The 57,671-nt window shown below is 53.7% G+C and carries 51 protein-coding genes, 1 tRNA gene and 1 pseudogene (2 of these 53 running past the window's edge); 31 read left to right on the top strand and 22 right to left on the bottom strand.

Annotation, left to right across the window (positions count from 1 at the left end; translation table 11 throughout):
- The 5 genes in view from D5398_RS09595 to uraH are tightly spaced (at most 18 nt apart) and all read left to right on the top strand, a layout consistent with a single transcriptional unit that may run on beyond the window.
- On the top strand, positions 1-555 hold the 3' portion of the coding sequence (locus D5398_RS09595; protein WP_120507387.1) for an amino acid ABC transporter ATP-binding protein. 198 nt of this gene lie to the left of the window's left edge; 555 of the gene's 753 nt are visible here — the last part of the coding sequence; its start codon lies off the left edge, out of view; the stop codon is at positions 553-555.
- 18 nt (positions 556-573) lie between these two features.
- Positions 574-1,812, top strand: a complete 1,239-nt coding sequence (locus tag D5398_RS09590; RefSeq protein WP_120507386.1) for a pyridoxal-phosphate-dependent aminotransferase family protein — start codon at positions 574-576, stop codon at positions 1,810-1,812.
- Positions 1,812-3,086 (top strand): allantoate amidohydrolase, encoded by a 1,275-nt coding sequence (hpxK, locus tag D5398_RS09585; protein WP_120507385.1) that lies wholly within the window; start codon positions 1,812-1,814, stop codon positions 3,084-3,086. The genes D5398_RS09590 and hpxK overlap by 1 nt, the downstream gene beginning before the upstream one ends.
- Entirely contained in the window at positions 3,083-3,580 is a 498-nt protein-coding gene (uraD, locus tag D5398_RS09580) for a 2-oxo-4-hydroxy-4-carboxy-5-ureidoimidazoline decarboxylase (RefSeq protein WP_120507384.1), read from the top strand. Before hpxK ends, uraD begins: the two co-directional genes overlap by 4 nt.
- Positions 3,577-3,912, top strand: a complete 336-nt coding sequence (gene uraH / locus D5398_RS09575) for a hydroxyisourate hydrolase (RefSeq protein WP_120507383.1) — start codon at positions 3,577-3,579, stop codon at positions 3,910-3,912. The genes uraD and uraH overlap by 4 nt, the downstream gene beginning before the upstream one ends.
- A gap of 21 nt (positions 3,913-3,933) precedes the next feature.
- Here the strand turns inward: uraH and D5398_RS09570 are convergent, their stop codons facing one another.
- On the bottom strand, positions 3,934-5,202 hold the full coding sequence (locus D5398_RS09570; RefSeq protein ID WP_120507382.1) for a glutamine amidotransferase-related protein: 1,269 nt from the start codon (positions 5,200-5,202) through the stop codon (positions 3,934-3,936).
- A gap of 213 nt (positions 5,203-5,415) precedes the next feature.
- Here D5398_RS09570 and D5398_RS09565 point away from each other — a divergent pair, with 213 nt between their 5' ends.
- Positions 5,416-5,922 (top strand): DUF1993 domain-containing protein, encoded by a 507-nt coding sequence (locus tag D5398_RS09565; protein WP_120507381.1) that lies wholly within the window; start codon positions 5,416-5,418, stop codon positions 5,920-5,922.
- Between the two features lie 450 nt (positions 5,923-6,372).
- On the top strand, positions 6,373-7,605 hold the full coding sequence (locus D5398_RS09560) for a cytidine/deoxycytidylate deaminase family protein (RefSeq protein WP_244216736.1): 1,233 nt from the start codon (positions 6,373-6,375) through the stop codon (positions 7,603-7,605).
- 126 nt (positions 7,606-7,731) lie between these two features.
- Here the strand turns inward: D5398_RS09560 and D5398_RS09555 are convergent, their stop codons facing one another.
- Together D5398_RS09555 and D5398_RS09550 are read right to left on the bottom strand one after the other, a co-directional pair.
- Positions 7,732-8,505, bottom strand: a complete 774-nt coding sequence (locus tag D5398_RS09555) for an amidohydrolase (protein WP_120507379.1) — start codon at positions 8,503-8,505, stop codon at positions 7,732-7,734.
- Entirely contained in the window at positions 8,493-9,653 is a 1,161-nt protein-coding gene (locus D5398_RS09550; RefSeq protein ID WP_120507378.1) for a pyridoxal phosphate-dependent aminotransferase, read from the bottom strand. The genes D5398_RS09555 and D5398_RS09550 overlap by 13 nt, the downstream gene beginning before the upstream one ends.
- Before the next feature lie 208 nt (positions 9,654-9,861).
- Between D5398_RS09550 and D5398_RS09545 the strand changes: the two genes are divergently transcribed.
- From D5398_RS09545 to D5398_RS09535, 3 genes are read left to right on the top strand one after another with little or no spacing between them, the layout of a single operon-like run.
- The gene (locus D5398_RS09545) at positions 9,862-10,476 is read left to right on the top strand and encodes a methylthioribulose 1-phosphate dehydratase (protein ID WP_120507377.1); all 615 of its coding nucleotides are present in this window, start codon (positions 9,862-9,864) and stop codon (positions 10,474-10,476) included.
- Positions 10,473-11,159, top strand: coding sequence for an acireductone synthase (gene mtnC / locus D5398_RS09540; RefSeq protein ID WP_120507376.1), 687 nt, complete (start codon positions 10,473-10,475; stop codon positions 11,157-11,159). The genes D5398_RS09545 and mtnC overlap by 4 nt, the downstream gene beginning before the upstream one ends.
- A gap of 11 nt (positions 11,160-11,170) precedes the next feature.
- Positions 11,171-11,716 (top strand): 1,2-dihydroxy-3-keto-5-methylthiopentene dioxygenase, encoded by a 546-nt coding sequence (locus tag D5398_RS09535; RefSeq protein WP_120507375.1) that lies wholly within the window; start codon positions 11,171-11,173, stop codon positions 11,714-11,716.
- A 507-nt stretch (positions 11,717-12,223) separates the two neighbouring features.
- On the opposite strand, the gene mtnA is transcribed toward D5398_RS09535, so the two are convergent.
- Positions 12,224-13,252 (bottom strand): S-methyl-5-thioribose-1-phosphate isomerase, encoded by a 1,029-nt coding sequence (gene mtnA, locus D5398_RS09525; protein ID WP_120507373.1) that lies wholly within the window; start codon positions 13,250-13,252, stop codon positions 12,224-12,226.
- Positions 13,253-13,368: 116 nt separating this feature from the next.
- Here mtnA and mtnK point away from each other — a divergent pair, with 116 nt between their 5' ends.
- From mtnK to D5398_RS09510, 3 genes are all read left to right on the top strand, one after another.
- Entirely contained in the window at positions 13,369-14,568 is a 1,200-nt protein-coding gene (gene mtnK / locus D5398_RS09520) for an S-methyl-5-thioribose kinase (RefSeq protein ID WP_120507372.1), read from the top strand.
- 94 nt (positions 14,569-14,662) lie between these two features.
- Positions 14,663-15,133 (top strand): YehS family protein, encoded by a 471-nt coding sequence (locus D5398_RS09515; protein ID WP_120507371.1) that lies wholly within the window; start codon positions 14,663-14,665, stop codon positions 15,131-15,133.
- A 294-nt stretch (positions 15,134-15,427) separates the two neighbouring features.
- Positions 15,428-16,825, top strand: a complete 1,398-nt coding sequence (locus D5398_RS09510) for a carbohydrate porin (protein WP_120507370.1) — start codon at positions 15,428-15,430, stop codon at positions 16,823-16,825.
- Between the two features lie 201 nt (positions 16,826-17,026).
- On the opposite strand, the gene fadE is transcribed toward D5398_RS09510, so the two are convergent.
- Positions 17,027-19,495: an acyl-CoA dehydrogenase FadE gene (gene fadE / locus D5398_RS09505; RefSeq protein WP_120507369.1), complete on the bottom strand. Its 2,469-nt coding sequence runs from the start codon at positions 19,493-19,495 to the stop codon at positions 17,027-17,029.
- Between the two features lie 269 nt (positions 19,496-19,764).
- On the opposite strand from fadE, the gene lpcA reads away from it, so the two are divergent.
- A complete protein-coding gene (gene lpcA, locus D5398_RS09500) occupies positions 19,765-20,343 on the top strand; it encodes a D-sedoheptulose 7-phosphate isomerase (RefSeq protein WP_120163197.1) in 579 nt (192 codons plus the stop codon).
- Positions 20,344-20,483: 140 nt separating this feature from the next.
- A complete protein-coding gene (locus D5398_RS09495; RefSeq protein ID WP_120507368.1) occupies positions 20,484-21,251 on the top strand; it encodes a class II glutamine amidotransferase in 768 nt (255 codons plus the stop codon).
- On the opposite strand, the gene dpaA is transcribed toward D5398_RS09495, so the two are convergent.
- The gene (gene dpaA, locus D5398_RS09490) at positions 21,222-21,947 is read right to left on the bottom strand and encodes a peptidoglycan meso-diaminopimelic acid protein amidase (protein ID WP_120507367.1); all 726 of its coding nucleotides are present in this window, start codon (positions 21,945-21,947) and stop codon (positions 21,222-21,224) included. The genes D5398_RS09495 and dpaA overlap by 30 nt on opposite strands.
- 281 nt (positions 21,948-22,228) lie before the next feature.
- On the opposite strand from dpaA, the gene dinB reads away from it, so the two are divergent.
- Positions 22,229-23,323, top strand: coding sequence for a DNA polymerase IV (dinB, locus tag D5398_RS09485; protein WP_120507366.1), 1,095 nt, complete (start codon positions 22,229-22,231; stop codon positions 23,321-23,323).
- Positions 23,324-23,422: 99 nt separating this feature from the next.
- On the opposite strand, the gene pepD is transcribed toward dinB, so the two are convergent.
- On the bottom strand, positions 23,423-24,883 hold the full coding sequence (gene pepD, locus D5398_RS09480; RefSeq protein ID WP_120507365.1) for a beta-Ala-His dipeptidase: 1,461 nt from the start codon (positions 24,881-24,883) through the stop codon (positions 23,423-23,425).
- A gap of 293 nt (positions 24,884-25,176) precedes the next feature.
- Between pepD and gpt the strand changes: the two genes are divergently transcribed.
- From gpt to D5398_RS09450, 6 genes are all read left to right on the top strand, one after another.
- On the top strand, positions 25,177-25,635 hold the full coding sequence (gpt, locus tag D5398_RS09475) for a xanthine phosphoribosyltransferase (RefSeq protein ID WP_120131793.1): 459 nt from the start codon (positions 25,177-25,179) through the stop codon (positions 25,633-25,635).
- A gap of 177 nt (positions 25,636-25,812) precedes the next feature.
- Positions 25,813-27,063, top strand: a complete 1,251-nt coding sequence (gene frsA / locus D5398_RS09470) for an esterase FrsA (protein WP_120507364.1) — start codon at positions 25,813-25,815, stop codon at positions 27,061-27,063.
- Between the two features lie 63 nt (positions 27,064-27,126).
- Positions 27,127-27,528, top strand: coding sequence for a sigma factor-binding protein Crl (gene crl / locus D5398_RS09465; protein ID WP_120131791.1), 402 nt, complete (start codon positions 27,127-27,129; stop codon positions 27,526-27,528).
- Positions 27,529-27,651: 123 nt separating this feature from the next.
- On the top strand, positions 27,652-28,755 hold the full coding sequence (gene proB / locus D5398_RS09460; protein ID WP_120507363.1) for a glutamate 5-kinase: 1,104 nt from the start codon (positions 27,652-27,654) through the stop codon (positions 28,753-28,755).
- Positions 28,756-28,765: 10 nt separating this feature from the next.
- Positions 28,766-30,019, top strand: a complete 1,254-nt coding sequence (gene proA, locus D5398_RS09455; protein WP_120507362.1) for a glutamate-5-semialdehyde dehydrogenase — start codon at positions 28,766-28,768, stop codon at positions 30,017-30,019.
- Between the two features lie 157 nt (positions 30,020-30,176).
- Positions 30,177-30,252 (top strand) — tRNA-Thr (locus D5398_RS09450).
- 176 nt (positions 30,253-30,428) lie between these two features.
- Here the strand turns inward: D5398_RS09450 and paoC are convergent.
- From paoC to paoA, 3 genes are read right to left on the bottom strand one after another with little or no spacing between them, the layout of a single operon-like run.
- Positions 30,429-32,627, bottom strand: a complete 2,199-nt coding sequence (paoC, locus tag D5398_RS09445) for an aldehyde oxidoreductase molybdenum-binding subunit PaoC (RefSeq protein WP_120507361.1) — start codon at positions 32,625-32,627, stop codon at positions 30,429-30,431.
- A 4-nt stretch (positions 32,628-32,631) separates the two neighbouring features.
- Positions 32,632-33,582 carry an FAD binding domain-containing protein gene (locus tag D5398_RS09440; protein WP_120507360.1) on the bottom strand — a complete coding sequence of 317 codons (951 nt, stop codon included), beginning with the start codon at positions 33,580-33,582 and terminating at the stop codon, positions 32,632-32,634.
- Positions 33,579-34,115, bottom strand: coding sequence for an aldehyde dehydrogenase iron-sulfur subunit PaoA (gene paoA / locus D5398_RS09435; RefSeq protein WP_120507359.1), 537 nt, complete (start codon positions 34,113-34,115; stop codon positions 33,579-33,581). Before paoA ends, D5398_RS09440 begins: the two co-directional genes overlap by 4 nt.
- Positions 34,116-34,585: 470 nt before the next feature.
- Between paoA and bhsA the strand changes: the two genes are divergently transcribed.
- From bhsA to D5398_RS09415, 4 genes are all read left to right on the top strand, one after another.
- On the top strand, positions 34,586-34,843 hold the full coding sequence (gene bhsA, locus D5398_RS09430) for a multiple stress resistance protein BhsA (protein ID WP_120507358.1): 258 nt from the start codon (positions 34,586-34,588) through the stop codon (positions 34,841-34,843).
- A 143-nt stretch (positions 34,844-34,986) separates the two neighbouring features.
- The gene (locus tag D5398_RS09425) at positions 34,987-35,169 is read left to right on the top strand and encodes a hypothetical protein (protein WP_120507357.1); all 183 of its coding nucleotides are present in this window, start codon (positions 34,987-34,989) and stop codon (positions 35,167-35,169) included.
- A 119-nt stretch (positions 35,170-35,288) separates the two neighbouring features.
- Positions 35,289-35,522, top strand: a complete 234-nt coding sequence (locus D5398_RS09420) for a putative hemolysin (protein WP_120507356.1) — start codon at positions 35,289-35,291, stop codon at positions 35,520-35,522.
- A 184-nt stretch (positions 35,523-35,706) separates the two neighbouring features.
- Complete coding sequence (locus tag D5398_RS09415; protein WP_120507355.1) at positions 35,707-36,864, top strand: M20 aminoacylase family protein; 1,158 nt, start codon at positions 35,707-35,709, stop codon at positions 36,862-36,864.
- A gap of 224 nt (positions 36,865-37,088) precedes the next feature.
- Here the strand turns inward: D5398_RS09415 and D5398_RS09410 are convergent, their stop codons facing one another.
- From D5398_RS09410 to D5398_RS09395, 4 genes and pseudogenes are all read right to left on the bottom strand, one after another.
- Positions 37,089-37,871, bottom strand: a complete 783-nt coding sequence (locus D5398_RS09410; protein ID WP_120507354.1) for a CatB-related O-acetyltransferase — start codon at positions 37,869-37,871, stop codon at positions 37,089-37,091.
- A 260-nt stretch (positions 37,872-38,131) separates the two neighbouring features.
- A pseudogene (locus D5398_RS09405) lies at positions 38,132-38,344 on the bottom strand (methyl-accepting chemotaxis protein); the annotation flags it as partial.
- 2 nt (positions 38,345-38,346) lie between these two features.
- A complete protein-coding gene (locus D5398_RS09400) occupies positions 38,347-38,664 on the bottom strand; it encodes an Rdx family protein (RefSeq protein WP_120507353.1) in 318 nt (105 codons plus the stop codon).
- Positions 38,665-38,713: 49 nt separating this feature from the next.
- A complete protein-coding gene (locus D5398_RS09395; RefSeq protein WP_120507461.1) occupies positions 38,714-39,616 on the bottom strand; it encodes a LysR family transcriptional regulator in 903 nt (300 codons plus the stop codon).
- 122 nt (positions 39,617-39,738) lie between these two features.
- Here D5398_RS09395 and D5398_RS09390 point away from each other — a divergent pair, with 122 nt between their 5' ends.
- Together D5398_RS09390 and D5398_RS09385 are read left to right on the top strand one after the other, a co-directional pair.
- Positions 39,739-40,836 carry an NADH:flavin oxidoreductase/NADH oxidase gene (locus D5398_RS09390; RefSeq protein WP_120507352.1) on the top strand — a complete coding sequence of 366 codons (1,098 nt, stop codon included), beginning with the start codon at positions 39,739-39,741 and terminating at the stop codon, positions 40,834-40,836.
- A gap of 190 nt (positions 40,837-41,026) precedes the next feature.
- The gene (locus D5398_RS09385) at positions 41,027-41,539 is read left to right on the top strand and encodes an SRPBCC family protein (RefSeq protein WP_120507351.1); all 513 of its coding nucleotides are present in this window, start codon (positions 41,027-41,029) and stop codon (positions 41,537-41,539) included.
- 90 nt (positions 41,540-41,629) lie between these two features.
- Here the strand turns inward: D5398_RS09385 and D5398_RS09380 are convergent, their stop codons facing one another.
- Positions 41,630-41,944, bottom strand: a complete 315-nt coding sequence (locus tag D5398_RS09380) for a hypothetical protein (protein WP_120507350.1) — start codon at positions 41,942-41,944, stop codon at positions 41,630-41,632.
- Between the two features lie 16 nt (positions 41,945-41,960).
- Between D5398_RS09380 and D5398_RS09375 the strand changes: the two genes are divergently transcribed.
- A complete protein-coding gene (locus tag D5398_RS09375) occupies positions 41,961-42,104 on the top strand; it encodes a SymE family type I addiction module toxin (RefSeq protein WP_120507460.1) in 144 nt (47 codons plus the stop codon).
- A 45-nt stretch (positions 42,105-42,149) separates the two neighbouring features.
- Here D5398_RS09375 and D5398_RS09370 read toward each other — a convergent pair whose 3' ends face one another.
- Complete coding sequence (locus D5398_RS09370) at positions 42,150-42,464, bottom strand: hypothetical protein (protein WP_120507349.1); 315 nt, start codon at positions 42,462-42,464, stop codon at positions 42,150-42,152.
- Complete coding sequence (locus D5398_RS09365) at positions 42,464-42,805, bottom strand: hypothetical protein (protein WP_244216735.1); 342 nt, start codon at positions 42,803-42,805, stop codon at positions 42,464-42,466. The genes D5398_RS09370 and D5398_RS09365 overlap by 1 nt, the downstream gene beginning before the upstream one ends.
- A 509-nt stretch (positions 42,806-43,314) precedes the next feature.
- Here D5398_RS09365 and D5398_RS25770 point away from each other — a divergent pair.
- Positions 43,315-43,440, top strand: a complete 126-nt coding sequence (locus D5398_RS25770; RefSeq protein ID WP_279635004.1) for a SymE family type I addiction module toxin — start codon at positions 43,315-43,317, stop codon at positions 43,438-43,440.
- A gap of 38 nt (positions 43,441-43,478) precedes the next feature.
- Here the strand turns inward: D5398_RS25770 and D5398_RS09355 are convergent, their stop codons facing one another.
- The 5 genes from D5398_RS09355 to D5398_RS09330 all read right to left on the bottom strand — a co-directional run bounded on the left by D5398_RS09355 (position 43,479) and on the right by D5398_RS09330 (position 56,975).
- Entirely contained in the window at positions 43,479-43,907 is a 429-nt protein-coding gene (locus D5398_RS09355) for a hypothetical protein (protein ID WP_120507347.1), read from the bottom strand.
- On the bottom strand, positions 43,907-45,046 hold the full coding sequence (locus D5398_RS25620) for a VENN motif pre-toxin domain-containing protein (protein ID WP_120507346.1): 1,140 nt from the start codon (positions 45,044-45,046) through the stop codon (positions 43,907-43,909). The genes D5398_RS09355 and D5398_RS25620 overlap by 1 nt, the downstream gene beginning before the upstream one ends.
- Before the next feature lie 23 nt (positions 45,047-45,069).
- Positions 45,070-45,300, bottom strand: a complete 231-nt coding sequence (locus tag D5398_RS09345) for a hemagglutinin repeat-containing protein (protein WP_244216741.1) — start codon at positions 45,298-45,300, stop codon at positions 45,070-45,072.
- Positions 45,301-45,692: 392 nt separating this feature from the next.
- Complete coding sequence (locus D5398_RS09335) at positions 45,693-55,295, bottom strand: hemagglutinin repeat-containing protein (protein ID WP_120507343.1); 9,603 nt, start codon at positions 55,293-55,295, stop codon at positions 45,693-45,695.
- A 21-nt stretch (positions 55,296-55,316) separates the two neighbouring features.
- The gene (locus D5398_RS09330) at positions 55,317-56,975 is read right to left on the bottom strand and encodes a ShlB/FhaC/HecB family hemolysin secretion/activation protein (protein ID WP_244216734.1); all 1,659 of its coding nucleotides are present in this window, start codon (positions 56,973-56,975) and stop codon (positions 55,317-55,319) included.
- 342 nt (positions 56,976-57,317) lie between these two features.
- Here D5398_RS09330 and recC point away from each other — a divergent pair, with 342 nt between their 5' ends.
- A protein-coding gene (gene recC / locus D5398_RS09325) for an exodeoxyribonuclease V subunit gamma (RefSeq protein ID WP_120507342.1) crosses the window boundary here: on the top strand, positions 57,318-57,671 show its start. The gene runs 3,108 nt beyond the window's last position; 354 of the gene's 3,462 nt are visible here — the first part of the coding sequence; it begins with the start codon at positions 57,318-57,320; its stop codon lies beyond the right edge, outside the window.

Here is a 57,671-nt window from a genome sequence, read left to right as displayed (position 1 = left end):
ATCACCGACCGCGATTCTCAGGCGCGTGATATCAGCCGCTCGGTCGGTATGGTGTTCCAGAGTTTTAATCTTTTCCCGCACATGACTGCGCTGGAAAACGTCATGCTGGCACCGCGCCGCGTGCTGAAAAAATCCGCCGCCGAATGCCGTGAACTGGCCGCGCAGATGCTGGCGAAAGTCGGGCTGGCAGATCGCATGGATTATTACCCGTCGAATCTTTCCGGCGGCCAGCAGCAACGTGTGGCGATTGCCCGTGCGTTGGCAATGACCCCGAAAGTGCTGTTGTGTGATGAAATCACCTCGGCGCTGGATCCGGAATTAGTCGGCGAAGTATTGAAAGTGCTCGAGCAACTGGCGAAAGAGGGCATGACGCTGGTGCTGGTGACGCACGAAATGAATTTTGCCCGCGAAGTGGGCGACCGCGTGGTGTTTATGCATCAGGGCACCGTGTGGGAACAGGGCGAAAGCCGGGCACTGTTTGCCAACCCGCAAACTCCCGAGCTGAAACAGTTTATCGCATCCGTACGCGGTTTGAATGAAGCCGCTGCCAGCTAACATCGTAAAGGATTAACTATGTCAGATTTCATCTCTCCCGGACAAATCAACCCGCCAACCCGTCTGCTGATGGGGCCGGGGCCAATTAATGCTGATCCGCGCGTGCTGCGGGCGATGGCGAGCCAGCTGGTCGGGCAATATGATCCGGTCATGACGGGCTATATGAACGAAGTGATGGCGCTGTACCGTGCGTTGTACAAAACCGAAAACCAGTGGACGTTTCTGATCGATGGCACCTCGCGCGCCGGTATCGAAGCCGTGCTGATTTCCGGCATCCGTCCGGGCGACAAAGTACTGGTGCCGGTATTTGGCCGTTTCGGACATCTGTTGTGCGAAATCGCCCGCCGCTGCCGTGCCGAAGTGCATACCATCGAAGCACCGTGGGGCGAAGTGTTTGACCCGCAGCAAATCGAAGATGCGATTAAATCGGTGAAACCGCGCTGGTTGCTGACCGTGCAGGGCGATACGTCCACCACCATGTTGCAGCCGCTGGAACAACTGGGTGAAATCTGCCGCCGCCACGGCGTGCTGTTCTATTCCGATGCCACGGCGTCCTTTGGCGGCAACCCGCTGGAAACCGACGCCTGGGGCTTAGACGCCGTGTCTGCCGGTTTGCAAAAATGCCTCGGCGGTCCTTCCGGCAGTTCACCGGTGACCATCAGTCCGCGCTTTGAAGAACAAATCCGTCGCCGTAAATGCGTGGAAGAAGGCATTCGTACCGCCGATCACGCTGACGGTGACGAAGAGATGATCTACTCCAACTATTTCGATCTGGGCATGATCATGGATTACTGGGGTCCGGAGCGTCTGAATCACCATACCGAAGCCACCAGCATGCTGTTTGCCGCACGCGAATGTGCCCGCATCATTCTGGAAGAAGGGCTGGATACCGGTATTGCACGCCACAAATTGCACGGCGGCGCGCTGCTGGCGGGGATCCAGGGCATGGGGCTGGAAGTCTTCGGCGACCTGAATAACCGCATGAACAACGTGCTCGGCGTGGTGATCCCGCAGGGTGTTCACGGCGAACAGGTTCGTCAGATGATGCTCAACGATTTCAGCATTGAAATCGGTACCTCGTTTGGTCCGCTGGCCGGGAAAATCTGGCGTATCGGCACCATGGGCTACAACGCGCGCAAAGACTGCGTGTTGCAGACGCTGGTGGCGCTGGAAGCCGTGCTTAATCGTCTGGGCTTTGCGTCGAAATACGGCGCAGGGGCTCAGGCTGCCTGGGATCACTACGCAGGAGGTCAGTAATGGCTGAAGCCTTCACGCTGGCTGCGGTTTCCGAAAGCGCTGCGCTGGCGGCGCAACGGGTGATGGCGCGCTGCGATGCACTCGCCGCCATCAGTGAAACGCCGGGACAATTGACCCGTGTGTATCTTTCCGAAGAACATTTTCAGGCCAACCGTCTGGTGAGCGAATGGATGACTGCCGCGGGTATGCGCGTCTGGCAGGACAGTGTCGGTAATATTTGCGGACGCTACGAAGGGCTGGACGCTTCTGCGCCCGCGCTGCTTCTCGGTTCACATCTCGACAGCGTGCGTAATGCGGGGCGTTATGACGGACCGCTGGGCGTGCTGAGCGCGCTGGAAGTGGTGGCGCATTTGCATCAGAACGCTATCCGCTTGCCGATGGCGGTGGAAATTGTCGGATTTTGCGACGAAGAAGGCACGCGCTTTGGTATCACGCTGCTCGGCAGTCGCGGGCTGACCGGCACCTGGCCAGCGGACTGGCTGGAACGTCAGGATGCGCAGGGCATCACAGTGGCGCAGGCCATGCGTCATGTCGGCCTGAACCCGATGGAGATCGGCGCTTCACAGCGTGCGGTCAGCGATTTTTGCGCTTATCTGGAATTGCATATCGAGCAGGGCCCGTGCCTGCAAACGGCGGATGTGCCGCTCGGTGTGGTTACCGCGATTAATGGTGCGCGTCGTCTTAATTGTGAATTTACCGGTCACGCCGGACATGCCGGAACCGTGCCGATGGGGCAGCGTCAGGACGCCCTGACCGCCGCAGCCGAATGGACGCTGGCGATTGAAAGTATCACCACGACCACCGGTCACAATCTGGTGGCAACCGTGGGCACGCTCGAATGCCTGCCTGGCGCGGTGAACGTCATTCCGGGACAGGTGAAATTGTCGCTGGATGTTCGCGGGCCGCGTGATGATGATCTCTCTGCGCTGCTGGAAACGCTGCTGGCCAGGGGGCGTGATATTGCCTCCCGGCGCGGGCTGACGTTTGCCGCCGAACAGTTTTACGGCATCAGCGCAACGACGTGCAGCGCCGGTTTGCAGCATCGTCTGAGTCAGAGCGTTTTACAATTGCAGGGGCAGGCAATGTCACTGCCAAGCGGCGCCGGGCATGACGCGATTGCTATCGCCGAATGCTGGCCGGTCGGCATGTTGTTTGTGCGCTGCAAAGACGGTATCAGCCATCATCCCGACGAATCTGTCACCCCCCATGACGTGGCTTACGCGGTGCAGGCGTATATCAATACGGTGCTGAGTTTTGCAGAGGGGCATTTATGACCTTTGAGGAATTCAACGCACTGTCAGAATTCGAAGCCGTGGCTCTGTTGCGCCCGCTGGTGAATATCCCTGCCTGGGCGAAAACGGTCAGCGACGCGCGGCCTTACACTTGTGTGGAAGACGCGCTGCACAGCGCCGAATCAGCCTGCGAAAACTGGCAGCAGGAAGATATTGCTCAGGCGCTGTCGGCGCATCCGCGTATCGGTGAACGCGCCAGCGGTGCCAGTAAGGAAGCGCAGCTTTCCCGTGGAGAACAGGCGACACTGAATATCAGCCAGCCAACGGTGATTGATGCGTTGCACGAAGGTAATCTGCGCTATGAACAGCGCTTCGGGCGGGTGTTTCTGATCCGCGCCAGAGGACGCAGTTCAGAAGAGATCCTCGAAAATTTGCAACGACGTCTGAAGAACTCACCGGACGCCGAATATCAGGAAACTGCTCAGCAGCTAAAAGAAATCACCCTGCTGCGTTTAAAGGAAATATTCCAGCCATGACCCGTATTACCACGCATATTCTCGATACCTCTCTGGGCCAGCCTGCTGCCGGCGTACGCGTCTGGCTGGAAAGCCTGGAAGGGCAGAAAATCTCGCTCATCAGCGAAGGCCAGACCGATGCTGATGGTCGTGCCGCGAAATTAACGCCTGCACCGGTGGCTTCCGGCCATTACCGGTTATGTGCCGACATCGGGGCGTATTTCAAAGCCACAGGGCGCGACACGCTTTATCACACGGCAATCATTGATGTGATGATCGACGGTGAGGAAGACCATTACCATCTGCCGCTCCTGATCAGTCCGTATTCCTATTCGACCTATCGCGGCAGCTAACTTTGTCCGGTAATCAGACCGTCAGCCCATCAGCAGGTGCGGATGCTTTAACCGCACGCTTTGGGTCAGCGCCGTGTGGCTGACATCCCGCTCACGGTTGCTCTGACGCACCTGTTGCAGAAACGCCATCAGTAGCGGATTGGGGCGTTCGCGGCGCGACATCAGCTCCGGTTGTCCCTGAACGCCCATAAAGAACGGATGATTATCCAGTTCTACCGCCTGCGCCTGTTCCCTGCCTTCGTCATAACCTGAAATCCGCAATCCCGTACTTTCCAGTTCTGCCAGCAAGTGCGGATTCAGATAGCGGCGCTGGTTATAGCGCAGCGTAAATTCGTCGCCCATTTTATTCGCCAGCAGGCTGTCATTGCGGGTGATAACCGGATGATTCCCCAGCCGCGGCTGCGCGTGCTCGGCGAGCGGCAGACCGGTTTGCAGACTGCTCAGCGTTGACGGGCCGTGCATCACCACGCGATCCGGTCCGAGCACTTTCTGGCCCAGCGCTGTCACCATCTGATGCATTCCCTGATTGATGCCCAGCACCGGCGTCCGGTTTTCCAGCGCCCATGCGGCGGTCGCCAGCGGGCTGGCCTGATGATCGCCTGACGTTAACGTCGCTCCCGGCAAAATAATGCCATCGACATCGAAAAGCGTGCATTCGAGCTGACTGCCCAGTAACGCGGCGGTCACATAAACCACGTCAATGTTCATTGCCAGTGCATCGGCGGCGTCTCCCAGTGCAGCGAGCATCGCCGGATAGCTGTCGCGCTGCTCGGCAAAATCGCCCACCAGCGCCACGCGCAGGGTTTTTCCTGCCCGCATCACCGGCTGTGAGACGGAACCTAACGCCCAGCGGCCAAAGGCATCGCGCCCCCAGCCGTTACTGCGAATTTTGCCGGTGACGCAGTCTTCCAGCTGAAATTTATCCTGATTGCGCACCACGGCCAGTGACTCGATTTCTATGCCCTGTTCCCTGATTTGTGCCGCCAGCCCGACGGGTAATGGCTCACGCAATGGCACGACGATATCTTCTTTAAGTGCCCGATAAATCAGAGATTCAAGGCCGGACTCTTCACCCGCACCTCGCCCGGTCAGGCGCTCAAGCCACAACAGCCCGCTGGTCAGTGCGTGTCCCTGCGCCGTGACGTGCTGGCGGGCGTTCGGGTAACGTTGTGCATCATGACTGACGGGAAAGTGACACAGCGGCAAAGCGCGGAGTTCAGCAAGTATCGCCGCCATCGCGCCGTACAACGCAGGTTCGGGCGTGGAGTGTGCAATAAAGGTGATGGTCATCAGTGGTCCTCTGTCAGATGTTTTTTGCGGGGGTATTGAATGCAAGAATTGATCCACACAGCGATGTCTTTACATGCTCTGACAAAAAGAGGGAGGTGTGTCGCAAACCCGCATTTCGTCATACTTCACTGCTATAAAACGTCACGATGTTTAGAACAGAACGCGCTAATGTAGCGCCGGTAGTTCTAACACTTCATTCACTAAGGAAGCATCATGTCAGCATCTCTTTATGGAAGTACGGCGGCACAGTTTGTTCGTGGTTTAAAGAATCTTTCAGCTTTGCTGGAAAAGGGCGCTGCATGGGCAAAGGAAAACGGTAAATCAGAAGAGGAAGTTCTGAATACCCGTCTGGCCGACGATATGTATCCGCTGGCGCGTCAGGTGCAGATCACCAGCGATATGTCGAAAGGCGCGATTGCCCGTCTGTCCGGTGTTGCCGCACCGTCGATGGAAGACAATGAAGTGACGTTTGCCCAGTTGCAGGAACGTATCGCCAAAACCCTGCGCTTTATTGAAAGCGTGGACGTCGCGAAACTGGAAGGCGATGAATCCCGTGAAATCGTGGTGAAAGGCAAAAACCATGAACTGAAATTCACCGCGCACAGCTACGTCACGGTGTTTGCTGTACCAAACTTCTATTTCCACACCACCACCGCGTACAACATTCTGCGCCATCTGGGTGTGAATATTGGTAAGGCTGACTTTATCGGCGCGATATAACCACTATGTTTAATCCGGCGTTTACCCTGAGGGTATGCGCCGGAACATACATTTCTTCTTCCAAAATGAGCAGTCATCATAAAATGGAAAGTCAGAACGGTTGCTGGTGATATTACCTGAGTCGCGCATGGTAATTACGCCCTGTAATTTAATTATTCAGAACATAATCATATTGTTTAATATTCACAAAAATTATGATTAAAGTAAATCAATCCTGAAATAACCCCCTTTTTATTTATTACCCCTGGTGTCACTGCTGGCACAACAGCTTCCATTTTTTAATTAAAGATTAATTTGCCACGATAAAGCCTCTTTAATTCCGACGTATTGATTCAATAACGCTTCGCGAATTACTGATCCTGAATTTTTGCACTTAATCTAATGGAAGAATCTACTATGTGTAATTGCAACTGTAATTCATCAAATAAAACAGCATTAAAAGTGGGCGAAGTGAACGACGTCACTTATGTTTCTGTCGAAGCTGCCGCCGCCGCTGCGGCAGATCAGGCTATGCAGGCCTATTGCCAGAATACTTTCAGCGTCGGCGGCGTTATGCTCGATGGCACAGGAAAAGTTCTGAATGCGATTCATAATAACGTCGTCATGAATAATAAGACCAACGATCCTACTGCTCACGGAGAAAGACAACTGATCGACTGGTATTACGGGCAGATTGCCCAGGGGGTTGAGCTGCCACCGCCGTCCGAGATTACTATTGTGACCTCACTGGATCCCTGCTGCATGTGTACCGGTTCGATTATTACCGGCGGCTTTAATGTAATTTCTGCGGCGTTCGATACTTATTCCGGTATCAATTACGACACTCTGGCGGATTTCCCCTCGCTTTCTGCCGATCTGGCTCTGGTGGCGCAGGAAACATTCAGCTATCCGGCCGTGAACGGGGATAACTGCTTTTCCCGACTGGCAAGTTCTGCGCCGGTGGCGGATTTCTTTACGCAAGACGTGATTGATGTGCAGACGCTGGCGCTGTGTGAGTCCATTTTTGACGCCACCCTGACGCAGGTGAAAGCGAGCATCAACGCAGATTTACCGCCGGATCAGTTGAAAGATATCAAAGAATTACCGACTGATGACCCGATCGTTGTGGCGTTGCAGGCCATTTATCCTGACGCTTTGCAATATACCGCCCCCTCACGTGGCGCACCGGACGCCGGGCTGGCTCCTTTCCTGATTGAAGCGGCGAATACTGATGTTGCTCAGGGCGGTAAAGGCAACTCGGTCGCATTCCTCGATTACTTCGGTAATCTGTTGTTGTGTTTGTCCGGTGACGAAAAAGCTTCTTTGATTCAGACGGCGTTCTTACTGGTAACGCGCAATTATGCACAACTGCGCTATAACCTGCGGGATTCTCTCGGCGACGAAAAAGTACTGCCTTATCTCGGCCATCCTAAATACGGCACTTTTGTGTTTTCGCAGGGGCCGGATGAGTCATCACATAGCCTGATTGAACTCGGTGCCTACGGTTCAACCATGGAAGGTGCATTGCCTGATGAGAATCCGAATTCCTTCCAGTATGGTGTGCCGACAATCTCGCAAACCGAACTGGATGCGTATTGTCAGAAACTGCCGCCGTTATACAGCTCGGAAATTAAGGTTCACCCGCAGCAGGTCGTGGATCAGGGATTGATCGACGCGCTGGAGGCCGGTTTACCGACAGTTTAATGTCGGTCATTCCACGCTAAATCTTTGGCCGCCTGGAAATCTCACAGGCGGTCTTTTTCGTTTTATCAAGCAGCTCCGGTGTGACTAACGCGAGCTATTCTGACGAAACGCTGAGTTTCGGGCTCATCACTCGTGCAGTAAAAACGTATCGGCATCGCGCCAGGCGGGGAAGGTTTCGCGGTAATCCTGTAAGGCTTCCAGCGATAACTCGGCTTCAATAATCATTGCTGAACCCGGTTCGGCCCGCGCCAGTTCTTCACCCTGCGGATTAATGATCAGGCTGTCGCCGCTGTAGTAATGGCCGTTATCGTCGTGGCCGACGCGGTTGCAACCGGCCACATACGTCTGATTTTCAATCGCACGGGCGGCAAGCAATGTCTGCCAGTGGCGGCTGCGCGGTGCAGGCCAGTTGGCGACGTAAAGTGCCAGGTCGTAATCCTGACGGTTGCGGGAATACACCGGGAAACGCAGGTCATAGCAGACCTGTGGCAGGATACGCCAGCCGCGCCATTCGACGATCTCACGACGTTTGCCCGGTACATAATAATTGTGTTCACCGGCCATGCGGAACAGATGACGTTTATCGTAAAAATGCACTTTGCCCTGCGGTTCAACCAGCAGGAAACGGTTCACGGCACCTTCTGTCGTGCTCAGCGCCACACTGCCGCCAATCATCGCTCCGAGCTGTTTTGCCCATTGTTGCAGCCATTGCACCACGCGGGATTCCGGCAGCGCGCTGCCCGGAGCCTGCATGGCGAAACCAGTGGTGAACATTTCCGGCAATACAATCAGGTCACGGCCAGTCAGGGCTCCGAGCAGGCCGTCGAAATGCGCGAGGTTTGCCTCGCCGTCCAGCCACACCAGCGGCTGTTGCAATACGGAAAGTTTTAAAGTTGACACAGGCGCTCCGCAGCAGCGTCCAGCGTGGCTTCCTGTTTGGCGAAGCACAGTCGGATCAGTTTATGTGGGAAAGGTGCAGCGCAGAAAACCGACATCGGAATCGCCGCTACGCCCGCATGTTCAGTCAGCCAGTGGCAGAATGCAACGTCGTCTAAACCGGACACATCACTGTAATCGACCAGCAGGAAATAGGTGCCCTGACTCGGCAAAACCTTCAGGCGGCTGTTCTCCAGTCCTTGTGCCAGACGATCGCGCTTGGCCTGATAAAAAGCGGGTAATTCCTGCCAGTGTTCCGGTGCTTCACGCAGCATGTCCGCCAGCGCCAGCTGTACCGGCGTGGTAATGGAGAAGGTCAGATACTGGTGAACTTTGCGCAGTTCGGCGCTGATAATGGCCGGTGCGATGCAATATCCCACGCGCCAGCCTGTCATGTGATAGGTCTTGCCGAACGACGACACCGCGATGGCGCGCTGACGTAACTCGGGATGGCGCAGCACACTGGCGTGGCCTTCGGGGGCGAAACAAATGTGTTCGTACACTTCATCGCTCAGCACGAAAATGTGCTTATCGGCGATGATCTGCCAGAGTTGTTCGACGTCGCTGTGGCTCCAGACGGTAGCAGACGGATTGTGCGGCGTGTTAATGATCACAAGCTTCGTTCGGTCGGTTACCTGATCGGCGAATTCCGCCCAGTTCACCTTAAACTCAGGCGGCTGCAGCTGAATGCGTTTCATCACGCCGCCCGCCAGTTCTACTGCCGGGGCGTAGCAGTCATAGCTCGGATCGAAAGCAATGACTTCATCGCCTTTCGACACCAGCGCGGTAATGGCGATATACAGTGATTCGGTCGCGCCAGCGGTGATGGTGATGTCAGTATTGGCGTCCGGCGCATAGCCGTAAATCTGTTCAGTTTTGGCGGCAATCGCTTCACGTAACTGCGCGGTGCCGGTCATCGGGGCGTACTGATTCGCGCCCTGACTGACGTGATATGCCAGACGATCTCGCAGATATTGCGGGCCATCGAAATCAGGAAAACCCTGCGACAGGTTAATCGCATTGTGTTTCTGCGCCAGAGCACTCATTTGGGTGAAAATCGTGGTGCCTAAGGCGGGAAGTTTACTTTCGGGGATCAATGCTGCTGTGCTCATGGCGGGTCAATACTCCTGGACCGTTGACCTGACAGGCGTCAGGTGTGCAAATAGCGATGTTGCTGACAATATAACACGATGTTAATATTTGGCAATCGAGACGCTTAGATGGCTAAATGCCAATTCGGTCTAAGGCGCTACGCTTTTTATATATCGCTTTATTCACCCCAAACTCAGTCCCTCAACGCACCGTTTTTTCAGGATAAAGATGACAGAAAATTTGCAACTGGGCGCGCTGCTGGCGGCCTGTCACTGGATTGGTCAGAAGGGCTGGAGCCCGGCAACGGGCGGTAATATGTCCGTGCGTGAAGGCGATGCCCATTGCCTGATCACCGAATCAGGAAAAGACAAAGGATCACTGACTGCAGAAGATTTCCTGCTGGTGGAACTGGAAAGCGGCCTTGCGCCTAGCGGTCGCCGTCCTTCTGCGGAAACCGGCCTGCACACAATGCTGTATTCCCGCTATCCTGAAACAGGCGCGGTGTTGCATACCCATTCGGTCAATTCGACCGTGTTATCGCGGGTAGAGCGCAGCGGCGCGCTGGTGCTGGAAGGTTACGAGATGCAAAAATCGCTCAGTGGCCAGACCTCGCACCTGGACCAGGTGGTGATCCCGATTTTCGATAACGGCCAGGATATCCCTGCGCTGGCGCAGAAAATTATCGCCTCATCAGAGCACGCGCCGTTGCAGTATGGTTTTTTGCTGCGCGGTCACGGGCTGACGTGCTGGGGACGGGATGTCGCAGAAGCGCGCCGCCATCTGGAAGGGCTGGAATTCTTATTCCAGTGTGAACTGCAACGCCGCCTGCTGGAGGCCAAATGATCCGCGCCATCGTCACTGATATTGAAGGTACTACGACGGATATCCGTTTTGTGCATCAGGTGTTATTCCCTTACGCCCGCCAGCGTCTTGCTGAGTTTTTGCGCCATGGGCATGAGCAGCCGGACGTTGCCGCAGCGCTGGACGCGTTACGCGCTGAAATCGACCGGCCACAGGCCAGCGTCGAAGCGTTGATCGAACAGCTGTTTACCTACATGGATAACGACGTGAAATCGACGTCGCTGAAAGTGTTGCAGGGCATTATCTGGCGTACCGGTTATGAGAATGGCGATTTTCGCGCACATCTTTATGACGATGTCGCGCCACAGCTACAAGCGTGGAAAGCCGACGGTCAGCAACTTTGCGTGTATTCGTCCGGCTCGGTGGACGCGCAAAAACTGCTGTTTGGCTACAGCGATGCCGGTGATTTAACGCCGCTGTTCAGCGGATATTTCGATACCCGCGTCGGTGCCAAGCGTGAAACCGAGTCATATCAAAACATCGCCGAACAACTGATATTACCGCCACAGGATTTACTGTTTTTATCGGACATCCGTCAGGAACTGGACGCCGCGCGCTTAGCGGGCTGGCATACCTGTCAGCTGATCCGCGATGACGCTGATGACCTCAGCAGCCACCTGCAAGTTAATCGTTTTGATCAGATAGCCTTAGAAACATTCTTATAAGAGGGTTGACCATGAGTGCATTGACGATTTTTAGTGACCAGGATCCTTCCATACCGGTATGGGAAAGCCGTGACGGCGACGCCATCGCTGCCGAACTGAGCAAAATTGATGTGCGTTTTGAGCGCTGGCAGGCCGACCGCGATTTAGGCGAGAACCCGCAGCCACAGGACGTGATCGCCGCGTATCAGCATGAAATTGATAAGCTGGTCGAAGAGAAGGGCTATCAGAGCTGGGATGTGATCAGCATGCGTCCGGACAACGAACAGCGCGAAGTGCTGCGGACCAAATTCCTCTCCGAGCATACCCACGGTGAAGACGAAGTGCGTTTCTTTGTCGAAGGCGCCGGGCTTTTCTGTCTGCATCTGAACGGCAAAATCTTCCAGATCCTGTGCGAGAAAAACGATCTGATTTCTGTACCGGCTAACACTCGACACTGGTTTGATATGGGGCGTTCCCCGTCGTTTACCGCGATCCGCGTGTTTGATAATCCCGAAGGATGGGTGGCGCATTTCACCGGCGATAAGATTGCGGATGATTACCCGAGGATGGGCGAGTAAGATCCACGAGTCGAAGAAACAAAAAAACCACCAGAAGGTGGTTTTTTTGTGCTGGTCAGGTTAGCGGCCTTCCCAGCGAGCTACGTTACTGATGTAACGCAAGCGCAGACTAGCGATGATGATAGTCTACTTTTTGAACTTATTTGTCAAGGATATAGGCAATGCGTGTATGATGACGCCGGGCCTTTACGCCGTCTTAGCAAACGGGCACCGGTTTCAGGAAAGGATGTCCAACGACCGTAAACGCAGGCGCAGACTAGCGCTTGTTTTCACGGAGATATCACCGGTGGTGTTGACGTGAAGCGGTCTTTGCAAGGACCGCACAATGAAACGGTACATCTGTATCTGTATCTTTATCGTTGTCACCGGAGCGGCAATGTTTCAGGGAAAAAGTAATTGGAGTATCTCCAATAACTCTCTCACTGTGACAATAGACGCATCGGGCAAGTAAGCCAGAAAACCGCTCTGAAAAGGGCGGTTTTCTTCGAAACGTTACTCTTAAATTTATTACTTCAACGCCTTTGCAAATACCCCATTCCGTACCTGCTCCGGCGTCACCACGCCCACATCGAGCACCCATCCGCTGATCAATTCCGCTGGGGTCACATCAAACGCCGGATTATAAACTTTTGCGTCCAGCGGAGCCCATTGTACGGTACCAAAACTGCCGGAAACGCCGGTGACTTCGCTCGCTGCACGCTGTTCGATTGGGATCGCGGCACCGTTCGGACAGTGCGGATCGTGCGTGGTATGCGGTGCGGCGACGTAAAACGGGATGCCGTGGTATTTTGCCAGAACAGCCAGACTGTAAGTGCCGATTTTATTGGCGACATCGCCGTTGGCGGCAATGCGGTCAGCGCCCACCCAAATCGCATCGACACGTTTTTGCGCCATGAGGCTGGCTGCCATCGAATCACAAATCAGCTGATAAGGTATGCCCAGCTCACCGAGTTCCCACGCGGTCAGGCGTCCACCCTGTAGCAGCGGGCGGGTTTCATCCACCCAAACCTGTTCGACGTTGCCTTGTTCATGGGCGCGGCGGATAACACCAATTGCTGTACCAACGCCCGCCGTTGCCAGCCCGCCGGTGTTGCAATGCGTCAGCAGGCGGCTGCCGGGTGTCACCAGCGCAGCGCCGTGAGTTGCAATGCTGTCGCACAGTGCCTTGTCTTCATCCACCAGTCGCAAAGCTTCTTCCACTAACGCCTTCACGTAATCAGGTTGTTGCAAGGCGGCTTTCATGCGATCAAGATTGTTCATCAGATTCACTGCGGTCGGGCGCGAGGCGCGCAGCGTCTCCAGTGCGTGATGCAGTTCATTGTGCGCCATTCCCCGTTCGGCGAGCAGGGCCAGCAGCAGGCTGGCAGATAATCCAATCAGCGGCGCGCCCCGTACACGCAGGGTGCGGATGTGATCCACCAGCTCGCTGACATCGCGGCATTCGCGCCAGTCAGACTGTTGCGGCAAGGCTTGCTGATCGAGGATCCACAGCTGGTTTTCACGAATACGTAAACTGGTGGTTGTGAGGCTTTGCATTATTGGTTAAATCCTTGTTGCCCGGTTGCATCTGGTCACTTATTCTGCCAACATGCTGAACGGATGTATAGACGTCTAAACGCTTTAAAGGCTAAAAAAGAATTCGAGAGGTCAGGATGTCGCGCTACTACACATTTACCGCCAAAGATGCCGTTGAATATGCCCGTCAGTTTGGCGGCGTGGCAGATCCTCAATCCCTGGTGACGGCCGATGAAATCGGTGATGGAAACCTGAATCTGGTATTTAAGATCCGTGATACTGCGGGTAAAAGCCGGGTGATTGTCAAACAGGCGCTGCCTTATGTGCGTTGTGTGGGGGAATCCTGGCCGCTGACGTTAGATCGAGCGCGTATTGAAGCTGAAACCCTGATCATCCACGGTCAGTACTGCCCGCAACATACCGTCACCGTATTGCATCATGATGCCGAACTGGCGGTGATGGTGCAGGAAGATTTGTCAGATCATCACATCTGGCGCAGTGAGCTCGTGCAGGGAAAATACTACCCGCAGGCTTCAGCTCAGCTGGGTGAATATCTGGCGCAGACCCTTTTCCATACCTCGGATTTCTTCCAGAACGCGCAGACCAAAAAAGCCGAAGTTTCACGTTTTACCAATCCGGAACTGTGTCAGATAACTGAAGATTTGTTCTTTACCGATCCGTATGTGGATCACGAACGTAATAATTTTGATGCCGTATTGCAGCCGGAAGTGGACGCGCTGCGTGCCGACAAACCGCTGCGTCTGGCGGTCGCTGCCCTGAAACACCGTTTCCTGAGCAAAGCAGAAGCTTTGCTGCACGGGGATATTCACAGCGGTTCGATTTTCGTCGCCGAAGGAAAACTGAAAGCCATCGATGCGGAATTTGGCTATTACGGTCCGGTTGGATTTGATCCGGGTTCTGCGATGGGAAATTTGCTGCTTAACTACTGCGGTCTGCCGGGATTGGTCGGCGTGCGGGAAGCGGCAGATGGTCGCGAGCAGCGCCTGAAAGATGTGCGTGAACTGTGGCTGAGTTTCTCCGAACGTTTCCTGAAACTGGCGCGGGATAAATCACAGGATCCGACGCTGGCGGAGCCGGGTTATGCAGAGGCTTTCTTGCATGAAGTCTGGCACGATGCGGTCGGTTATTGCGGTGCGGAGTTGATCCGCCGGACCATCGGGCTGGCGCATGTGGCTGATCTCGATACCATTAAAGATGCCGCGATGCGCGCCGATTGCCAGCGCCATGCGCTGAGCCTCGGACAAAAACTTATTCTGACCGCACAACAAATCACCGATGTGGAGTCACTTATTGCGCGGATCCGTCAGTTCAGCTAATCCTGTAAGATTCTTGTATAATGCCGGCTTCGAGGTGCGTAGGGGTAAACCCGGTGGCATTTCCTCGGTTTACTTTTAACAGGAATACAGAATTATGATGCATAACCATGTCTTGCGCAGCGTGCGCTACATGTTGGATTTAAGTGAAGGCCAGCTGATCGAGATCCTCAAAACGACCGGTACGCCTGTCAGCCCTGAAGTGATGTCGCGTTACCTGAAAAAAGAAGACGAAGAAGGCTACATGGAAGTGCCGGACGAAGTCATGGCGAACTTCCTCAATGGCCTGATCAGTTTCAAACGTGGCAAAGACGATCGCTTCCCGGCACCGGAAGTGGAAAAGCGCCTGACCAATAACATCATGCTGAAAAAACTGCGTGTGGCGTTTGAACTGAAAACCGAAGACATGATTTCCGTGCTCACTGCGGCAGACTTCAAAGTCTCTGAAGGTGAACTGAGCGCGTTCTTCCGTAAAGAAGGTCACAAGAATTACCGTCCTTGCGGCGATCAGGTGATGCGTTACTTCCTGAAAGGTCTGACAGCAAAAGTTCGCCCCAAAAAGGGTTGAACCCTCAACATACGCTGAATAAATATTTTTTAGCGCAATATATTTGAGATGAATAATAAGCGGGGTGCTTTTAACAAAAGCGCCCCGTTTTACGTTTATTAGTTTTGTAAGGATGAAATTTCGTTAATACAGTTTTACTTCACGTTTCCCCAGTTTATTTTTGACAGCTTATTAAGCATGAATCTATCTTCATTTCTCATTATGAAATCTCTGGGCACTCTTTTAAAAAATAAAACAACGACGTTGATTTTATAACGGCGGGTTTGTTTTCTATTGGGAAGGACATCTGAAATTATGAGAAAGATTAAAACACTGGCTTTATTAGTGGGGATCGCTGTGTCTGGTTCAGCGATGGCGGCAAGTTCCAGTGCCAGTCTCGAAGCCCGTATGGCACTGCTGGAACAGCGCCTTCAGCAGGCAGAAGCGCGCGCAGAATCGGCTGAGAAACAAATTCAGCAACTCACAAAACAGGATGTGAAGCGCGAGCAGGAAATAGCCAGTGTGAAACAAGCCGCACCGGTAGAAGTGAAAACTGACGGAATATCGAAAGACAAGGTTTTAACCCTGAATGGCTTTGATAATTTGAAATTATACGGTGATGTAGAATTTAACGTCGACGGAACCAGTCGTAGCGGGCAATTAACATCTATTCGCACCGATGATAATAAACACTGGAAGCCTGGCACCAATGAGCGCTGGGATGTGAATGGCCGTTTATTAATCGGACTTGATGGTTATCGCCGTAATGAAAATGGTCAGTTTTCCGGTTTCTCCGTACAGCCGACCGCCAACTTAAATGGTTCTATGGGCGTGGATGATGCGGCCTTCTTCTTCGGTGAAGAAAAAGACTGGATGGCGAAAGTCGGGCGATTCGAAGCCTACGATATGTTCCCGCTCAATCAGGATACCTTCATCGAATATTCTGGTAATACCGCCAACGATTTGTACGCTGACGGTTACGGATATGTCTACATGATGAAAGAAGGGCGCGGGCGTAGTAACAGCGGCGGTAACATCTTGCTGAACAAAAACATCGGCAACTGGTACTTTGAGCTCAATACCCTGCTTGAAGACGGTACCTCACTGTTTGCCGACAGCAATTATCACGGTAACCATCTGGAACAAGATAAAAACGTTGCCTATCTGCGCCCGGTTATTGCCTGGAAAGGGGATGTCTATTCAGTTGCCGCCGCAATGGAAACCAACGTGGTCGACAATGCTTACGGCTACAAAGATGCGCAGGGTAACACCATAGATCAGTCCAAACGTAATGGTTATGGCATGACCATGACCTGGAACGGGCAGAAAGCTGATCCGGAAAATGGCATTGTGACTAACCTCAGCACCGCATATATGGACGCGACAGACGAAAAAGATTTTACCGTCGGAGCGAATGTGCTGTGGAAAAATCTCGAACTGGGCTACATCTACGCGCATAACAAAATCGAAGATTTCAGTATTGATGGCCTGCACGCGTCAGATTACAAAGACGACTGGTTTAATGAACCGGGTAGCTACGATATTCACACCATCCACGCCAGCTACCTCATCCCAAACGTCATGGATATGAAGAACTTCAACGTCTATCTCGGCGCCTACGTGTCCATGCTTGATGGTGAGAGAACTTACTCAGATGACGACAGTAACGAGAAGAGATACGGCGGGCGCGTTCGCTTCAAATACTTCTTCTGATTACCCGTCATATTTCGCACCGCAAATGCGTTGGCTGTACTCACTCACCCCGGTCGCTTAGTTATCTAAGCTCCCGGGGATTCCTGAGCTTGCCGCCTTTTTGCAGCACGAACTATTTAGGGTAATACGCATGTGTCTTCACAAATAGCAAAAAGCCTGAGTGCGTAAACACTCAGGCTTTTTTATGGGTTAACGGTTAAATCAGGCAGCTTCGGTGTGGCGGGGTTTCGCCTCATCCTTTTTTGCGCTGTCTTTCTCCGCTTCTGGTTTTTGTGCGGCCAGGGCATCCGGTTCGAACTCATCAACGTTAATGGAACGCAGACGGCTTTCTTCCGCACGGCTCAGGATACGCGCATCATCAGCACTCAGATGACCGGCATCCAGACCCTTTTGCGCCAGAATATCCAGACGGGTGAATGGCAGTTTTTTGCCCATCGCTTCGCACAGACGTTTGTGAACCGGCTCAGCGGCCAGAATATCCTGCAACGCTTCTTCCAGCAGTCCGACCGGGTTGTGCTCGCTGGGTACCAGATACTGACCGCGACCAATGCGGCTGCGGGTCGCGGATGGCAACTGCAGAATCCGCGCCAATTCGTGATCCAGACGGTCAGACGGTGCAGCGTGAGACAGGCCCAGCGGGAAAATCACCAGACGCATCACGCCAGCCACGAAACGGTTCGGGAAGTTACGCAGCAAATCGTCGATAGCCACTTCGGCCTGATGCAGACAATCCTGCACGCCCCAATGAACCAGCGGTAAATCCGCTTCGTGACAGCCTTCTTCGTCATAACGTTTCAGCGTGGCCGTCGCCAGATACATCTGGCTGAGGATATCGCCGAGACGAGCAGAAATACGTTCGCGACGTTTCAGACTGCCGCCGAGCACGCCCATCGAAACATCCGACAGCAGCGCCAGGTTAGCGCTCAGACGGTTGATGTGCTGATAGTAACGGGCCGTTTTATCATTAACCGGCGTATCGCTGGTGCGCCCGCCAGTCAGACCCAGCCAGAAGCTGCGCATTTTGTTGCTGCCGACGTGACCGATATGCCCGAAGAGCGCACGGTCGAAATCAACCAGATCGTTTTTCTCCGCCGCGGCCATTTCACGCAGAACATAAGGATGGCAGCGGATAGCGCCCTGACCGAAGATGATCATGCTGCGGGTCAGAATGTTGGCACCTTCTACGGTGATGGCAATCGGCGCGCCCTGATAAGAACGGGCCACGAAGTTGCTGGTACCAAGCATAATGCCTTTACCCCCGGTGATATCCATCGCATCCATCACGGCGCGCTGGCCGCGGTGAGTACAGTGGTATTTCACGATAGCCGACAACACAGCCGGTTTTTCGCCGAGCATAATGCCGTTAGTAATCAGGGTGGCGGCAGCGTCCATCACATAAGCGTTACCGGCAATACGCGCCAGCGGCTCTTCGATGCCTTCCATTTTACCGATAGGCAGTTTGAACTGACGGCGGATATAAGCATATGCGCCGGTCGCCAGCGCCAGAGATTTCAGGCTACCCGTTGAGTTCGATGGCAGCGTAATCCCACGTCCCACGGACAGACATTCCACCAGCATACGCCAGCCCTGACCGGCCATTTTCGGGCCGCCAATGATGTAGTCGATCGGCACGAAAATATCGTGGCCGCGCGTCGGGCCGTTCTGGAATGGCACGTTCAGCGGGAAGTGACGGTGACCGATTTCGACACCGGCGGTATCAGTCGGGATCAGCGCACAAGTTATGCCCAGTTCGGTTTCATTGCCCAGCAGGTGATCGGGGTCTTTCAGTTTAAACGCCAGTCCCAGCACGGTGGCGATAGGGGCCAGCGTGATGTAGCGCTTGTTCCAGGTCAGACGCATACCGAGCACTTCTTTGCCCTGCCACTGACCTTTACACACAATACCAAAGTCAGGGATCGCGCCGGCATCAGAACCCGCTTCCGGGCTGGTCAGGGCAAAACAAGGAATTTCCAGACCTTCGGCCAGACGCGGCAGATAGTGATCTTTCTGTTCTTCAGTACCGTAATGTTGCAGCAGTTCGCCCGGACCGAGGGAGTTTGGCACGCCGACGGTGATCGCCAGAATACCAGATACCCCGGCCAGTTTTTGCAGCACACGTGCCTGAGCATAAGCGGAGAATTCCAGGCCGCCATACTCTTTCTTAATGATCATCGCGAAGAAGCGATGCTCTTTCAGATACGCCCACAGCTCCGGCGGCAAGTCTGCCAGCTCATGGGTTATCTGGAAGTCATTCGCCATGCGGCAGGCTTCTTCCACCGGACCATCGATAAAACGCTGCTCTTCTTCGGTCAGGCGTTGTTCAGGATAATCCTGCAATTTTTTCCAGTCCGGCTTACCGCCAAACAGATCGCCTTCCCACCAGGTAGTCCCGGCTTCAATCGCTTCTTTTTCAGTGCGCGACATCGCGGGCATGACTTTACGGAAGGTGCGAAGGGCAGGGGCAGAGAATAATGCGCGGCGCAGGGCGGGCACATTGAATGGCAGTAATATGATCGCCAGCGGCAGTAACAGCCACAGCGTCCACAGATGAATGGCACCCATGGCAGCAGTAAACGCCAGTAAAATCAGGCTGCTGAGGGCAAGATTGACCTTGTGGTAGAACAACACACCAAGGATCACGACAAATGCAACAATGCTAAGAACCATCATAGTAAAGCTCCTGAGTAGTAGGAGGTCTGACCTGTTGTAGGGATACAATGGTTTTAGTCCATGCTCATTTCTTTATCAATGTGTTTACATACTAATTACAACACAGCTCACAAACCGGTCGCACGAAGCGTCAAAAATCCAAACTATCGGAATCATTACCGCTTCATGGCTTCTCGCTGTTTCGGCTTTCCGTTAAACTGCACAACGGAACGTTTTATTGCTATCGGCCGTGTTAAAACCGGCTGCAAATGGATATAAAAGAGGCTGCTATGTACCAGGATATTATCCGTACTGAACTGAACGAAGCTGCTGATACGCTGAATAAATTCATCAGCGATCCGGCAAATATTGAGTCTATTCAACGTGCAGCTGTGCTTCTGGCTGATTCATTCAAAGCGGGTGGGAAAGTCATTTCCTGCGGCAACGGCGGTTCACACTGTGACGCCATGCATTTCGCCGAAGAGCTGACCGGCCGTTACCGCGAAAACCGTCCGGGCTATCCGGCGATTGCCATTTCTGACGTCAGCCACATCTCCTGCGTCGGCAACGATTTCGGTTATGAGTACATTTTCTCCCGCTATCTGGAAGCCGTTGGCCAGAAAGGCGACGTTCTGCTGGGCATCTCCACGTCCGGTAATTCCGGTAACGTGATCAAGGCTATCGAAGCTGCGCGTGCCAAAGGCATGAAAGTCATTACCCTGACCGGTAAAGACGGCGGCAAAATGGACGGCTCAGCCGACGTGGAAATCCGCGTTCCGCACTTTGGTTTCGCAGACCGCGTGCAGGAAATCCATATCAAAGTGATTCATATCCTGATTCTCTTAATCGAAAAAGAAATGGCGAAATAATTCGCCGCACGTTGGTAATACGGCGTTGAAATCTGGCTCAGAATGCTCATTTACTCTGTGTAAACTCCGCTTCTTCGCCAGATTCCGCCTTGTCTTACCTTAGCGCAGCGCATTATTAGAATAATTAAAGGAGGCTGGTGATGTGCGAATTGCTCGGGATGAGCGCTAACGTTCCTACTGATATTTGTTTCAGTTTCAGCGGATTAGTTCAGCGCGGTGGCGGGACTGGCCCGCATAAAGACGGCTGGGGCATTACCTTTTATGAAGGGAATGGCTGTCGCACTTTTAAAGATCCGACGCCAAGTTTTAATTCGCCCATTGCCCGCCTTGTTCAGGAATACCCGATTAAGTCCTGCGCGGTGATTTCCCATATTCGTCAGGCAAACCGTGGCGAAGTGGCGCTGGAAAATACCCATCCGTTTACCCGCGAACTGTGGGGACGCAACTGGACTTACGCGCACAACGGTCAGCTTCGCGGCTATCGCCAGCTGGATACCGGCACCCTGCGCCCGGTCGGTCAGACTGACAGCGAGTACGCATTTTGCTGGTTGCTGCATAAACTCACGCAACGTTATCCGCGCCGGCCCTCCAGCTGGCCACCGGTATTTCGCTATATCGCGTCACTGGCGGATGAGTTACGGCAGAAAGGGGTGTTTAACATGCTGCTGTCGGACGGGAATTTTGTGATGGCTTATTGCTCGACGAATTTACACTGGATCACCCGTCGGGCGCCTTTCGGCAAGGCAACATTGTTGGATCAGGATGTGGAAATTGATTTTCAGCAGCAGACGACACCCAATGATGTCGTCACCGTGATTGCCACGCAACCGCTGACAGCAAACGAAACCTGGAACAAGATTGCCCCAGGTGAGTTCGCATTATTTCATCGGGGCGAACGCCAGCTGTGAAGACAGCGGGGTATTGGACAACGGCTGCAACACTTCATATTTACCATCACTCACCACGACATTCGGTGGCTGATGGTGTTTCTCAAAGTACGCATATCCCGGCTGCAACTGGCTCCAGAAGCCGAAGTAGCTTGAGTTTTTATGCGCCTTCATGTTGGCATCGGTCATTTTGAATGGATAAATACTGATTTGCAGATTACGCTGCCCGAACTGGAACGCGGCCTGCACATAGGTAAAGATTTCGTCCATATAACCGTCGGTCATCGCATAGCAACCGATAGACTTACAGTTACCGTGGATCATCAGATACTTACCTGAATAACCCTGCGAGATGTCGTAAGCATTCGGGAAGCCGATGTTAATGGCGCGGTAAAAACGACTGTCGGGTTTCAGGTGGTGAATATCCACGTTATAGAAACCTTCCGGGCTTTTAAAATCGCCTTCACGACGTTTATTTCCCAAACCGCCGGAAAAATCGCAGATACCATAGCTGCCGATCAGACGAAATTCGCCGTCGAGCTGAGCATACAATTCGAGTTTACGTTCTTGTTTGAAAATCTGGATATAAACGGGGGCACCTAATAGTTGTTTTTTAAGTGCTGCGTTTACCGGGACAGCGTCGCTGGCCACGGCGTAATTTGCTGTAAATAAAGGCAAACTGAGGAGCATCGCAAGAAACAGCGCGATTCTGATCATTCTAAATCCTGATTGGTAATATTTCTGATTATTTTGTCTACAGCTGAACTGCCTGTAGGACCGCCACTGATTTTCTTCTTATGTACTGCCTGTCTGAAACGATGCCATATTAATACTGATTAATTTTTTAGCAATCACCAAATAATCATTTCTGTGGCTTTGAATTGTAAAACTATTCCAATGCCATTCCTGGTGATTAATTAAGCGAAATTAACCGATATTTTCTGTGTTTGAAATTACGCCATTCAACTGTATACTTATACAGTCATTGAGGGAGGGCTATGCGTAAAATCATTCACGTGGATATGGACTGCTTTTTCGCCGCCGTCGAGATGCGCGATGATCCTTCCCTGCGTGACATTCCTATTGCCATTGGCGGCAGTCGTGACCGTCGTGGTGTCATCAGTACCGCCAATTATCCCGCCCGCAAATTCGGTGTTCACAGCGCTATGCCCACCGGAATGGCCCTCAAACTGTGCCCGCATCTGAAAGTCATTCCCGGCAGGATGGAGGCTTACAAAGAAGCTTCAAACCACATTCGCGAAATCTTCGCGCGTTATACGCCATTGATCGAGCCGCTGTCACTCGACGAAGCTTATCTGGATGTTTCCGAGGCCACGCAGTGCAACGGTTCAGCCACGTTAATCGCGGCGGAGATCCGTCAGGCCATTTTCGATGAAATCAATCTGACCGCTTCTGCGGGGATTGCGCCGATTAAATTCCTGGCAAAAATCGCCTCTGATCTGAATAAACCCAACGGCCAGTTTGTGATCACGCCGGATAAGGTCGACGCATTTTTGCAGGATCTTCCGCTGAGTAAAATCCCCGGCGTGGGTAAAGTCACTGCCCAGCGTTTGCAGGAGCACGGGCTGATCACCTGCGGCGATGTGCAGCGTTACGATCTGGCTAAACTGCTCAAGGGATTCGGTAAGTTTGGCCGCGTGCTGTGGGAACGCTGTCAGGGTATCGACGAACGTGAAATTTCTCCCGAACGCCTGCGCAAATCTGTCGGTGTGGAACGCACGCTGGCGGAAGATATTCACAGCTGGGAAGAGTGTGTGGCGCTGATTGAACGTTTATACCCTGAATTGCAGACGCGTTTAAGCCGCGTCAGCCCGGATCTGCGCATTGCGCGGCAGGGTGTAAAACTCAAATTTCATGATTTCCAGCAGACCACGCAGGAACACGTCTGGCCGGTGCTTAATAAAGAAGATTTACTGAAAGTGGCGCGTGATACCTGGGAACAACGGCGTGGCGGGCGGGGAGTCAGGCTGGTGGGGTTACATGTGACGTTGCAGGATCCGCAGATAGAACGGCAGCTTCTTTTGGATTTAAACTCCTCCCCCTGCGAAAGGGGAGACTGGGAGGGGGTTTAGCAAGCAACACCGAGAGTAGTGCAAACTTCAACTTAGTGATTTTGCTTTAATACCCCACCCCACCCCAACCCTCCCCTTCGCAGGGGAGGGAGCAAAAAATTACCCGCGTTCAGGAATCGCTTTCAGCAGAGCCGTCAGCAGTTTCCAGTACAGCTCGACGCTGGCGATTTCAACCTGCTCATCCGGCGAGTGCGGCCCGGTGATGGTTGGCCCGATGGAAACCATGTCCATTTCCGGATACGGTTTTTTGAACAGACCGCATTCCAGACCTGCATGGATAACCATGATATTCGGGGTTTTGTTGAACAGCGTCTGGTAAGTTTCACGCACCAGAGTCATGACCGGAGAGCTTGGCTCAGGTTTCCAGCCAGGGTAGCTGCCTTTTGCCAGGCTTTTTGCGCCCGTCAGTTCACTCAGTGAATTCAGCATGCTGACCACGTATTCTTTACCGCTGTCGATAAGAGAACGGATCAGGCTGTTGATCGCCACTTCGTCATCTTTCATGGTGACAACACCGACGTTCAGGGAGGTTTCTACCACGCCTTTCACGTCATCACTCATGCGGATCACGCCGTTAGGCGTTGCGTTCAGCAAGGCAATGAATTTGCCCTGAGTTTCAGCGGTCAGCGCTTTCGCAGCGCTTTCAGCCGGTTCTACTACCAGAGCAATTTTCTTCTCAACCGCAGACAATTCGAACTGAATGGTCGCCAGGAATTCCTGAGCTGCCGTTTTCAGTGCATCTGCTTTATCAGCGGAAACGGCCAGAGTCACAATCGCTTCACGCGGGATGGCGTTACGCAGTGTGCCGCCGGTGAAGTCCAGCACGCGCAGGCCAAGGGTTTCGGCATTATCAGCCAGAAAACGCGCCAGCAGTTTGCTTGCGTTGCCCAGACCTAAGTGAATTTCTGCGCCGGAGTGACCGCCTTTCAGCCCTTTCAGGGTCAGTTTCAGCGTGGAGAAACCTGCCGGTACCGCTTCACGGCTCAGTGGCAGTGTGGCAGTAAAATCAATCCCGCCGGCGCAACCCATGTAGATTTCGCCTTCGGTTTCGGAATCGGTGTTGATCAGGATTTCAGACTGTAACCAGTTCGGTTGCAGGCCGAATGCGCCTGCCATACCGGTTTCTTCGGTCATGGTCAGCAGCACTTCCAGCGGGCCGTGTTCTACGCTGTCATCAGCCAGAACGGCCAGCGCGGACGCCATACCGATGCCGTTGTCAGAACCCAGCGTAGTACCGCGGGCTTTTACCCAACCGTCTTCGATAAACGGCTGGATCGGATCTTTAGTGAAATCATGAACGGTATCGTTGTTTTTCTGCGGCACCATATCGAGGTGAGCCTGCAGGGCAACGGCTTTGCGGTTTTCCATGCCTTTGGTGGCCGGTTTGCGCAGCAAGATGTTGCCGACTTCATCACGCTCAGCGTGGATACCCTTTTCCTGTGCCCATTCAACGATGTGTTTTGCCAGTTCTTCTTCATGGTAAGAAGGATGCGGAATTGAACAGATTTTGGCAAAAATATCCCACAACGGTTGTGGCGAAAGCTGAGACAGTTCAGACACTATAAGTCTCCTGTAACAGTCAGCTCATTCAGGCTCCATTTGCAGGGGAACTGATTGAGATGCTGTAGGTTTAAGGTTAAGTAATCCCCGCCAGACTGTGTGGCGAGTGGCCTGACAGAATATCACTTAATCTTAACCTGTGCGCGGGCGCGGGGATAAATTCCGGGATATTTGGGTCAGTGAGGCCAGATAATTGCTGGTTTTTGTGAGACGGACTCACTATAATCTCGCGCAACCTTTTTTCCCCCGAATATATTTTTAGAAGCCGTTAATTCACTGGCTGGGATACCTTTATGAGCGAAAAATACGTTGTAACCTGGGACATGCTGCAAATCCACGCCCGCACTATGGCTAAACGCCTGCTGCCGGCAGAACAATGGAAAGGTATTATTGCAGTCAGCCGTGGTGGCCTGGTTCCTGCAGCGTTGCTGGCTCGCGAGCTGTGCATCCGCCATGTGGATACCGTGTGTATCTCCAGCTACGACCATGATAATCAGCGCGAAATGCACGTGCTGAAACGCGCAGAAGGCGACGGCGAAGGCTTTATCGTCATCGACGATCTGGTTGATACCGGTGGCACCGCCAAAGCCATTCGCGAAATGTATCCGAAAGCGCATTTCATCACGATCTTCGCTAAACCCGCTGGCGCGCCGCTGGTCGATGATTACGTGATCGACATTCCGCAGAACACCTGGATCGAACAGCCGTGGGATATGGGCGTCGTGTTTGTTCCTCCTTTAGTGGGAAAATGATCCCCTGCACTTTATAAAAGACGCCTGGCTTATTGCCGGGCGTTTTGCTTTTGTTGACTTGAAATCCTTTCTGCTTGACCTCACTCCTGTCTTATCGCAACGTGGGCGGGTTATAATCCCGTCCAGAAAGGGTTGCCTGCGGGCGACTTGCTGCTTGTTAACGGAGGATCATGCATTATGGCTCCAGCCAATCTTACGGAAAAACTGTTTAAACCTTCCTTTAAATACCCGGAAACTTCGACGTTGGTTCGTCGCGTTCATCATCATAATACGCATCCGCCGATGCATACTGCGCTGGAAGGCGACACGGTAAATTGCTGGTACAGAACCATTAACCGTCTGATGTGGATGTGGCGGGGTGTTGATCCTTTAGAAGTCGAAGAAGTGCTTTCGCGCATCGCGGTGTCCAAAGCTGAGCACAGCGATCCGCTGCTGCTCGATACCGTGATTGGCTACCGTAACGGCAACTGGGTGTACGAATGGTCTAATCAGGCGATGGTATGGCAGCAAAAAGCCGCAGAAGAAAAAGATCCGAACCTCGCCAGCGAATACTGGCTGAAGGCGGCGAACCTTTACAGCATCGCCGGTTATCCGCATCTCAAAGGCGATACGCTGGCGGAACAGGCAGAAGTACTGGCCAATAAAGCGTTCGAGAAATCGTCTGATCATTCGCCGTATGATCTCAAAGAGATCGACTTCAAAATTCCGGGCGGAGCGCCGATCACCGGTTTTCTGCACCTGCCGAATGAAGGCAAAGCGCCATTCCCGACCGTGATGGTGTGCGGCGGTCTGGATACCTTACAAAGTGACCACCAGCGCCTGTTCCGTTCTTATCTCGCGCCGATGGGCATTGCGATGCTGACCATCGACATGCCGTCGATCGGGTTTTCGTCGAAGTGGAAACTCACTCAGGACACCAGCTTCCTGCATCAGCAGGTGTTGCACCAGCTTTCCGATGTTCCCTGGGTCGATGCCAGCCGCGTCAGCCTGCTGGGTTATCGTTTTGGTGCGAACGTCGCTGTGCGTCTGGCCTATCTAGAGCCGCGCCGTGTCTGCGCTGTTGCCACATTAGGCGCGCTGGTGCATTCCCTGCTGAGTGACCCGAAATGTCAGGAACAGGTTCCCGATATGTATATGGATGTGCTGGCGAGCCGGCTCGGTATGTCGAGCGCGTCGGATTCCGCACTCAAAACCGAACTTAATCGATATTCTCTGAAAATGCAGGGACTGCTCGGGCGCAGAACGCCGACGCCAATGCTGGCCGCGTATTGGGAAAATGACATCTTCAGTCCGAAGGCTGAAGCCAAGTTGATTGCGGATTCTTCATCTGACGGTAAGCTTTTAGCGATTCAGAATGAGCCGCTTTACGAGCATTTTGATCGCGCATTACACGAGATTTGTGAGTGGTTGCAAAAGCATATGCGTTAACTTAACGGTTGCTAATTCCTAACGTTTTGCTAAAAAGGATCGTCTTTCTATGGAGGTTGTACAATGACGTTACCAAGTGGTCATCCTAAAAGCAGGCTAATGAAACGTTTCGGTACATTGGGGCCGTACATTAGAGAAGGGAAATGCGAGAACGACCGCTTTTTCTTTGACTGCTTAGCGGTTTGTGTGAACGTGAAACCCGCGCCAGAGAAGCGTGAGTTCTGGGGCTGGTGGATTGAGCTACAGGCTGAAGCTGAACGTTTTACCTATGTTTATCATTTTGGTTTATTCGATAAAGATGGCATCTGGAAAGCGCAAAACATTAAAGATGCTGAAGTTCGTGAGAAGCTTGAGACGACATTAAAAGTGTTTCACAAGAACCTGAATAAGATGATTGAAGAGATGTCGCTCAGACTGGAACCCGCTGATGATTTCAGCGAACAACCGGTGAAGCTCTCTGCCTGACCTTCCGTACTACCCATTCCCATACTGAATGCTGCTATTATAGCGTTATGCCGGTTGGCATAACGCTTCTCCCCTGTTAAAAAAGACACAGAAGCACTTCTTATTCACACTAATGGAACGATTATGAGTGGTAGTCAGACACTGGTTGTAAAACTGGGCACCAGCGTGCTCACTGGCGGTTCACGCCGCCTCAACCGTGCTCACATTGTTGAGCTTGTCCGCCAGTGCGCGCAACAACATGCGGCAGGGCATCGGATTGTGATTGTGACGTCGGGCGCTATTGCCGCCGGGCGTGAACATCTTGGCTACCCCGAACTCCCCGCCACCATTGCTTCCAAACAGCTGCTGGCTGCCGTCGGGCAAAGCCGTTTAATCCAGCTGTGGGAGCAATTGTTCTCTATTTATGGCATCCACATTGGTCAGATGCTGCTGACGCGTGCTGATATGGAAGACCGCGAGCGGTTCCTGAACGCCCGCGACACCATGCATGCGCTGCTCGATAACCATATTGTGCCGGTCATTAACGAAAACGATGCGGTGGCGACGGCTGAAATCAAAGTCGGCGATAACGACAATCTCTCCGCGCTGGCGGCAATTCTGGCTGGTGCCGATAAACTGCTGCTGCTGACCGATCAGAGCGGATTGTTTACTGCCGATCCGCGCACCAACCCGCAGGCGGAACTTATCCGCGAAGTCATGACCATTGATGACGAACTGCGTGGTGTGGCGGGTGACAGCGTTTCAGGTCTTGGCACCGGCGGTATGGCGACCAAGTTACAGGCCGCGGATGTCGCGTGCCGTGCGGGTGTCGATACCATTATTGCTGCAGGCAATCTGCCGGGCGTGATTGGCGATGTGATTAACGGCGTGTCCGTCGGCACACGTTTCCACGCGATGCAGACGCCGCTGGAGAACCGCAAACGCTGGATCTTCGGCGCACCGCCTGCCGGTGAAATCACCATCGACGACGGCGCGGTTTCCGCCATGATGGAACGCGGCAGCTCACTGTTGCCAAAAGGTATCCGCGAAGTGAAAGGCGATTTCTCGCGTGGCGAAGTGATCCGCATCCGCAACCTGAACGGACGCGACCTCGCGCACGGTGTCAGCCGCTATAACAGCGATGCGATGCGCATGATTGCCGGTCATCACTCTCAGCAGATCAGCGAAATTCTCGGTTACGAATACGGCCCAGTTGCCGTGCATCGTGACGACATGATTGTCAGTTAAGGAGTTTTCCATGCTTAACGAGATGGGCAAGGCCGCGAAAGCCGCGTCCTGGCAGCTCTCCACCCTCAGCACCGCGCAGAAAAACCGCGCGCTGATGCTGATGGCCGACATGCTCGAAGCCAACAGCCAGAGCATTATTCTTGCCAACGAACTCGACATGGCCGCTGCACGTGAAAGCGGCATGAGCGAAGCATTGTTAGACCGCCTGCTGCTCACGCCCGCGCGCTTATCGGCGATTGCCAGCGACGTGCGCGATGTGTGTCGTCTGAGTGATCCGGTAGGGCAGGTGATTGATGGTTCACAGCAGGACAGCGGTCTGCGTCTCGAACGTCGCCGTGTACCGCTCGGCGTGATCGGCGTGATTTATGAAGCGCGCCCGAACGTCACCATCGACGTCGCCAGCCTGTGCCTGAAAACCGGTAACGCCGTTATCCTGCGCGGCGGCAAAGAAACGCATCACACCAATCAGGCGACGGTAAACGTTATTCAGCTGGCGCTGCAAGAGTGCGGTCTGCCGAAAGCGGCGGTTCAGGCCATTGAAAGTCCGGATCGCGCGCTGGTGGCGGAACTGCTGCGTCTGGATAAATACGTCGATATGCTGATCCCACGCGGGGGCGCGGCGCTGCACAAACTGTGTCGCGAACAGTCCACTATTCCGGTGATCACCGGCGGTATTGGCGTGTGTCATACGTTTGTGGATGAAAGCGTTGATTTCGATAAAGCGCTGATCGTGCTGGAAAGCGCGAAAGTGCAGCGTCCGAGCGCGTGTAACAGCCTGGAAACTGTGCTGGTGCATCAGGCGATTGCTGCCCGCTTCCTGCCGGAACTGAGCGATAAAATGCACCGCGCAGGTGTCACGCTGCACGCCAGCGAATCCGCGATACCTTATCTGCAAAATGGCCCGGCGAAAGTGCTGGCCGTGACCGAAGAAGATTATTCGGACGAATGGCTGTCGCTGGATCTGAACGTGACCGTGGTGGCCGATCTGGATGCCGCTGTGGCGCATATCCGCACCTACGGCACCGAGCATTCCGATGCGATACTCACCCGATCCATCAGCAGTGCCGACCGTTTCGTGCGTGAAGTGGATTCTTCAGCGGTTTACGTCAACGCCAGCACCCGTTTCACCGACGGCGGACAGTTCGGTTTAGGCGCAGAAGTGGCGGTCAGTACACAAAAACTTCACGCCCGCGGCCCGATGGGATTAGAAGCCCTGACGACCTACAAATGGATTGGCTACGGCGACGATTTAGTCCGTCCGTAACGCATAGCACCGGTGGATTTTTAGTCATGAAACCGGTGCTAAGTCCCTATTTCACCTAGGGTGATGAGAAAAGCAGCAAACGCACTTTAGAGGGCTTGACGGCAGCGTCAGATTTCACTAATTTAGCACCCCGTAGTTCCCCGGTAACACTCCAAATGCCGACTTAGCTCAGTAGGTAGAGCAACTGACTTGTAATCAGTAGGTCACCAGTTCGATTCCGGTAGTCGGCACCATTTCTGTTTTAAACTCCCTGATTATCAAACACTCATTTCGATTAGCATCTCAGTTTGCTTTCTATTTCTGTCTCGCCATTCAGGTTTTTCAGACAGCGCCCTCAGGTTCTCTCCGGGTAAGGAAAAAATGCAACTCAAAGAAAAATTTGAAGAGTATTCAGATGCCGATGAGAATATCACTCCAGCTCCGGCAATCCTCGGATCACTTTGTCCAGTGTCACCGGATAATCTCTGACCCTGACACCTGTCGCGTTATAAATGGCATTGGCGATGGCGGCGCTGACGCCGCACAGGCCCAGTTCACCGACGCCTTTGGCTTTCATCGGCGAGGAAACCGGGTCGGTGTCGTCGAGGAAAATCACCTCCTGATCGGGAATGTCGGCATGCACCGGGACTTCGTAGCCAGCCAGATCGTGATTGACGAAATACCCCAGATTCGTATCGACGTTCAGCTCTTCCGTCAGCGCAGCGCCGACGCCCATGGTCATGGCGCCGATCACCTGGCTGCGTGCGGTTTTTGGGTTAAGAATTCGGCCAGCGGCACACACCGCCAGCATGCGGCGGACGCGGGTTTCGCCGGTTGCGATATCCACGCCGACTTCCACGAAGTGCGCCGCAAATGTCGATTGCTGGAATGTTTTACCCAGTTCGCCAAATTCGATGGTGTCTTCGACGGTGAGGGTCCCGTTGGCTGCGGCCTCCGCGAGCGGGACTGTGCGGTCGCCCTGGCAAATCAGTTGGTCGGTAAATACCGATTTCTGTGCATCAAACCCGAGCTTTTCCGCGATGGTTTCGCGCAGTTTTACGCAGGCGGCGTAGACGCCCGCAGTGGAAGTATTCGCACCCCACTGGCCGCCGGAACCGGCTGATACCGGAAAGTCTGAATCCCCCAGCCTTACCACCACTTTCTCCAGCGGCACGCCCAGCATTTCGGCGGCGGTCTGCGCGATGATGGTGTAGCTGCCGGTGCCGATATCGGTCATGTCAGTCTCGACTGTCACCATGCCCTGAGTGTCGAGATGCACCCGCGCGCCGGATTTCTCCAGCAGGTTGTTACGAAAGCCCGCCGCGACGCCCATACCGATCAGCCACCGCCCGTCACGAACCTGCGCCGGGGTCGCGTTACGACGGTTCCAGCTGAATTTCTCGGCGCCGGTGCGCAGACATTCGATCAGCTGGCGTCGTGAGAAGAATCGCTCCGGATGTAGCGGATCCACCTGTGTGTCGTTGAGAATACGAAATTCAACGGGATCGACACCGGCTTTTCCCGCCACTTCGTCGATGGCGATTTCCAGTGCCATCAGGCCGGGTGCTTCACCGGGGGCGCGCATGGCGTTACCTTCAGGTAAGTCCAGCTGTGCCAGCCGCAGCCCGGTCAGGCGGTTTTTACCCGCATACAGCAGCTCGCTTTGCTGCACCGCCGTCTCCGGTGTGCCGCCGGGCAGATTGCCGGACCAGCTCTCATGCGCGATGGCGGTGATCTGACCTTTCTCATCCGTACCAATGCGGATGTGCTGGATAGTGGCCGGACGATGCGTGGTGTTGTTTGGGATCATCGGCCGTGGCAGGGCGATTTTGACCGGTTTGTTTATCGCACGGGCCGCCAGCGCTGCCAGTACGGCGTCGCTGCGCAGAAACAGTTTGCCGCCGAAACCGCCGCCGATATAAGGCGAGATCACGCGGATCTTTTCTTCAGGGATTCTGAGCGTTTTGGACAGTTCGCTGCGGCACCAGGCAATCATCTGGTTCGAGGTGCGCAGGATCAGCTTATCGCCTTCCCAGACCGCCAATGAGGCATGGGGTTCCATCGCCATATGACTCTGGTCCGGCGTGGTATACAGGGCGTCGTGCTGAACCGGCGAAGCGGCGAAGGCGCTGGCAAAATCACCCGCGGTTTTATCCGGTGTATCTTCCGGCGGGCTGGTGACGGCAGGTTTTTGCTCCGCCAGACTGTATGCGCCCGCTTCCTGCAGATACTCCACTTTCACCAGCGAGGCCGCGGCGCACGCCTGTTCGAACGTCTGTGCGACCACCACCGCAATCGCCTGATGGTAGTGCTCAATCTGCGGACCGCCGAACAGTCTGGCAGCGTTCATATCGCCTTTGCCCAGCTCACCGGCGTTGTCTGCGGTGACGATTGCCAGCACGCCGGGCGCGTTTTCGGCGGCGTGCAGATCCATCGCGGTGATCCGGCCTTTGGCGATGGCCGATCCCACCACATAACCATAAGCGGCACCGGGTACTTCATCGTGCCATTCAAAAGCGTAGGGTGCGGTCCCGGTGGTTTTCAGCGGGCCGTCGATACGGTCGCGGGGCTGGCCGACAACCTTCATCTGGTCGATAGGATTTTGTTGTGCAGGAGTGTCAAATTTCATCGGATTATGCCCTCGCTTGCGCCAGCACTGAGGCGAGCGTTCGTTTCGCCAGAATCAGCTTAAACTCGTTTTCAGGTGTCGGATGCGCGTCAGCGAAGAGCCGCGCGTACACCTCTCCGGCACCGTGCGCCACCTGTGCATCGGCTTCTGCCAGCCGCCAGGGTTTATGCGCCACGCCACCCAGTGCGACCCGGCCAGTGCCGTCTGCCTGAACAATCGCGGCGACGGAGACCAGCGCGAAGGCGTAAGACGCCCGGTCACGAACCTTAGTATAAATCTGCGTTCCGCCCGCTGGCGGCGGCAGGGTCACGGCGGTGATCAGCTCTCCGGTGGCCAGCACGGTTTCCAGGTGAGGCGTTTCGCCGGGCGCACGGTAGAAATCGGCAAGGGGAATACGCCGTACCGCGCCGTCAGGATTGATGGTTTCGACGACGGCATTCAGCAGTTGCATGGCAACGGCCATATCGCTCGGATGTGTGGCGATGCAGGCAGTGCTGACACCGACTACTGCATGCTGGCGGCTGAACCCTTTCAGGGCTGCACAGCCACTGCCGGGCTGGCGTTTGTTGCAAGGCTGATTGGTGTCGTAAAAATACGGGCAGCGGGTGCGCTGAAGCAGGTTACCGGCGGTAGTGGCCTGATTGCGTAACTGGCCGGAGGCTCCGGCCAGCAAGGCGCGTGAAAGCACGGCATAATCACGGCGGATACGTAAATCTGCCGCCAGATCGGTATTACGCACCAGCGCGCCGATGCGCAGGCCGCCGTTGCCGTCTGGCTCAATAGTGTCCAGCGCCAGACCGTTAACGTCGATCAGATGCGACGGTTGCTCGATCTCAAGTTTCATCAGATCCAGCAGATTGGTGCCACCCGCGATAAATTTTGCGCCGGGATGTTGCAGTGTGCTGCTGGCGGCACCTGCGGGCGTTTGCACCCGCTCATACGTGAAAGCCTTCATGATTTTTGTCCCCCGGCGACGTCTTCAATTGCCGCAAGAATGTTGGAATACGCGCCGCAGCGGCAAATATTGCCGCTCATGCGTTCGCGGATTTCATCTGCGGTGCGCTGAGGAGGAGAAACCAGATCGTGGGTGACGTGGCTCGGGATGCCGTTTTCGATCTCCTGCAAAACGGCCACGGAAGAGCAGATTTGCCCCGGCGTGCAGTAACCGCACTGGTAGCCGTCGTGCCTGATAAAGGCTGCCTGCATCGGGTGCAGATTATCAGGTGTGCCTAGTCCTTCAATGGTGGTGACTTCAGCATCCTGCTGCATCACCGCCAGCGTCAGACAGGAATTGATGCGCCGCCCATCGACGATCACCGTGCAGGCTCCGCACTGACCGTGGTCACAGCCTTTTTTAGTGCCAGTCAGTTGCAGGTTCTCGCGTAACGCATCCAGCAGCGTGGTGCGCGTATCAACGACCAGCTGTCGGACCTGGCCATTCACTTTCAGTTTCAGGTGGGATGTGTGGATTTCGTCGTGGTTGCTCATGCCAGACCTCCGGGATTACCAAATGAGATGCTTTATGCCTGCGCTGATGACGCGCATTTTTTTATAGCGAAGCCTTAAGCATAGTCGGCGATGGCGATCGGAATAGTCCTGAATACCGGACGGGGCCATGAGCAGAAATTATCAATCCCGGCGGATGGTCGGGAATCAGCGGCGCATCCTGACTTTTCTATGGCATTCAGGCACTGCGCTATCTGCGTCAGCTGGATGTGGCGAAACTGGCAGAGCGTTTTCCGCCCCTGCCGTTTCCCTTACCAGCTTTACACCTTTTATCCGCCATTTCCTTGCGATCGCATAATTAGTTAACGGTCGTTAAATAAACTGCTTGCACAACCTCTCGCCGACGCCTAATATTTACTTATCGAACGTTAATTAATAAATGACGTTGACCTGAAACTGAGGTTCCTGAAGAAGGCACCCCGAAGAAAAATTAACGAACAGGAATTAATATCATGAAAAACATCGCTATGACATTCGCCGCTATCGCACTGGCAACAGCATCATTCACCACTCTGGCAGCCACTGAAGTTCAGTCCGCTCCGGCAGGTCAGCAATCCATCGGTGTGGTCGGCGCATCAACCACCGGTTCGATTTCAGGTCTGCAATCAGAACTGAATGCAAAAGCCACCCAGGCGGGCGCAAGTTCATATCGTATTATCGGTGCATCCGGTAATAACCAGCTTTACGGTACAGCAGAAATGTACAAATAAGCTGAGCATTAATTAGCAGTATGCAGAAGAGGCGGCGGTTGCCGCCTTTTTCATGTCTGTCAGACAGGAAAATACTATCCCGTCATCACATCCTGCAAGGGCGTGCACCTGGCACAAGTTTTGGTGCCAATGCCCGCAAACTGATGTCAGAAAAAATTCCCGAAACCTATCAGGACTTCGCTTTGGGCGTGTTTTGTGCCATTCAGGACACCACAATGCTGGTGACTTATTCGAAAGATGTCGCCGAAGCAGTGTGGATGGCGGTAGCAAATCCGAATGCGCCGATGCGTATTCCGGCGGGTGAGGATGCATCAGCGTTGTCCTGAAAGCTGAATGCCTGATAAATGAAGCAAAAAGAGCAATCTTTTCAGAAAGCAGGAGTAGATAAATCAGGGCGGCGGGGAATAGAATTCTCTGTCGTTTACTCTTTTAATGAAGGCACGGAATGAACAAACTCTTTCTCATCGTCATAGTTTCAGCGCTGGCAGGTTGCGTCAGTTATCACCATAAACCGGAAAAACATCAGACCGGGATGGCGAATCCGGCGGCGGTATATTGCCATGAGAGGGGCGGCAAATCGGTGAGTGTGCAAACGCCAAACGGCGTCCGTGCCGACTGCGTATTCCCGGATGGCCGGGGAATCGATGAATGGGAAATGTATCGCCGCGATCACAAATAAACTGAATACTGTTCAGCAGGCGGGATCATTTCCGCCTGCTTCAATTTCACCCCGCCGCGATCTCCCCAGGTAAAACAACCCGATTTCACGTTTATCTGTTCACGACGGGATGTGATACTTTGAACCCATTACTTGCCGGTGAGCGCATCGCACAGCTTCGGATTCAGAACAGTACAGAGGGTTTATGGCGGTCATTTCCCAACACATAATTGAACAGGCAAAACAATGGCGCAGGGACTTCCACATGCGCCCAGAACTGGGTCTGAATGAACATGGCACCGCAAAAATAATCAGTGAGCTGTTATTGTCATTTGGTCTTGAAGTCCACACCGGAATAGCGGAGACCGGCGTTATCGCAACATTGCGAAACGGCGAGGGGCCGTCCATTGGTTTACGCGCAGATATTGATGCGTTACCCATCCATGAACTGAATAATTTCGCTCACCAGTCGCAGAATCCGGGGCTGATGCACGCCTGCGGTCACGACGGTCATACGTCGATTTTGCTGGGACTGGCGAAACATCTTAGTGAAAACCGCCATTTTCGTGGAACAGTGCATTTCATCTTTCAGCCTGCCGAAGAGAACTTTGGTGGTGGCGAAATGATGGTGAAAGAAGGGCTGTTCGAGCGCTTCCCAATGCAGGCGGTTTACGCGCTGCACAACTGGCCGGGCTTGCCGGTCGGCGAGGTGGCGGTCAGTCAGGGGCCGATGATGGCGTCACAGGACAATTTCTACATCACGCTGACCGGTAAAGGGTGCCACGCGGCGATGCCTGAACTCGGTGCCGATCCGGTGGTGGCTGGTGCGCAACTTATCCTGTCCCTGCAAAGTCTGATTTCGCGGCGTCTGTCGCCGCTGGAACAAACGGTGATCAGCCTGACACAGCTTCAGGCCGGTGAGGCCATCAACGTGATCCCGGAAACCCTGCAAATGTCGGGCACGCTGCGTTGCCTGAGCAGTAAAACCCGCGAAACCTGCTGGCAGCTGATTGAGGAATATGTCAATGCGGTGCCGCAGCCGTTTGGTGTGAAAGGAGAAGTGCGCTGGGAATATGGCTATCCGGTGACGCAAAACCATGCAGCGCAGGCGAACATTGTGCGCGAGGCCGCTGAAAATACGTCGGGCATTCAGAAGGTGCATTTCAACAACGCGCCGTCGATGGCGGCGGAAGATTTTGCCTATTTACTTGAGGCCTGTCCGGGTGCGTATTTCTGGTTAGGTGCTGATGGCGCAACGCCTTCGGCATCTTTGCACAGCCCGCGATATGACTTTAATGACGATATCATTCCGCTGGGTATCGGCGTGCTGACGACGCTGGTTGAAAGGGAACTGAAAGCCTAGCGCCCGCAGGTGCACGTGAAAAGGCCGGACGATTCACCGCGTCTGGCCTTTTTGCTGTCAGATCCCCAGCACTTTTTTGACTGTACTTTCCGCTGGCTGACCGTCGCGGGTGGTGGTGATAGCGATTGTGTTCGACAAACTGTCTGCAAGTTTCGCGGTGAAAACAGGAAAGTAATGAACCGCCGGCCACATCCCTGAGGTACTATGCGTCGGCGTGGCTGTTCTTATATTTTCGCTAACTCGTGCGCGATATTAACGACTTTATATTGATGTTTTCTTATTTCGCCATGGGCTATTTTATCTTCCATCTGTTGGAGGAAATAAAGAATGTCATCCGATTGGGTAACATCGGGCAGATCAGTGATTTTATATTCCCACCATTCAATCGCCTGAAGGCGATCAATGATCTCTGGTGCAAATCGGTATTTAATGATCTTAGCCGGAATACCGCCGACGATGGCGTAAGGCGGCACATCACTGGTGACCACCGCGTTGGCCGCAATAACGGCACCATTACCGATGGTGATGCCGCCTTTTAATACCGCGTGTTCCCCCACCCAGACATCATGGCCCAATACCGTCGCCGCTGGCATATAGTCGAACCCGGCAATGTTCAGCGTTTCTCCGAATTGCTCCTGCGCCACTTTCGGGAAAAAATCATGATACGTCAGGGGACTGGTCGTAAACCGGTGTATGGGATGTTGCGGCCCCATAATCCGCACCCCTGCGGCCAGGCTGCAAAATCTGCCGGTTTTGAGGTTATTGGGTAATTTACTGCACGCATAAGAATACGCCCCCATCGAACAGAAACTTTTCCGCGGCATTGAGGAATATTCTTCGATCCAAACATCCGTGGTAAATTTGATTCTCTCCCCTTTTTTAAAAAGGAATATATTTCTCTTTTTATATATCCCTTTCACTATATTCGGGAATTTAAGATGGATCTTATGGCGTACACAATAATCCTCATGTTTTTGAGTCCATCGAAACTCAACGGGATACTTCATTAATTGTTCCTCAAAAATGACACGCTGTCTTTATAGTTGCTTGTCAAAATCCTAGCATAAAACAGACATAACAAAAATCTGAGGTCGGTGGAATAATGTGAGCTGGCGGAGAAGGAAAGAAAAAAACGCCCGGAGGATAAAGTCCGGGCGCTACGGTGAACATCTTAGTCAGGCGGCGTGATTACACCCGAAAATGTCCCACCGCGACTGCCAGACCCGTTGCCTGTTCCTGCAATGCAGACGCGGCGCCGGTGGACTGCTGCCTGCTGATACCACGGGCGACCGGTGGGATCGTAATCCGTGGGCACACCGGTTGGATCGGAGAACTTCGCCGTTTTGTTGGCATAACCGACATAGTCGTTGGTAAATCCACCAGCACTGGCCATATGTTTGAGCACCGGAATCGGATCTTCTGAGATGGCGACGTGTTGCAGTGAAACGATCATCCCTGTTTTAGAACTCACCCAGTCGCTGTTCAGCTTGCAGAGCCTGTCTGATCGTCCTCACCAATCTTCTTCTTATCCACATGCCCCAGCGATCTTTCCGGGAAGCAGATATCGCGCACGCGTTGTTTGAGCGGCGCGGCGTCCGGAAAACCGCCGTCGCGTTTACGTTCCCAGATGAGCTGGTCGTCGACTTTGATTTCATAAATGCCGCCGGTGCCGGGGACAAGCGTCACAGAGGCCAGATCGGTGCTGAATGAGTTCAGCAGTTCCTGCGCCATCCACGCGGCGCGCAGCAGCCAGTTGCATTGAGAACAATACGTGATGGTGATGGCAGGGAGTTTTTCCATGGTTCGTACCCTTTTTAAGATAGTTTTATTGTAGTTTCAGAAAGCGTCATTACTGTTCGCGACAGACGTCGGCCAGTTGCTGTCTCAGCCATTGATGGGCGGCAGAAAGATGCGAGCGCTCATGCCAGGCGGCAACTTTGGTAAAGCCGGGAATGTCCAGTGGCGGGGGCATGACTTCCAGCCCTGCGGCGTTGCGCACCAGCCGTTCCGGTACGACGGCAATCAGATCCGTGGTCTGCAATACCGGCGGCAGCACCAGAAAACTGTTCACCGACAACACCACATTGCGTTTTTTACCAAGTACCTGAAGCGCGGTATCCGTCATCCCGGCAAAATTTTCGCCGCTCAGTGACACCAGCGCGTGGTCGTACTGACAAAAAGTATCCAGCGAAATCCTGTCTTTATCCAGTGCCGGATGGCCTTTACGCAGCGTGCAAACGTACCGCTCATCGTACAAATGGCGGATATGTAAATCAGGCGGTGTAGTCTCCGGGGTGAGCAGCGCGAGGTCAATTTCACCGCGCTCCAGTCGCCCCTGAATGGTTGTATCTTCAGCCCGCTGAACCGACAGATGAATACCCGGCGCCAGCTTCTGCAACAGGGAAAAGAACGGCACAATAATCACACTGAGTGCGTAATCAGTGGCGGCGAGAGTAAATGTCATCTTGCAATCAGCGGGCACAAACACTTCCGGCTGCAACAGGGCGTCGATTTCCGCCATTACCCGTTTCATCGGTTTAGCCAGCGCCAGCGCGCGTTCGGTCGGCACAATGCCGTAGCGCGAACGCACAAATAACGGATCATCAAAACTTTCCCGCAGACGTGTCAGCATACTGCTCACGGCGGGCTGCGTCAGGGAAAGACGTTCAGCGGCGCGGGTTACGCTGCGCTCATCAAGCAGCGCATCAAAAGTCTTTAGCAGATTGAGGTCGAGACTCTTCAGATTGCGCATGAGCAGGGCACCGATTGAGTTATAACGAAAGATGATAGGCACTATAATATTTCTATACTTCTGCTTATAGCTCTTTGGCAGCACTCTGTGTGCTGAATGCGCCAATCCACCGAGGAAATATTATGTCTGCACTTTTTACGCCTTTTACGCTTAAAGACGTCACCCTGAAAAACCGCATTGCGGTACCGCCGATGTGCCAGTATTCCGCCACTGATGGCGTGCCGAACGACTGGCATCAGGTACATTACTCAACGCTGGCACGCGGCGGTGCGAGCCTGGTGATTGTCGAAGCGACAGCGGTTTCGCCGGAAGGCCGGATCACCCCGGGATGTCTGGGGATCTGGAACGATGAACAGGCCGCTGAACTGGCGAAAATCGCTAAATCCATCAAAGCCGCAGGCGCTGTGCCGGGGATCCAGATCGGTCACGCAGGCCGTAAAGCCAGCGCCAATCTGCCGTGGGAAGGGGATGACCATATTGCGGAAGGCGATCCGCGTGGCTGGGCAACGATTGCGCCCTCTGCCGTTGCGTTCGGCAAACATCTGCCAAAAGTGCCGAAAGAAATGACCAAAGCTGATATCCAGCGTGTAATGGCGGATTTTGTTGCCGCCGCAAAACGTGCCCGCGATGCCGGTTTTGAATGGCTGGAACTGCATTTTGCCCACGGCTATCTGGCGCAAAGTTTCTTTTCCGTGCATTCGAACACCCGTACCGACGAATACGGCGGTGACTTCGCCGGTCGTAGCCGTTTCCTGATTGAAACTTTCGACGCAGTAAACGCCGTCTGGCCGAAAAACCTGCCGATCACCGCGCGTTTTGGCGTGATTGAATACGATGGCCGCGACGAAGAAACGCTGGCGGAATCCATCAAACTGACGCGCATCCTGCGTGAGAAAGGGCTGGATATGCTCAACGTCAGCGTTGGATTCTCAACATGGGAAGCGCAGATACCGTGGGGTGCCGGTTTCCTGGCGCCGGTATCGCGTCGCGTGCGTGCAGAAGCCGGTTTACCGGTGGCCAGTTCATGGGGCGTGGCTTCCGCGCAAATCGCCGAGCGCTGCATCAGCGAAGAAGATATGGATCTGGTCATGATTGGCCGTGCGATGCTCGCCAACCCGCATTATCCGTATGCGCTGGCGAAAGAACTGGGCGAAGATAATCCGTCATGGGTTCTGCCTGCGCCTTATGCACACTGGCTTGAGCGTTACAGCATCAGCTGATAATCGTTGTAATTCAGGGAATTAATTCACAGGCAGAAGTTTTCTTCTGTCTGTTTTTTTGCCCTGCATTTAGATATAAAAATACGACATATCTATTATCACCAGTGGTGATTTCCGTAATATCTCGGTGAGACGTATTCTTTGTGAACACCAGCCAGCAGGCTATTCCACAGAAATAAAGGAAACACACATGAATGCGATCAACTGGCCTGAAGGCTACATCCCCGGCGAAACCGACAACTTCGCGTCTAACGAAATGATCATCACCGGCCTGACCGTTGAGGAACTCTGGGCGCAGCTCGATAACACCGCCGCATGGCCGGTGTATTACAGTAATGCGTCTGATATAGCTTTCCACGACGGAAGCGGGCCAGGCCTGAGCGACGGCGCAAGATTTCGGTTCAGCACCTTCGGTTTTCCTGTAGAAGCGCAGGTTAACGAATACGTCCCGCCGGTCAAAGGCCAGCCAGCGCGCATGGCGTGGCACGGCTGGGCAGAAGGCGATGCCGAAACCCGGCTCGACGTGCATCACGCGTGGCTGATTGAAGAACTTTCCGGTGGCCGCGTGCGTATCCTGACGCAGGAAACCCAAAATGGAAAACCGGCACGCGAACTGGCGGTAACGCGCCCTAATCCGATGATCAACGGCCATCAGGAATGGCTGGACGGGATGATCGGGGCGGCGAGGAATGCGCGCGGGTAATGAGGGGGGAGGGGGGGATTCCCGAAGCCGGAGTCCCTGAAGTAACGATATCTTGTTTCTCTTCTTCGCCAATAACGATCGTGCCGTCCGCTACAGCGGAACCTGCGGTGCTGGCGGCGCTGCCGTCGTTGTCCAGCCCGGCGAGCATGCCGTTGGCATGAACAGTGACGTGTTGTTGCCGCTGGAGCTCATGCTCGCGCTGCTACTTTCGACGCTGTAATCGGCTTTGTTGCGGATGTCGTTCCAGCCCAGCGTGCCGGTGTCGAGACGGTTTTTGTCCGACGTGGCATCGGAAGCAATCACGCCGCCGTTGAGCTGAGTATGGTTGCCGACGCTAATGTCGAAGCCGCCGTTGCCTGCGAATATGCCGCTCTGGTCGGTGACGCTGGCATAGTCGGAGTTCATTTTGTCCTGACTCAGACTGATACAACCGCTGCCACCGCCGCCGCCCAGCCTGCAACTAAAAGGCGACTGGCTGGAAGAGGCCGGATTTGGGACAGATACACCGGTTACCGTAGCCGTTGAACGGGGGCAACTGGTGATCCGGCCGCTTGTCGCTGAGTGACAGGTAAAAATATCCCGGCTCGGCGGCCGGAATATTTAATGATTATTAGAAGTCTGGATCTATTCGACCTTCAGCTTTCAGGATCTCAAGGAAGCGTTTATAGGCAGTTTCGTCACCTTCAAGTAAATCATCGAGTAATTCTTCTTTAATAAGCGCGGAATAATAAATCCCATAGCCATTGTTACCAAAATAGGTAAAATTCCCAGATAAATCGGGATCTATGATTTCTACATCTTTAGCTTTGTATGCAAGTAACCCTGCATATCCTTTTGAATGTCCAAGAAAATAAGTTTCCTGAGCTATGCAATACATTGCAAAAACTTCAATGATTTTTTCAGAACGTTTAGTTTTTATTTTCATTATTTATCCCTTATTGATGGGCCTGGTTGCAACGGATTCGCTTGTGGAGATGTAATTTTCATGTCGTAAGCCTTACCCGTATTTGAATTATATTGATAATGTATTGTGATATTAGAACCATCGGGTAATTCATGAGTAACTTGCATCTTCTGGAATCCTGCTGATGCAGGGAAACGAGGATCTTTATTCATCCCATCAAGTTTTTGTCCAGCCGATGGATTAGCCTTAACTCCATTCCACAGAACCTTCTCATTCAAATCCCTTGGGAATGGATTCTGTATCCCTTTGGCTGTCGTGATTGTTTCAGCATTTCTGATTAACTGTTGCTGCTCTTTCGTCAATGAAGACAGGCCAGAACCAGAACCGCCGGACGCAGGTTTCTCTACTGTCAGAGCATAAATAACACCCGCCAGTATTCCCTTTTTAAGATTGTCTTCATGCAGTTGCGTGTTGTTAGCGACGGGTTCCAGTTCTGAGATGGAGTAAGCAGCCAGTTCCTGACACTTCGCGGTACATTCTGGTGATGCAGCAAGTGTTTTCAGATCAGCCAGTACATCCTTCTGATCGGCTATTGATATTCCTGTAGATAGTGCCTGTTTCTACTTATCAGCGTCCAGCTTTTTCAGGTCAGCTATAAGTTGCTCTTTCTCAGCATCGGTCTTCGCCTGAGCATACTTCTCAGTGAAGGTTTTGATGTCCTTATCACTCAGATAGTTATTCTCAACAACAACTTTATCCGTTGCGAAGTCGGCCAGCGAACAGCAGTTTTCCTAGTTTAGTCAGCAGGTTACAACCAGTTTTTGCCAGTGCATTCTGATGGCCGGACGACGAAGCCCCGACGTGCATTTTCGTGCCCCGCTTGCCCAGACTGCACCTAGTGGATGACTGGCTGGAAGAGGCGAGATTCGAGACGGATACACCGGTTACCGTAGCCGTTGAACGGGGGCAACTGGTGAGCCGCGCACTGGCTGAGTGACAAATAAAAAATCCCGGCTCGGTGGCCGGGATCTCTCACTATAAGCACATCAGACTGGCTCTACACAACTTCCCGTTTTGATCAAATTGCAGGTGCAAGGCATAACCTTCTTTTTCATATTTGATCCAGCGATTTATGTAGCCCAGAAGCATATCCATTTTTCCCCCGCCACTGGCAGAGGGCTCACCTAGCAATTGGATAATTTCAGACTCTAGCCCTTTGAATGGTAAAGCCCCTTTATAGGCTGAGAACCCTTCATCCGGCTGTATGTAGAAACTAATTTGATTTACTGTTTCATTTTCTAACAACACCAAAACACCTGCTTGGAAGAAGGAGTAATAATTCCTGTCACCCAGTACACCTGTATCGAAACTTGGTAACTCATTGAATTTTTCAGATAATTCAACAAAGTTATCATCAAATTTTGAACACCCTAAAATCTCAATAAAGTAATTCCATGGCAACATTATTTAATCACTCCCATTTGCTGGTTCCTATCCTGAATCTGTTTTATCGCATCATCGACCAGTTTAGGGTCATATCCTCGCTCTAACATATTCTTTCTTAAAGAATCAGTATCACGGCACACAGCTCCGCAAAGATCCATTGCATCATTTTGAACCTGAGTGGCGTTATTCTTACCACCATATGTCGGCCCTGCTGTATGTACATCTTTAGGAACCTCAACTGCCGTAGCATTCTGGTATAAAGCTTTTTCTTCTGCTGGACTCAACTTTCTACCCAGCTCAGTTTCCTTTGCCTTACGAAGGGCAGCAAACGATGGAATATGATCATGCTCCAGCCCATCACCAACGACTTCTCGCGCTTTGAGATCTTTATAAGAACCGACATCAAGAGCTTTTACTGATTGTATTTCATTGCTGGCTTGGTTAATCAGCTTAGAAGCAGACTCAAGATCACCTTTTGCTAGAGCCTTTTCTGCTGCTTTGAGGCTTTTACCAGCTACATCTCCCAGTCCCGGAATCAGCCCAATAACCGCCGCCAGATAGCCTATAGCTGAATCAGCTTCCGCAAAGCCTTTAATATCACCCACCACCGGCACAAAATCAGCGCCAAACGATGTTGTACCTTTCAGCGCTTCCCTGCGTTCATCGTACATTTTGGCTGAGCAGGTTTCTGCACTTAGCCCGCCGCAGTTTTCTTTCTTATAACGCTCGTTCTCCGCCTCAACGAACTCAGCGGCCTTTTGCTCCAGCGTCTTGCCTTCCGATTGTGCCTGCGCAATATCACTCAGCGCATTATTCTCAACCTCATTCTTCCCACCCTTAGCCCCATCTATCCCCGAGCTTACATCTCCTCCGACAACGCCGCCGGCGATGCCGGAAGCCAGCGTTGCCAGCGCAACCACGCCTTGCTTCTCTTCTTCGCTCAGATCTTTGATGTCTCTGCCGGGATAGAATGCTGCGGCGATGTACTTCGCGCCTGCGGCTGAAAGCCCGGCACCTGCCGCGCCCGCAGCGGCATTGCCGCCTTGCATTTCAGCGACGATGGCACCGGCCAGCGCGTGGCTGATGATGCGTTCGGCGCCCTCGGCGGTGTGGGTTTTGATGTATTCAGCCATGTAAAGCGCGGCTGCGCCCGCCACGGCGGAGCCCCAGTCGCCGCCCGTCAGGCCTTGTACGGCGGCGGTGATCGCCTGTACGGTGTCTGCAGGCTTTCGACAGTCAGATTACGGCCAATCTCAGCGGTGATTTGCTCGCCGGAAACCTGTGCACCCCTGATGTTCAGAGCGTTACCGGCATTGATATTCAGGTTGTCGCCCACGCCGATTTCCGAATTCGTCCAGGTGGTGCCGTCGCCTTGGTTTTTGCTTGAGGCGGCGTTGACGTCGGCGAAGATGCTGATGCCAGATTTTTAAAGAGCGTCTGGATTAGCGGCTTTAGCTTAATTACTAAGTGACTCAGAATTCCTCTTTTCCGGAGATCAGCGGGGTATGCAACGAAGTGCTGTGGCTGAATGACAGATAAAGAGATTCCAGCGACTTAGCCGGGATTAAATATATTAGCGATTATTAAATCGATGCTTTATCCATAAACCGATTGTTATTAATACACCAGTGAATAAGCCAATTTTTATACTGAGAAATGACATCTGAGAAAAAGAGCCATAAAATATTCCTGCTATAAAGTATAAAATCAGATGCTTAAATAAAGTAATGGTAAAGGCAACTACGGTCATTGCTATGACCAAAAGAAAAGCAGCGAAAACCCATCGTGATAAGCTTATTTTCATTACTTGCCCCCTTTATTTAAATTATCAACTGCCTTAGGTACTCCTTGTCCCATACTTTCCGTAGCAAATGAAGATGCTGCAGTACCCGCCATTCCGGGAACCGGAGATTGTGGTAAGGGTTTACTGATCCCCATCCCCATATCCACCCACTCCCAATTTTTCCAGGAAGGATTGAGTACTTTATTCAATGGGATTTGAACAACCTTACCAATACTATAACCAAAGGCTGATCCTGCAGCGCCCCAGCCAGCACCTGTGAGAGGGGCATCGCCTTTTAGGTAATTGGATGTCGCCCCTCCGGCCGTATTCCAACCAACGGTTCCCCACAGTCCAGTATTCGCAGTAAATGCACCGACGTAGGTTGCTATCAATACGTCCATTGGATTTATTTCTCCATTTATTGTGTACTGAATACCAGCGTTCGCTGTACCACCGATGCCAGCAGTGACCTGCATTCCACCCGGTATGTAGATGAGTCCTGCGGTCGCCAAAGCTGTTGCATAGGCCTGATTCTCGGCGAGTCCTCGCTGACAACTTGATGAGTTTGGAGCCATTGCACACGAAAGTACATCTTCTCCATGCGCTTTTACTTTTTGCTCCTGGCCCCATTCCGTACCACCGAATAGATTATTGCTGACTTCGTTTTGCCCACCCTTAGCCCCATCAATCCCCGAGCTTACATCTCCTCCGACAACGCCGCCGGCGATGCCGGAAGCCAGCGTTGCCAGTGCGACCACGCCTTGCTTCTCTTCTTCGCTCAGATCTTTAATGTCTCTGCCGGGATAGAATGCTGCGGCGATGTACTTCGCGCCTGCGGCTGAAAGCCCGGCACCTGCCGCGCCCGCAGCGGCATTACCGCCTTGCATTTCAGCGACGATGGCACCGGCCAGCGCGTGGCTGATGATGCGTTCGGCGCCCTCGGCGGTGTGGGTTTTGATGTATTCAGCCATGTAAGGCGCGGCTGCGCCCGCCACGGCGGAGCCCCAGTCGCCGCCGGTCAGGCCTTGTATGGCGGCGGTGATCGCCTGTACGGCTTTCTGTTTATCGCTGCCGGTGCCGTAGTTGTTTAACGCCGTGTCATAGGCGCGTTGGGCGATGTCTTCACTGGTCGGCGTTTTTCCTTCGGCTTCCAGCGCGGCTTTGGCGGCGGCGAGATTGTCGGGATTTTTCGCCGCTTCCTGCGCCGCAATTTTCCCTTCGGTACGCACGATGTCCGCGACCTGCGAGCCAATCTGCGCAATGGCGTTGTTCTCATCGATGCGCTGCTGTTCTTTCTGTGCGTCGAAGATTGGCGACAGCGCGCTGTGGGCGTTATCGGTGTCGCGGCTTAAGTCTGCGACATCCTGCTTCTGTTGATCTTTATCGCGGAGGGTGATGGTGCCGTCAGCGATGGCGGAACCGGTGGTGCTGGCGGCGCTGCCGTCGTTATCCAGCCCGGCGAGCATGCCGTTGGCCATATTGCCCATGAACGGCGACGTGTTGTTGCCGCTGGAGCTCATGCTGGCGCTGCTGCTTTCGACGCTGTAATCGGCTTTGTTGCGGATGTCGTTCCAGCCCAGCGTGCCGGTGTCGAGATGGTTTTTGTCCGACGTGGCATCGGAAGCAATCACGCCGCCGCTGAGCTGGGTATGGTTGCCGACGTTGATGTCGAAGCCGCCATTGCCTGCGAATATGCCGCTCTGGTCGGTGACGCTGGCATAGTCGGAGTTCATTTTGTCCTGACTCAGACTGATATAACCGCTGCCACCGCCGCCGCCCCAGGTGAAGCTCCCGCCCGCTGCGGCGCTCTGCTGTTTGGAATCGTAATGCTCGGTGTCTTGCAGGCTTTCGACAGTCAGATTACGGCCAATCTCGGCGGTGATTTGCTCGCCGGAAACCTGTGCCCCGCGGATGTTCAGATCGTTACCGGCATTGATATTCAGGTTGTCGCCCGCGCCGATTTCCGAATTCGTCCAGGTGGTGCCGTCGCCGTGGTTTTTGCCTGCGGCGGCGTTGACGTCGGCGAAAATACTGAAACCGGCTTTGCTGTTGCTGACCCCAAAACTGATGCCGATATCGCCACCGGCACTGCTGTTTTTGCCGGTGGTTTTTTGGGTGTTATCCGCGGCCAGCAGATTGATATCGTCGGTGGCGAACAGATTCAGGTCACCGTCAGCTTTGACTTTGCTGCCAATGACATTGAGATCACCCTCACGGGCTTCCAGGGTCGCGTTACCGCCCGCGAGGACGGAAGATCCGGTCGCGGCATGCTGTTCGGTTATCTGCTCGGACCGGCTTTCCTGATGGCTGATTGAGGCCGAGATACCGATAAAGCTATTGTTATCGCTGTTGTTGCCGTCGAGCTGGGTACCCTGATACGCCTGATAGCCGTTCAGTCCGGCTTTAATGCCATCCAGTGCTGCCATCCGGCCGCTGCTGTCATCATTGGCACTTTGTGCCGCAGTGTAGCCACTGTTCACTGCTGAGCCTGCGGTGCCGGAAAGGGCGATGTTCAGGCCGGTGGTTTTTTGCTCGAAAGCCTCTTTGCGGTGCAGGGCGTCCTGACCGGGGTCAATCTGCACATTTTTACCGCTGATCAGCATATCTGCGGTGGAGATAACGTCCGAGCCGCTGACGTGGACGTTGTTGCCCGCCATCAGGGAAACATCGCCGCCGAGGCTGCCAATGGAGCTTGCGCTCTGGCTTTGCGTCGTGCCGTCTTCATTGACGCGGTGGCGGGTTTCTGTGGTGCCGATGGTGAAACCCAGTCCGCCGCCGCTGAACAGACCACTTTTCTTTTTCTCATCAAGACGGTAGGCGGATTGTTCTTCGGTGGACGCCAGCACGTTGACGTCATTGCCCGCCAGCAGACTGACATTGCGGTCGGCAATCACGTCTGAACCATTCACGTTAAGGTCGTGACCGGCCATCATCGAAATATTGTCGCCGCCGAGCTGCGTGCCTTTCTCGTGGGTCGTGTAATCTTCGCGCACTGTGTGTGTGGTGGTTTTGGAGAAGATACCGCCCGAAGTTTTTGTCTGCTCGAAGAAGGAATAATCGCTTTCGGTAACGCTGTTAAGGCTGATGTCGCGCCCGGCGGTAACGGCCAGATCGCCTGTTGCATCGACTTGTGCGCCATTAAAGGCCACGTCCTGACCGGCCTGAATGCGGGTGTCGCCGCCACTGGTTAGCCCGGTGCCTTGCTGGCGGATTTGCTCATCGACCTGCTGTTTTTTCTTGCCGTGTGTTTCGCTATAGCTGCTGATGGCTTCGGCGTTGAGATTAACATCGCGGCCTGCTGCTAACGTGGCGTTGTCGCCCGCACTCAGGCTCGCGGCCTGCGAATTAAGGTCACGACCGGCCACCAGCGTTAAATCACCGCCTGCGTTTAGCGTGGTGTTATCCACCAGACTGAGGCGCTGTTCGCTGTTGTTGGTTTTGCTGCTGGCGCTTTGTTTCTGCGTTTGCAGAGTAATGTCGTTGCCGGATTTGAGTGTGGCATCGCCTTCTGCGGCAATCTGACTGGCGCTGATGTTCAGGTCATGACCGGCCTGCATGGCGAGATTGCCACCGGCGGAAATGCTGCTGGCCTGCGTATCTGTACTCCCGGTCAGGGAGTTTTTGCCGCGTGAACTGCGTTGCTCAAGCTCACTGGTTTGGTTGGCGCTGATATTGATATCGCCCAGTGCCTGCATGGCAAGATCGCTGCCAGCGCTGAGGTTAGCACCAGTGATATCGATATTTTTACCGGCATACATCGTCAGGGAATCGCCCGCGCTGATCGAGGCCATATCACCCGTCAGGGTGTTTGAGAGGGCGAGGGTATCGAAGCCGGATTTACCCGCAGCGTTCCACTGTTCTGTCAGCGTCTTATTGATAAGGCTGCCGTCATAGCTGACCAGAGAAACGCTCTGTCCGCTGATGGTTGAACCGATGTTGCTGATGTCACCAAGTGCGAACAGACTGAGATCACCCCCGGCTTTCATCAGACCCGCGTTGAGGTTATCAATGGTGCTTTGACCGGAGACGTAAAGACCGGTGCTGGCCTGCATCGTCGAGCCGTTGTTGGTAACACTGCCGCCCGCCAGCTGAATATTGTTCCCGGCGATCACACTGCCGGTGACCGGTGCCACATCTTTCGGGGAAAGATACAGTTTCGGGATCAGCACATTCTGGCCGTTCACCACGCTGTTTTCCCACCACAAAATACTTTTATCCAGTGAGGCCACTTGTGCCGCAGTGAGCGCGACGCCAAAGGACAAACCGAGCGACTGCTGAGCGAAAGCCGCGTTGTCCATCAGATATTGCATCTGTGCCAGATCGGAACCAAACCCGTTGATGTACCGGCTGCCGGTGGTGTTGATCAATGCGTTGCTGACGTAGCGGGTATCGAATGCTGCATCGCCGAGGAAACGGTAATCGTAATCAGGGTGCAGATTCAGGCGATCGAGGAAATAGGCTGAACCGATAAATGAGGATTCATCTGTGTACTGACGACCGGTTTCGCGCGGAACGACCGGTGCTTTCATCCCCTGCATCGCATAGATTTCGTTGAACAGGCTGTTATCCAGCTGTCCGAGTCCGTCCAGTTTCGGGTTAGTGATAATGAGATACGGGCTTTGCGGATCCGTGCTCTCCACAAAATAGCCGTTGTTGCTGGTGGGGAGCGGGTAATCGTTACTGCTGAGTGCCGTGCTGCCGTTCAGTTTTTGCAGGGCATCGGCAATATTGTCATGCCACTGCGGCGCGGTTATGTCTGCCTCTGAGCCGCTGGCCAGATCCTGCGAAGACGCACTGGCAATTTCAGCTGGTGCACTGAGTGAATTCAGTTCGGGGGCAGAAAGCTCGTGGCTGATGCTACCGGCATGGGCGGACGTTGAGGTGTTGCTGATATCGCTGGCAAAGTTAGCGGTCAGGTTGCCACCGGCCTGGATCACCGAGCGGTATGCGGTCGCGTCGTTACTGGTTTCATAAACCGGAGCGCCGGTCAGGTCGAAACGAACCGTGGCTGATGATGCCTGCTGAGCGGCATATTCCGAGGCCGTGACAGATTCCCGGCAACCGGCCGTTTTTGTACAGTTGTAATGATAAATCTGGTAGGCCGAAACGGTGCCGGTTTCAACGGAATTATTATTCAACTGGTTTCCGGAAAGCGTCATGTCAGCACCGGAAAGCAGGTTGCTGGCATTATTGTCCAGAGCGTTGGCCTGAACAGTGAGATCACGGCCTGCTGCAATCCTGGCCGCATTGCCTCCCGCGGTGGCCGTCCATTTCTCATCGCTGATAAGGACTTTTTTATCTTCAAGCTGCGGGCTGATCACCACAAAGTAGCGGGTCGTACAGTGGTCGTTGACGCCACCGCCGCAGAGGGTTTCTTTATCGTAGGTCAGGAACGCGGGATCAATGTCTTTCAGAGAAATATCGATGTAGGACTGACCCGCCGGAACATACTGATGCGCTTCATTGGAGAAACTCAGCCCGTTGCGTTCATTGAGTAAATGCCCGGTATAAATTGAGATATCGCCGTTGGTGGTCTCGATAGTCCCTGAACTGTTGACCGTTTCAGTACTGGCATTCCCTGCGGCATCTTTCATCATCCACAGGTTGTTTCCCGCCAGAATGTCACCCTGCAAGTTACTGATACGATCAGCCAAAAGTGTCATGTCGAGTGCAGAATAGAGCAGGGCGCTGTTGGTCAGCGTGCCGGTTGCGCTCAGAAGCAGGTTACCGGCAGCACCGATGAACCCGCTGTTGGCGATCGCCCCGCGACTCTCAAGGCTGACATCACCACCCGATTGCAGGCTGCCGCTGGCATTTTGCGTGATGTTCTCTGCACGGATATTGAAAGCACCGTTACCGCCCGTCAGGGAGCCCTGATTACTGAAGTTGCCTGCGCTGGTCAGTAAGAGGCTTTGACCCTGCATCGTACCGTTTTGAACAAAGTCACCTGATGTGCCGACGCTCAATGTTTTTCCCGCTGCCAGCGTGCCGCTTTGGGTTAATGTGTCCAGCAATGTCAGCGTGATGTCACCGAGCGCCACAATCTGGCCGTTCTGCGTCAGTGTGTGGCTGTCCAGGGCGAGATCACCTGCACTGAAAATTTTGGCTGTGCTGGCATTCGTGAGCGCCTGCGTATTCAGACTGAGTATTTGTGCGGCAAATAACGTGCCGGTGTTATTCACGCTGGCCTGATGCAGAGTCAGCGCGCCTGCCTGCACCATTCCGCTGTTTACCAGCGTATTACCGCCAAGTATTGCCTGACCCTGCGCAATCAGCGTGCCGCTGTTGGTCAGTGTGCCGGAAACATTGAAATCCAGGCTGTCGCTTTGCAGCCAGCCGGTGTTACTGAACGCCGGTGCATCAAGGCTTAACAGGCCGCCAGAAAGTAAACGTCCCTGATTGCTGGCGCTTTGGCTGAAACTAAAGACAGCACTGCCGGTGCCTTGCGCGATGCCGTCGTTATTAAATGTCGCGGCGTCCAGATTCAGTGCGCCGTCGCTGAGGATCACACCACCGGCACGGTTTTGTGTATCGCCGATCAGGGTGAGATTCATCGATTCCCGCGACTGCAAAGTGCCGCTGTTATCGAGACTGGCGGCATTGAGTTTCAGCGTACGGGTTTGTAGTTGCCCGGCGTTTTCAAGGCGGTTGGCGGTAATCTCTGTGCTGCCGTTACTTTGCAGTTTGCCGGAGGACTGCTGAGCCAGCGTGTTTTGCAGCGTAAGGGTCAGGCCGTCCACGCCGGAGATTTCACCGTCGTTATTCAGTGAGTTGCCGGAGATGGTGAGGTTTTTGGCGATCCACTGCCCCTGATTGGTCAGCGCGAGCGCGTTGAGTGCCGCTGTTCCGCTGGCAACGAGTTTGCCGTTTTTACTGTTGGTGAAGTTTTCTGTGAGGATAAGCGTCAGCGCACCGGCGCTCTGAATTGCCCCGTTATTTTCAAACTGACCGGCGCTGAGCAAAATGTTTTGCCCCTGCCAGAGTCCGTCGTTGATGACGGATTGAGCGGAAACCGACAGTTCGCCCTGAGAAAGTAATGAGCCTTGCTGGCTGTTGTGCAGATCCTGTAACAGCGTTATCGCCAGCGTATTCAGGCCAATCAGCGCACCGCGATTATCAACCTGCGTCTGGCGGATATCGAGCTGAGTTGCCTGAACTGTGCCGCTGTTGGTTAGCTGGCTGCCGTTCAGCGCCAGACTGCCTTCACTGAGCAGTGAACCTGTGTTTTCAAGCGTTTGTGTGCTGACCTGCATCGCACCCAGGCTCATCAGTTTGCCGGAATTATCTAACTGATGGCTGGCCGTGGCGTCGAGTGATTGCTGCCCCAGAACGCTGCCGCTGTTGGTGAGATCTGTGGCGGTCAGACGTGCGCTTTCACCCTGTATGATGCCGGAATTATCCAGCTGCGTTGCGCTGAGCATCAGATCTGCACCACTCAGCAGACGACCCGAAACCGCGTTGCCAAGTGTGGCGGCATGGATATCCAGCAGGGAAGTCCCCTGGAGAGTGCCTGTGTTATTCAGTGAATCTGTGGTCAGGGAAAAGCGGTCAGCCAGAAGCAAACCGGCGTTATTCAGTTGCGGCAGACTCAGATCCAGTGCGCCGCCGGTGACAATCTGGCCGCTGTTCAGGTTATTCAGCGAGGCGATGTCCAGCTGCATAGCTTTGCTGCCCTGAAGGATCCCGCTGTTGGTGAGTGAGTCCGCATTCAGTTGCAGAGCCTCAGCCGATACGTTGCCGCTGTTACTCAGGCTGCCCGCACGCAGGCTGACATTTTGTGCCGCTGTTTGTCCGTGATGATTAAGCGTGGCAGCCTGAATCGTCAGGTTGTCCTGTGCGACCAGCGTCCCTTGCAAATCACCCGAGTCCTTCAGCGTTAACGTCATGTCCTGTTGCGACTGCAATTGCGCCTGAGTGCCGGTCACCAGCCGGTCGGCGCTGAGTTCCAGTGTGCCGAGCGCGGCCAGCTGACCGTCAATTTGTGCATCAGAAAGATAAACGGACAACCCGCCGTCGCTGGTCAGCGAACTGTTTTGTGAACTGGTAAAACGATCACCCTGAAGGGTGACCAGATGGTTACCTTTGGCGGTACCTGCCAAATCGAACTGACTGGACGTCAGCCCAAGATCATGTCCGGCAAGTAACTGACCGCTGGCATCCAGACTCAGAGACGAGCCGGTAAATGTCAGATCCTCTGTGGCACTGACCATCCCGCTGAGCGCAGCCGTCTGTGCATTCACCGTCAGCGAGCCGCCCGACAGCAACTGTCCGGTATTGTTCAGCGTACTCAGATCCAGAACGGAGTTGCCCTGAGACTGAATTTTTCCGTTATTGTCGAGCGTTGTGGCGTGAAGAAGGACATTGCGACTGGCCGTAATATTTCCCTGATTGCTCAGCGTGTTACCGGCGAGGCGAACATCCTGACCGGCGGTCAGCTGACCCTTTAAGGCAAGGTCGCCGCTGCTGGTCAGTTCCACATCACGTTGCGCGTCGATATGCGTGCTGTTATCCGCCGTTAACCGGGCACTTTGCATTTTCACGGTCTGGCCTGAGGTTATCTGGCTGCCACTGGCCTGCAACTGCCCACTGCTGGCCAGGGTAAGATTATTGTTACTGGTGATTGTGGCGTTTTGCAGTTGCATTTCGCCCTGACTGGTCAGAGCGACAGACTGCGCCTGATGTTTGCCGCTGAGCTGAATCTCCTGCGCGCTGGCCGTCAGTGAGCCTGCCGTTGCGCTGTTACTGAGTTTCAATTTGCCATTGGCATCAAGCTGCATATCGCCCTGACGCGCATTGATATTGCTGAGATTGACGCCGACGCCTTTGTCGCTGGAAACCAGTTTAATGCGGTTAGCGTACATGCCGCCCAGTGCGCCGGTGTCGATGGCGACTCGCGGGGTGTCGCCTTTGCCCGCAACGGGTGTCACTTTGCCGCTGGCATCAACACGGTTGGCTCCGGCGATGACGGTCAGATCCCGCGCATTAAGCTGGGCATTGATTTCTGTTGCGCGAGAAATCAGCGAAAAATAATCACTCTGGCTGGCATCCAGCCCTTTGCCTTCAACGGTGATCGCGCCTTGCGTGACTTCAAGGGATTGTAGTTTGCCATCGGCACCCAGCACCGGTTTTCCGGTCGTCAGCGTGGCATTGGGCGTATTGATAAATCCGCAGCCATTACAGGTGATGCCGTAGGGGTTAGCGACCATCACACTGGCACCTTTCCCCGCGACTTCCATATATCCGTTCAGCTGCGAGCGGTTGGCCGACGTGACTTCGTTGATGATGGCTTTGGCTTCCTGCCCGGCCTTCAGATTAGGGTTGTTCGGGATAAGCCCGCCGAGCTGGCTTTGGGTCAGCCGGTCAGTGCCGTTATTGAGGATTAATCCTTCGGCACCGACGTTGAAATTCTGATACTGGTTATGGGAAACGCCCGCCTGATTGGGTGTCGCGATGTTGACGACCGGCACACCGTTTCCTGCCTGATTAACCTGAGTCGCGCCGTTTGCCACCTGCACACCTGCCGCCACGGCAGGCATCACCGGCTGAAGGGCGAGAAAGGTCATCAGGGTGTAGCTCATCAGTCGACGCCAGAAAGCCACCGGCGGTAACGTATTCTTTTCCATTTTCGATATCCTTATCAGAAATTACAGCACGACAGTCAGGTGGTAATACACCGCCACGCGGTCAGGCGCTAAATCACCCGGATAGCGCAAGGGCCAGCCGACGGTAAACTGGCTGGCGACATGACCGGCGCTGCTGCTAAGACCCACCGCGCCGCCCCACAGCGTGCCTGCCGCGTTAACGTCGTGATTGTCATGATGCAGATACCCGCCATCGATAGCTGCTACAGCGCTGACTGCGCCCAGCAAAGGCATGCTGAAGAGCGCGGTATTAAGCTCATTGCGCCAGTAACCGCCGTTGTCACCGGACAGGTATTGCTCTTTGAAGCCACGTACTGAGCTTTCGCCGCCAATCGTCAGGCGTTCGCTGCCGTAAAGCCGGTCGCCGGTCCACTGACCGTAAACGCTGGAAAGGAAAGTGACTTTCTGGCTGACCGGCTTGTAGTAGCTGCCGGACAGTGACCATTTGGAGAACTCTGCTTTGGGCGCATCGTCTGGTTTATGCTGATCGTCTTCCGCACCCAGCCAGGGTACGCCGTGACTGAACGTCGGGTTTAGCGTGGACAATCCGCCCCACAGTTTCTGGCTGTGATTGATGCCAACGCTGACGTTGCTGAGTTTGCGCGTGCTGCTGGCCAGAGGCGCATCGTTGAGATAGTTGCGCGCCAGATTGTTGCTGATACCGACAGAGATGCCGGTTTTAATGTCGCTGTTGCGAAACAATACGCGGGAAAGATTAAGACGATGTGTTTGGGAATCTCCGGTGGATCGCCAGCCGAAGCCCTGAGAATTTACCGTGCTGAGATAATCGCTGTAGCTGTAGCTGTAATTGATCAGCCAGTAGCCATAAGGCACGCTCACGCCAGCCTGCACGCTGTGGGCGTCGTGGCTGTTGGAGAAATCGCTGCTTTGCGCACCGCTGACAAACCACTGATCCGCCAGTCCGAGCAGATTATTGCCGGTCAGCGAGGCATTCATCTGGCCAGTGCCGGTGCTCTTTTGCCCGCTGTTATCGAACCCTATTCCTGCGGTGACAGGAAACTCGGGCGTGGCGGTTAAATTGACAATCGAGTAGCCGGGCTGTTCAGCGGGAAGGATTTCAATCTGGACCGGCGTCTGACGAAGCCGGTTAATTTGTTCCATGCCCTGTTCGATATCGCGCAGATTGAGGATTTTGCCTTTCAGGCCGGGAAACGCCATCGCCAAAATACGATCACTGTGTTTATCTAACTGAATATCCTGAAGCTTGCCTTCCATCACGGTAATATTCAGCTCACCCCTGGAGAGGTCCTGCTCGGGAAGAAAAGCACGGCTGGTGATATACCCGCGTTCGATATACGCATCAGATATTTCCTGCACAAGTTGAGTAATACTCTTAATGCCTAAACACTTTCCAATTAAAGGTTTCGTTAACCTTTCCTGATAACTGGAAGCTAAATGTGTAGCTTGAGTAATATTGATGGTGGAAATGGTAAAGCAAGGCTGTTCGTCCGACCGGGCTGGCGCGGGGGAGGGTAAAGAGAGCGTCTGGCTTCTATCCAGCTCATCACGTTGCATTTGTTGTTGTTGCAGGCGATCTCTTTGTTGTTGTTCGACATTGTCCCTGTCTGCCGGACTGAGCACTGCGGCATGAGCCGGAAGTACTGCAAGAAAAATACCCCAGCAGGCGGCTTTAATATTCACTGTAAATATCCTTATTTACGAACTATTTATATTTTTTATGGGACAAATCACGACCGACGTCTTTATATCAGTTTACGTTTCATTACACAAAATCTCATTTCTGAATATTTTAAAAATCAGATTTTTATTTATAAGAAAGAGAAAGTTTCAGATGATTGAGCGTTGTAAAATGTGTTTACTTAAAAGTAGTTAATTATCAAATGATATTATCAGGTGATTATTAACTCTGTTTACCTCCCGCGCAGGATGGCGCTTCCCGCAATGCCGGTCTCTTTTCCTTTCAATCCTTTCCAAATCCACGCAAAATCTGAACCCTGACAGGCGATAACAAGGGATGCGGGCGTGAATTCAGGTTTGATGGTGTTACACGGAAATCACTCAGAAGCGCTGAGAGACGTGCTGGTCTCGTGGATGGCGGCGCATCCGCTGTCGCCGCTGGAAAATGAAGTGATTCTGGTACAGAGCAACGGTGTCAACCAGTGGCTGAAACTGGCGCTGGCACGTGACGTGGCCGACGGTGGTTGCGGGATCGCGGCAGCCCTGGATATCAAGCTCCCGGCACGCTTTTTCTGGCAGGTTTACCGCGCAGTACTCGGCAAAGAACAGGTGCCGGAATCTTCACCGTTCGACCGTCCGCTGCTGACCTGGCGGCTGATCCGCCTGCTGCCTGAACTGCTTGCCGAACCGGTATTTGCG

Origin of the sequence: Rahnella bruchi (assembly GCF_003614975.1) — a bacterium.
In the GTDB taxonomy this organism is placed as follows: Bacteria; Pseudomonadota; Gammaproteobacteria; order Enterobacterales; family Enterobacteriaceae; genus Rahnella; species Rahnella bruchi.
This window is presented reverse-complemented; position numbering and strand designations above follow the sequence as displayed.

Bases quoted from the DNA above. Each gene is read 5' to 3' on its own strand.
- D5398_RS09550 (WP_120507378.1), bottom strand. From the start codon at position 9,653: ATGAGCACAGCAGCATTGATCCCCGAAAGTAAACTTCCCGCCTTAGGC.
- dinB (WP_120507366.1), top strand. From the start codon at position 22,229: ATGCGTAAAATCATTCACGTGGATATGGACTGCTTTTTCGCCGCCGTC.
- D5398_RS09570 (WP_120507382.1), bottom strand. From the start codon at position 5,202: ATGACCATCACCTTTATTGCACACTCCACGCCCGAACCTGCGTTGTAC.
- hpxK (WP_120507385.1), top strand. From the start codon at position 1,812: ATGGCTGAAGCCTTCACGCTGGCTGCGGTTTCCGAAAGCGCTGCGCTG.
- D5398_RS09335 (WP_120507343.1), bottom strand. From the start codon at position 55,295: ATGGAAAAGAATACGTTACCGCCGGTGGCTTTCTGGCGTCGACTGATG.
- paoC (WP_120507361.1), bottom strand. From the start codon at position 32,627: ATGAAATTTGACACTCCTGCACAACAAAATCCTATCGACCAGATGAAG.
- D5398_RS09510 (WP_120507370.1), top strand. From the start codon at position 15,428: ATGAGAAAGATTAAAACACTGGCTTTATTAGTGGGGATCGCTGTGTCT.
- D5398_RS09380 (WP_120507350.1), bottom strand. From the start codon at position 41,944: ATGAACTCCGACTATGCCAGCGTCACCGACCAGAGCGGCATATTCGCA.
- mtnK (WP_120507372.1), top strand. From the start codon at position 13,369: ATGTCGCGCTACTACACATTTACCGCCAAAGATGCCGTTGAATATGCC.
- D5398_RS09545 (WP_120507377.1), top strand. From the start codon at position 9,862: ATGACAGAAAATTTGCAACTGGGCGCGCTGCTGGCGGCCTGTCACTGG.
- D5398_RS09400 (WP_120507353.1), bottom strand. From the start codon at position 38,664: ATGGAAAAACTCCCTGCCATCACCATCACGTATTGTTCTCAATGCAAC.
- dpaA (WP_120507367.1), bottom strand. From the start codon at position 21,947: ATGATCAGAATCGCGCTGTTTCTTGCGATGCTCCTCAGTTTGCCTTTA.
- mtnA (WP_120507373.1), bottom strand. From the start codon at position 13,252: ATGCAAAGCCTCACAACCACCAGTTTACGTATTCGTGAAAACCAGCTG.
- D5398_RS09385 (WP_120507351.1), top strand. From the start codon at position 41,027: ATGAATGCGATCAACTGGCCTGAAGGCTACATCCCCGGCGAAACCGAC.
- D5398_RS09535 (WP_120507375.1), top strand. From the start codon at position 11,171: ATGAGTGCATTGACGATTTTTAGTGACCAGGATCCTTCCATACCGGTA.
- D5398_RS09495 (WP_120507368.1), top strand. From the start codon at position 20,484: ATGTGCGAATTGCTCGGGATGAGCGCTAACGTTCCTACTGATATTTGT.
- lpcA (WP_120163197.1), top strand. From the start codon at position 19,765: ATGTACCAGGATATTATCCGTACTGAACTGAACGAAGCTGCTGATACG.
- fadE (WP_120507369.1), bottom strand. From the start codon at position 19,495: ATGATGGTTCTTAGCATTGTTGCATTTGTCGTGATCCTTGGTGTGTTG.
- proB (WP_120507363.1), top strand. From the start codon at position 27,652: ATGAGTGGTAGTCAGACACTGGTTGTAAAACTGGGCACCAGCGTGCTC.
- D5398_RS09355 (WP_120507347.1), bottom strand. From the start codon at position 43,907: ATGTTGCCATGGAATTACTTTATTGAGATTTTAGGGTGTTCAAAATTT.
- D5398_RS09395 (WP_120507461.1), bottom strand. From the start codon at position 39,616: ATGCGCAATCTGAAGAGTCTCGACCTCAATCTGCTAAAGACTTTTGAT.
- crl (WP_120131791.1), top strand. From the start codon at position 27,127: ATGACGTTACCAAGTGGTCATCCTAAAAGCAGGCTAATGAAACGTTTC.
- mtnC (WP_120507376.1), top strand. From the start codon at position 10,473: ATGATCCGCGCCATCGTCACTGATATTGAAGGTACTACGACGGATATC.
- frsA (WP_120507364.1), top strand. From the start codon at position 25,813: ATGGCTCCAGCCAATCTTACGGAAAAACTGTTTAAACCTTCCTTTAAA.
- D5398_RS09390 (WP_120507352.1), top strand. From the start codon at position 39,739: ATGTCTGCACTTTTTACGCCTTTTACGCTTAAAGACGTCACCCTGAAA.
- D5398_RS09565 (WP_120507381.1), top strand. From the start codon at position 5,416: ATGTCAGCATCTCTTTATGGAAGTACGGCGGCACAGTTTGTTCGTGGT.
- D5398_RS09515 (WP_120507371.1), top strand. From the start codon at position 14,663: ATGATGCATAACCATGTCTTGCGCAGCGTGCGCTACATGTTGGATTTA.
- bhsA (WP_120507358.1), top strand. From the start codon at position 34,586: ATGAAAAACATCGCTATGACATTCGCCGCTATCGCACTGGCAACAGCA.
- D5398_RS09440 (WP_120507360.1), bottom strand. From the start codon at position 33,582: ATGAAGGCTTTCACGTATGAGCGGGTGCAAACGCCCGCAGGTGCCGCC.
- gpt (WP_120131793.1), top strand. From the start codon at position 25,177: ATGAGCGAAAAATACGTTGTAACCTGGGACATGCTGCAAATCCACGCC.
- paoA (WP_120507359.1), bottom strand. From the start codon at position 34,115: ATGAGCAACCACGACGAAATCCACACATCCCACCTGAAACTGAAAGTG.
- uraH (WP_120507383.1), top strand. From the start codon at position 3,577: ATGACCCGTATTACCACGCATATTCTCGATACCTCTCTGGGCCAGCCT.
- proA (WP_120507362.1), top strand. From the start codon at position 28,766: ATGCTTAACGAGATGGGCAAGGCCGCGAAAGCCGCGTCCTGGCAGCTC.
- D5398_RS09425 (WP_120507357.1), top strand. From the start codon at position 34,987: ATGTCAGAAAAAATTCCCGAAACCTATCAGGACTTCGCTTTGGGCGTG.
- uraD (WP_120507384.1), top strand. From the start codon at position 3,083: ATGACCTTTGAGGAATTCAACGCACTGTCAGAATTCGAAGCCGTGGCT.
- D5398_RS09590 (WP_120507386.1), top strand. From the start codon at position 574: ATGTCAGATTTCATCTCTCCCGGACAAATCAACCCGCCAACCCGTCTG.
- D5398_RS09420 (WP_120507356.1), top strand. From the start codon at position 35,289: ATGAACAAACTCTTTCTCATCGTCATAGTTTCAGCGCTGGCAGGTTGC.
- D5398_RS09410 (WP_120507354.1), bottom strand. From the start codon at position 37,871: ATGAAGTATCCCGTTGAGTTTCGATGGACTCAAAAACATGAGGATTAT.
- D5398_RS09370 (WP_120507349.1), bottom strand. From the start codon at position 42,464: ATGAAAATAAAAACTAAACGTTCTGAAAAAATCATTGAAGTTTTTGCA.
- D5398_RS09415 (WP_120507355.1), top strand. From the start codon at position 35,707: ATGGCGGTCATTTCCCAACACATAATTGAACAGGCAAAACAATGGCGC.